Source organism: Lachnoclostridium sp. An14, from assembly GCF_002160755.1.
GTDB lineage: Bacteria > Bacillota > Clostridia > Lachnospirales > Lachnospiraceae > Lachnoclostridium_A.
Genome location: NZ_NFLE01000025.1, coordinates 1 through 56,265 on the forward strand (window position 1 = coordinate 1; position 56,265 = coordinate 56,265).

General features: G+C 57.9%; 60 protein-coding genes (1 of these 60 only partly in view). 6 read left to right on the forward strand and 54 right to left on the reverse strand.

Going from position 1 to position 56,265, the window contains the following annotated elements; all coding sequences use genetic code 11:
* Both B5E84_RS20860 and B5E84_RS13535 read left to right on the forward strand, forming a co-directional pair.
* Positions 1–186 (forward strand): hypothetical protein (locus B5E84_RS20860; protein ID WP_204248589.1); only part of this gene is annotated, 186 nt, incomplete at its 5' end.
* Positions 155–856, forward strand: coding sequence for a Crp/Fnr family transcriptional regulator (locus tag B5E84_RS13535; RefSeq protein WP_087223636.1), 702 nt, complete (start codon positions 155–157; stop codon positions 854–856). The genes B5E84_RS20860 and B5E84_RS13535, both read left to right, overlap by 32 nt.
* A 32-nt stretch (positions 857–888) precedes the next feature.
* Here B5E84_RS13535 and B5E84_RS13540 read toward each other — a convergent pair whose 3' ends face one another.
* The 14 genes from B5E84_RS13540 to B5E84_RS13605 all read right to left on the reverse strand — a co-directional run bounded on the left by B5E84_RS13540 (position 889) and on the right by B5E84_RS13605 (position 16,519).
* The gene (locus B5E84_RS13540) at positions 889–1,731 is read right to left on the reverse strand and encodes a YjjW family glycine radical enzyme activase (RefSeq protein ID WP_242963376.1); all 843 of its coding nucleotides are present in this window, start codon (positions 1,729–1,731) and stop codon (positions 889–891) included.
* Positions 1,728–3,227: a YjjI family glycine radical enzyme gene (locus B5E84_RS13545; RefSeq protein ID WP_087223638.1), complete on the reverse strand. Its 1,500-nt coding sequence runs from the start codon at positions 3,225–3,227 to the stop codon at positions 1,728–1,730. The genes B5E84_RS13540 and B5E84_RS13545 overlap by 4 nt, the downstream gene beginning before the upstream one ends.
* A 129-nt stretch (positions 3,228–3,356) precedes the next feature.
* Positions 3,357–4,274, reverse strand: coding sequence for an ABC transporter permease (locus B5E84_RS13550; RefSeq protein WP_087223640.1), 918 nt, complete (start codon positions 4,272–4,274; stop codon positions 3,357–3,359).
* Entirely contained in the window at positions 4,271–5,314 is a 1,044-nt protein-coding gene (locus B5E84_RS13555; RefSeq protein WP_087223642.1) for an ABC transporter permease, read from the reverse strand. The genes B5E84_RS13550 and B5E84_RS13555 overlap by 4 nt, the downstream gene beginning before the upstream one ends.
* Positions 5,311–6,861, reverse strand: coding sequence for an ABC transporter ATP-binding protein (locus B5E84_RS13560; protein ID WP_087223643.1), 1,551 nt, complete (start codon positions 6,859–6,861; stop codon positions 5,311–5,313). Before B5E84_RS13560 ends, B5E84_RS13555 begins: the two co-directional genes overlap by 4 nt.
* Before the next feature lie 21 nt (positions 6,862–6,882).
* Complete coding sequence (locus B5E84_RS13565) at positions 6,883–8,037, reverse strand: BMP family ABC transporter substrate-binding protein (protein ID WP_087223645.1); 1,155 nt, start codon at positions 8,035–8,037, stop codon at positions 6,883–6,885.
* 95 nt (positions 8,038–8,132) lie between these two features.
* Positions 8,133–9,029, reverse strand: a complete 897-nt coding sequence (locus B5E84_RS13570; RefSeq protein WP_087223647.1) for a nucleoside hydrolase — start codon at positions 9,027–9,029, stop codon at positions 8,133–8,135.
* A gap of 339 nt (positions 9,030–9,368) precedes the next feature.
* Positions 9,369–11,633, reverse strand: coding sequence for an ADP-ribosylglycohydrolase family protein (locus B5E84_RS13575; protein ID WP_087223649.1), 2,265 nt, complete (start codon positions 11,631–11,633; stop codon positions 9,369–9,371).
* Between the two features lie 102 nt (positions 11,634–11,735).
* A complete protein-coding gene (gene add, locus B5E84_RS13580) occupies positions 11,736–12,689 on the reverse strand; it encodes an adenosine deaminase (RefSeq protein WP_087223651.1) in 954 nt (317 codons plus the stop codon).
* A gap of 215 nt (positions 12,690–12,904) precedes the next feature.
* A complete protein-coding gene (locus tag B5E84_RS13585) occupies positions 12,905–13,165 on the reverse strand; it encodes a hypothetical protein (protein WP_087223744.1) in 261 nt (86 codons plus the stop codon).
* Between the two features lie 167 nt (positions 13,166–13,332).
* On the reverse strand, positions 13,333–13,881 hold the full coding sequence (locus B5E84_RS13590; RefSeq protein ID WP_087223653.1) for a CD3072 family TudS-related putative desulfidase: 549 nt from the start codon (positions 13,879–13,881) through the stop codon (positions 13,333–13,335).
* A gap of 128 nt (positions 13,882–14,009) precedes the next feature.
* A complete protein-coding gene (locus B5E84_RS13595; RefSeq protein WP_087223654.1) occupies positions 14,010–14,432 on the reverse strand; it encodes a hypothetical protein in 423 nt (140 codons plus the stop codon).
* 74 nt (positions 14,433–14,506) lie between these two features.
* Positions 14,507–15,433, reverse strand: a complete 927-nt coding sequence (locus tag B5E84_RS13600) for a virulence RhuM family protein/type II toxin-antitoxin system death-on-curing family toxin (RefSeq protein WP_330374263.1) — start codon at positions 15,431–15,433, stop codon at positions 14,507–14,509.
* Positions 15,434–15,631: 198 nt separating this feature from the next.
* On the reverse strand, positions 15,632–16,519 hold the full coding sequence (locus B5E84_RS13605; RefSeq protein WP_087223656.1) for a LysR family transcriptional regulator: 888 nt from the start codon (positions 16,517–16,519) through the stop codon (positions 15,632–15,634).
* A gap of 138 nt (positions 16,520–16,657) precedes the next feature.
* Between B5E84_RS13605 and B5E84_RS13610 the strand changes: the two genes are divergently transcribed.
* Positions 16,658–18,088 carry an alanine/glycine:cation symporter family protein gene (locus tag B5E84_RS13610; protein WP_087223658.1) on the forward strand — a complete coding sequence of 477 codons (1,431 nt, stop codon included), beginning with the start codon at positions 16,658–16,660 and terminating at the stop codon, positions 18,086–18,088.
* 87 nt (positions 18,089–18,175) lie between these two features.
* Here B5E84_RS13610 and B5E84_RS13615 read toward each other — a convergent pair whose 3' ends face one another.
* The 27 genes from B5E84_RS13615 to cbiD all read right to left on the reverse strand — a co-directional run bounded on the left by B5E84_RS13615 (position 18,176) and on the right by cbiD (position 41,328).
* Entirely contained in the window at positions 18,176–18,505 is a 330-nt protein-coding gene (locus B5E84_RS13615) for a hypothetical protein (RefSeq protein ID WP_242963377.1), read from the reverse strand.
* The gene (locus B5E84_RS21415) at positions 18,462–18,686 is read right to left on the reverse strand and encodes a DUF3791 domain-containing protein (RefSeq protein WP_334293417.1); all 225 of its coding nucleotides are present in this window, start codon (positions 18,684–18,686) and stop codon (positions 18,462–18,464) included. Before B5E84_RS21415 ends, B5E84_RS13615 begins: the two co-directional genes overlap by 44 nt.
* A 116-nt stretch (positions 18,687–18,802) precedes the next feature.
* Positions 18,803–19,063, reverse strand: a complete 261-nt coding sequence (locus B5E84_RS13625) for a hypothetical protein (RefSeq protein WP_143469233.1) — start codon at positions 19,061–19,063, stop codon at positions 18,803–18,805.
* Between the two features lie 36 nt (positions 19,064–19,099).
* The gene (locus B5E84_RS13630; protein WP_087223664.1) at positions 19,100–19,558 is read right to left on the reverse strand and encodes a GNAT family N-acetyltransferase; all 459 of its coding nucleotides are present in this window, start codon (positions 19,556–19,558) and stop codon (positions 19,100–19,102) included.
* 32 nt (positions 19,559–19,590) lie between these two features.
* Positions 19,591–19,953, reverse strand: a complete 363-nt coding sequence (locus B5E84_RS13635) for a VOC family protein (protein WP_087223666.1) — start codon at positions 19,951–19,953, stop codon at positions 19,591–19,593.
* Positions 19,954–19,979: 26 nt separating this feature from the next.
* On the reverse strand, positions 19,980–20,912 hold the full coding sequence (locus tag B5E84_RS13640) for a carbon-nitrogen hydrolase family protein (RefSeq protein ID WP_087223668.1): 933 nt from the start codon (positions 20,910–20,912) through the stop codon (positions 19,980–19,982).
* Positions 20,913–20,980: 68 nt separating this feature from the next.
* On the reverse strand, positions 20,981–21,628 hold the full coding sequence (locus B5E84_RS13645; RefSeq protein ID WP_087223670.1) for a flavin reductase family protein: 648 nt from the start codon (positions 21,626–21,628) through the stop codon (positions 20,981–20,983).
* 508 nt (positions 21,629–22,136) lie between these two features.
* Positions 22,137–23,180, reverse strand: a complete 1,044-nt coding sequence (locus B5E84_RS13655) for a sulfate/molybdate ABC transporter ATP-binding protein (protein ID WP_087223674.1) — start codon at positions 23,178–23,180, stop codon at positions 22,137–22,139.
* A complete protein-coding gene (modB, locus tag B5E84_RS13660; RefSeq protein ID WP_087223676.1) occupies positions 23,177–23,851 on the reverse strand; it encodes a molybdate ABC transporter permease subunit in 675 nt (224 codons plus the stop codon). Before modB ends, B5E84_RS13655 begins: the two co-directional genes overlap by 4 nt.
* Before the next feature lie 9 nt (positions 23,852–23,860).
* Positions 23,861–24,829 (reverse strand): molybdate ABC transporter substrate-binding protein, encoded by a 969-nt coding sequence (modA, locus tag B5E84_RS13665; RefSeq protein ID WP_330374264.1) that lies wholly within the window; start codon positions 24,827–24,829, stop codon positions 23,861–23,863.
* A gap of 35 nt (positions 24,830–24,864) precedes the next feature.
* Positions 24,865–25,797 carry an MOSC domain-containing protein gene (locus tag B5E84_RS13670; protein WP_087223678.1) on the reverse strand — a complete coding sequence of 311 codons (933 nt, stop codon included), beginning with the start codon at positions 25,795–25,797 and terminating at the stop codon, positions 24,865–24,867.
* Positions 25,798–25,801: 4 nt separating this feature from the next.
* On the reverse strand, positions 25,802–26,767 hold the full coding sequence (gene moaA, locus B5E84_RS13675) for a GTP 3',8-cyclase MoaA (RefSeq protein WP_087223680.1): 966 nt from the start codon (positions 26,765–26,767) through the stop codon (positions 25,802–25,804).
* The gene (moaC, locus tag B5E84_RS13680; RefSeq protein ID WP_087223682.1) at positions 26,760–27,314 is read right to left on the reverse strand and encodes a cyclic pyranopterin monophosphate synthase MoaC; all 555 of its coding nucleotides are present in this window, start codon (positions 27,312–27,314) and stop codon (positions 26,760–26,762) included. The genes moaA and moaC overlap by 8 nt, the downstream gene beginning before the upstream one ends.
* Before the next feature lies 1 nt (position 27,315).
* Positions 27,316–28,380: a molybdopterin-binding protein gene (locus B5E84_RS13685; protein WP_087223684.1), complete on the reverse strand. Its 1,065-nt coding sequence runs from the start codon at positions 28,378–28,380 to the stop codon at positions 27,316–27,318.
* 12 nt (positions 28,381–28,392) lie between these two features.
* Positions 28,393–28,911 (reverse strand): winged helix-turn-helix domain-containing protein, encoded by a 519-nt coding sequence (locus tag B5E84_RS13690; protein WP_087223686.1) that lies wholly within the window; start codon positions 28,909–28,911, stop codon positions 28,393–28,395.
* Positions 28,912–28,916: 5 nt separating this feature from the next.
* Positions 28,917–29,999 carry an XdhC family protein gene (locus tag B5E84_RS13695; RefSeq protein WP_087223688.1) on the reverse strand — a complete coding sequence of 361 codons (1,083 nt, stop codon included), beginning with the start codon at positions 29,997–29,999 and terminating at the stop codon, positions 28,917–28,919.
* A gap of 154 nt (positions 30,000–30,153) precedes the next feature.
* Positions 30,154–31,209 (reverse strand): pyridoxal phosphate-dependent aminotransferase, encoded by a 1,056-nt coding sequence (locus B5E84_RS13700; RefSeq protein ID WP_087223690.1) that lies wholly within the window; start codon positions 31,207–31,209, stop codon positions 30,154–30,156.
* Between the two features lie 49 nt (positions 31,210–31,258).
* Positions 31,259–32,221: an adenosylcobinamide-phosphate synthase CbiB gene (cbiB, locus tag B5E84_RS13705; RefSeq protein WP_087223692.1), complete on the reverse strand. Its 963-nt coding sequence runs from the start codon at positions 32,219–32,221 to the stop codon at positions 31,259–31,261.
* A gap of 149 nt (positions 32,222–32,370) precedes the next feature.
* Positions 32,371–32,808 carry a bifunctional adenosylcobinamide kinase/adenosylcobinamide-phosphate guanylyltransferase gene (locus B5E84_RS13710; protein WP_087223694.1) on the reverse strand — a complete coding sequence of 146 codons (438 nt, stop codon included), beginning with the start codon at positions 32,806–32,808 and terminating at the stop codon, positions 32,371–32,373.
* On the reverse strand, positions 32,805–33,587 hold the full coding sequence (locus B5E84_RS13715) for an adenosylcobinamide-GDP ribazoletransferase (RefSeq protein ID WP_087223696.1): 783 nt from the start codon (positions 33,585–33,587) through the stop codon (positions 32,805–32,807). Before B5E84_RS13715 ends, B5E84_RS13710 begins: the two co-directional genes overlap by 4 nt.
* Positions 33,584–34,207 carry a bifunctional adenosylcobinamide kinase/adenosylcobinamide-phosphate guanylyltransferase gene (locus B5E84_RS13720; RefSeq protein ID WP_087223698.1) on the reverse strand — a complete coding sequence of 208 codons (624 nt, stop codon included), beginning with the start codon at positions 34,205–34,207 and terminating at the stop codon, positions 33,584–33,586. The genes B5E84_RS13715 and B5E84_RS13720 overlap by 4 nt, the downstream gene beginning before the upstream one ends.
* On the reverse strand, positions 34,200–35,258 hold the full coding sequence (gene cobT, locus B5E84_RS13725; protein ID WP_087223700.1) for a nicotinate-nucleotide--dimethylbenzimidazole phosphoribosyltransferase: 1,059 nt from the start codon (positions 35,256–35,258) through the stop codon (positions 34,200–34,202). The genes B5E84_RS13720 and cobT overlap by 8 nt, the downstream gene beginning before the upstream one ends.
* Entirely contained in the window at positions 35,255–36,853 is a 1,599-nt protein-coding gene (locus tag B5E84_RS13730; protein WP_087223702.1) for a cobyrinic acid a,c-diamide synthase CobB, read from the reverse strand. Before B5E84_RS13730 ends, cobT begins: the two co-directional genes overlap by 4 nt.
* Complete coding sequence (gene cbiT / locus B5E84_RS13735; protein WP_242963378.1) at positions 36,835–37,413, reverse strand: precorrin-6Y C5,15-methyltransferase (decarboxylating) subunit CbiT; 579 nt, start codon at positions 37,411–37,413, stop codon at positions 36,835–36,837. The genes B5E84_RS13730 and cbiT overlap by 19 nt, the downstream gene beginning before the upstream one ends.
* Entirely contained in the window at positions 37,410–39,032 is a 1,623-nt protein-coding gene (gene cobK / locus B5E84_RS13740; protein WP_162612866.1) for a precorrin-6A reductase, read from the reverse strand. The genes cbiT and cobK overlap by 4 nt, the downstream gene beginning before the upstream one ends.
* On the reverse strand, positions 39,029–40,138 hold the full coding sequence (locus B5E84_RS13745; RefSeq protein ID WP_087223706.1) for a cobalt-precorrin 5A hydrolase: 1,110 nt from the start codon (positions 40,136–40,138) through the stop codon (positions 39,029–39,031). The genes cobK and B5E84_RS13745 overlap by 4 nt, the downstream gene beginning before the upstream one ends.
* Positions 40,135–41,328: a cobalt-precorrin-5B (C(1))-methyltransferase CbiD gene (gene cbiD / locus B5E84_RS13750; RefSeq protein ID WP_242963379.1), complete on the reverse strand. Its 1,194-nt coding sequence runs from the start codon at positions 41,326–41,328 to the stop codon at positions 40,135–40,137. Before cbiD ends, B5E84_RS13745 begins: the two co-directional genes overlap by 4 nt.
* A 292-nt stretch (positions 41,329–41,620) precedes the next feature.
* Between cbiD and B5E84_RS13755 the strand changes: the two genes are divergently transcribed.
* The 3 genes from B5E84_RS13755 (at position 41,621) to B5E84_RS13765 (ending at position 43,370) form a co-directional block, all read left to right on the forward strand.
* Positions 41,621–42,223 carry a hypothetical protein gene (locus B5E84_RS13755; protein WP_143469238.1) on the forward strand — a complete coding sequence of 201 codons (603 nt, stop codon included), beginning with the start codon at positions 41,621–41,623 and terminating at the stop codon, positions 42,221–42,223.
* 522 nt (positions 42,224–42,745) lie between these two features.
* Positions 42,746–42,973: a type II toxin-antitoxin system Phd/YefM family antitoxin gene (locus B5E84_RS13760; protein WP_087223711.1), complete on the forward strand. Its 228-nt coding sequence runs from the start codon at positions 42,746–42,748 to the stop codon at positions 42,971–42,973.
* Complete coding sequence (locus B5E84_RS13765) at positions 42,957–43,370, forward strand: PIN domain-containing protein (protein ID WP_087223713.1); 414 nt, start codon at positions 42,957–42,959, stop codon at positions 43,368–43,370. The genes B5E84_RS13760 and B5E84_RS13765 overlap by 17 nt, the downstream gene beginning before the upstream one ends.
* 116 nt (positions 43,371–43,486) lie before the next feature.
* On the opposite strand, the gene B5E84_RS13770 is transcribed toward B5E84_RS13765, so the two are convergent.
* The 13 genes from B5E84_RS13770 to B5E84_RS13830 all read right to left on the reverse strand — a co-directional run.
* A complete protein-coding gene (locus B5E84_RS13770) occupies positions 43,487–43,705 on the reverse strand; it encodes an alpha/beta-type small acid-soluble spore protein (RefSeq protein WP_087223715.1) in 219 nt (72 codons plus the stop codon).
* Between the two features lie 161 nt (positions 43,706–43,866).
* Positions 43,867–44,052, reverse strand: coding sequence for a PspC domain-containing protein (locus B5E84_RS13775; RefSeq protein WP_087223717.1), 186 nt, complete (start codon positions 44,050–44,052; stop codon positions 43,867–43,869).
* Positions 44,053–44,065: 13 nt separating this feature from the next.
* Entirely contained in the window at positions 44,066–44,941 is an 876-nt protein-coding gene (locus B5E84_RS13780; RefSeq protein ID WP_087223719.1) for a DUF4097 family beta strand repeat-containing protein, read from the reverse strand.
* On the reverse strand, positions 44,938–45,687 hold the full coding sequence (locus B5E84_RS13785) for a DUF1700 domain-containing protein (protein WP_087223721.1): 750 nt from the start codon (positions 45,685–45,687) through the stop codon (positions 44,938–44,940). The genes B5E84_RS13780 and B5E84_RS13785 overlap by 4 nt, the downstream gene beginning before the upstream one ends.
* Entirely contained in the window at positions 45,687–46,004 is a 318-nt protein-coding gene (locus B5E84_RS13790; protein WP_087223723.1) for a PadR family transcriptional regulator, read from the reverse strand. The genes B5E84_RS13785 and B5E84_RS13790 overlap by 1 nt, the downstream gene beginning before the upstream one ends.
* A 278-nt stretch (positions 46,005–46,282) precedes the next feature.
* Positions 46,283–50,047 carry a phosphoribosylformylglycinamidine synthase gene (locus B5E84_RS13795; RefSeq protein ID WP_087223725.1) on the reverse strand — a complete coding sequence of 1,255 codons (3,765 nt, stop codon included), beginning with the start codon at positions 50,045–50,047 and terminating at the stop codon, positions 46,283–46,285.
* A 183-nt stretch (positions 50,048–50,230) separates the two neighbouring features.
* The gene (locus tag B5E84_RS13800; RefSeq protein WP_087223727.1) at positions 50,231–50,875 is read right to left on the reverse strand and encodes a histidine phosphatase family protein; all 645 of its coding nucleotides are present in this window, start codon (positions 50,873–50,875) and stop codon (positions 50,231–50,233) included.
* Position 50,876: 1 nt separating this feature from the next.
* Complete coding sequence (locus B5E84_RS13805) at positions 50,877–51,455, reverse strand: sigma-70 domain-containing protein (RefSeq protein ID WP_087223729.1); 579 nt, start codon at positions 51,453–51,455, stop codon at positions 50,877–50,879.
* 51 nt (positions 51,456–51,506) lie between these two features.
* Positions 51,507–52,343, reverse strand: coding sequence for an HAD family hydrolase (locus B5E84_RS13810; protein WP_087223731.1), 837 nt, complete (start codon positions 52,341–52,343; stop codon positions 51,507–51,509).
* Positions 52,344–52,518: 175 nt separating this feature from the next.
* A complete protein-coding gene (ilvD, locus tag B5E84_RS13815) occupies positions 52,519–54,153 on the reverse strand; it encodes a dihydroxy-acid dehydratase (RefSeq protein ID WP_087223733.1) in 1,635 nt (544 codons plus the stop codon).
* 43 nt (positions 54,154–54,196) lie between these two features.
* Positions 54,197–55,552 (reverse strand): PTS galactitol transporter subunit IIC, encoded by a 1,356-nt coding sequence (locus B5E84_RS13820; RefSeq protein WP_087223734.1) that lies wholly within the window; start codon positions 55,550–55,552, stop codon positions 54,197–54,199.
* Between the two features lie 31 nt (positions 55,553–55,583).
* Complete coding sequence (locus B5E84_RS13825) at positions 55,584–55,862, reverse strand: PTS sugar transporter subunit IIB (protein WP_087223736.1); 279 nt, start codon at positions 55,860–55,862, stop codon at positions 55,584–55,586.
* Positions 55,863–55,884: 22 nt separating this feature from the next.
* A protein-coding gene (locus tag B5E84_RS13830) for a PTS sugar transporter subunit IIA (RefSeq protein WP_087223738.1) crosses the window boundary here: on the reverse strand, positions 55,885–56,265 show its 3' portion. It continues 81 nt past the right edge of the window; only the last 381 of its 462 coding nucleotides appear in the window; its start codon lies off the right edge, out of view; its stop codon occupies positions 55,885–55,887.

Here is a 56,265-nt window from a genome sequence, read left to right on the forward strand (position 1 = left end):
AGCACATTATCTAGTTTCAGACAATGTTTTTTTGACGGTTACAAAAAATCCGCCGAATCGGTTTCCGCAAAATCCAACGGCGAAATTCCGTTGTCTTTGCCGGACCGCTGTGATATGATGACCTTATCATTACGAAAGAAAGGAAACCGATGCCATGCAGCTGCAGGAACTATGGAAAAAATATGAATCCTTCCGCCATTTCAATGTTTCCGTACTGCCAGACTCCATCCAAGCCCAGGGCGTGCGGATCACCTACCCGCCGCGCTCCGTGATCGTGAGCCGGGGAGATTTTCCCGACTACATCTACTTTATCGAGGAAGGAACCGCCCTGGGCACCAGGGATTACAACGACGGGAACAACTACCACTATTTCCTCATCACCCGGGAAAACGGAGCCCTGGGCCTCCTGGAGGTGCTCTCCCACAATCCCCGCACAGTGGCCACCATTGTGGCCAGCACGGAGGTGACGGTGTTGCGGGTAAGTTCCGCCGTGATCTACCAGCATATCATGACCTGCCCGGAAACCCTATACAGCTGCCTTCACATGGTGGCCTGCGACCTGTACCAGCGGTCGGGAAACGACGGGATCCTCTACTACCAGCGGGGCATTGACCGGGTGCGGTACTACCTGGTGCAGTACTACGACCTCCACCAGGCAGACGGCGGTTCCGTCCTCATCCAGCCGGACTACCAGACCATCGCCAGCAACATCGGCGTCAGCGTGCGCACCGTGGTCCGCGGCATCCGCAAATTAAAGGAGCAGGGGGAAATCACCTCTGTCCGGAAGAAACTCTCCGTCTCCCCCGGCCAGTACCAGACCATGCTGGAGGCCATTCTCCCTCTGCTCCGCGAATAGGGTTCTCCGAAACGATCCCCCATCCATCCAATTTACGTCACCAGCACCTCTTTCACCCCTCCCGCCAAGGCCAGGGCCTTCAGCTCCTCCATCAGCTCCCCGGAGGGCTCTTTCGTGGAGGAAAAGCTCTCCCGCACGCCGTAGCGGCGGAACCGGATCAGCTTGTAGCGGACCTCCGGGTAGGGGGCGATCAGGCTGGCTCCCAGCCGCACCGTCTCCCGGTTGTCCACCAATTCCGGCACCACCACAGTGCGGATCTCGTAGAGCTTTCCAAGCCTTGCCGTCAGGCGGATATTCTCCACCGCCGCGGACAGGCCTCGGCCGGTGAGGGCTATGTGGTCTTCTTCCGTCCCGGCCTTTAAATCAATCATCGCCTTGTCCGTCACCGCCAGAAATTCCTCCCGCCCCGCAAGGGGCACCTGGCCGTTGGTATCCATGTAGGTGGTCTTTCCCGCCGCTTTCACCAGACGGTAAAATTCTGTGAGAAAATCCAGGTAGAGGCCGCACTCCCCTCCGGAGGTGGTGATGCCGTCGGTAAAGGGGAAAAAGGGACGTACCTGTTCAAACAGCTCCTGGGGCTCCAGATTCCGGATCTTCGGGGAAGAAAACTGCCTGCAGGTGCGGATGCAGGTATCGCAGTTTACACATTTCTCAAAATCGTAGCTCACCGGCCCGCCGGGGCGCTCCTGGGAGAGAGCCCCCACGGGACAGGCCGCCACGCAGGCCCCGCAGCCGCCGCAGAGATGGATGGTCTCCGGGTTGTGGCAGTAGAGGCAGTCCTGGTTGCAGCCCTGGAGAAAAATGGCCGTCCGGTTGCCAAAGCCGTCCACAGCGGAAAAGGGAATGATTTTATTCACCGGCGCCGTCAGCCTCATTCCTCCCCACGCACCTTTCGGTCCAGAAGATGGAGGTTTTTGTTTACGCCGGAGCCGTTTACGGTGGCCTCGTTCAGGGTCATTTCCTCCCGCTCAAACTTCTCGATGTCGGACCGTTTCACCAGATAGCCCGTCACCCGCACCAGGTCCGAATTTCCAGAGTAAAAGGACAGATACCGGGCGCCGGAGGCAAAGGCCCCCTTCAGGATGTCCATCAGATACCTCGGATTGTTCTTCACCGTGCTGTCAAAGGGGAACAGCTCCCCGCAGCCCGCGGCGCAGTGGCGGTGCATCCGAATGAAGTTTAACAGCTGGTAGGGCAGATCCGGCTCCTCGCCGATGGGGATCCGCCCTCCGGGGGTGGAATCCGTATCCTCCATAACCCCAACCTGGGCGTGAAGGCCGTAGGTTCCGTAGGCCGCCGGGCGCTTGTCCAGCTCCTCTTTGATGCGGTTCATAATAGCCTCGCCGAAGGCGTCCGCCTTCTCCCCGTGGCCGAACCGCTCCTTCTCCTCTGTCAGGCCCAGCATCCCGTTGACGCACTCCGCCAGTCCCACGTAGCCGAACATTCCCACCATGTGGTCCCGGTCCTTTTTGATCAGGCCTTCCCGGTATAAGAAAGTGTTCTCATAGTAGCTGCAGTCCTCCACGATGAACCGGCAGCGGCTGTCAATGGCGTCGCATACCGCCGTCACCGCGTCCGGGATCACCCGGTCCAGAAGGTCCTCCGGGCTCTTGGCTAACTCCGGCAGGCGGTTCATGTTTAAGCGCACCAGAGTCAGGCCGCAGCCGCCGATGGGCAGAGTGTTGTAGCAGCTGACCACCGCGTAGTTTCCCATGTCCCGGCGGTACAGGGCGTCATTGGCAAAGCTGGGTTTAGCCGCCGTCATGGCCGTGTCCAGGGCCGCTAACAGATAGTCCTCCGGGGTGTCCTCCCGCCACAACAGGGTCATGTTGGGACAGGGGCGCTGCATTTCCTTTGTCAGCTTTAAAATGATCCGTCCCGCCTTCGTATCTCTCGGCCCCAGATTGGCGTGGCAGAAGGCGTTGGAGATGGTGCGGTCCACGTGCACCAGCAGGAAACGGATGGCCTTTTCCGCCTCCGCCTCGTCCGTCACAAAGGGCTCCAGCAGCTCGTCCAGGCAGCCGATGTACACCGGAAGACCGCCGTCCGCCGGGATGTTGTGGTACAGGCACAGAAGGTTCCCCACCGCGTCCCAGATGTCCTTCGGCGGCTCCAGCATAAGGAATTCGCTCCCCTGCTTGAAAAACAGCTCATAGTCCGGCACGCAGTAGCGGGTGCGGTAGGGGGTCTTGCCCTCAAACATATCCATCATGGCCCCGTTTTCAAAGTACTCCCTGGACTTTTCCGTGTACTCCACCAGCTCTATGGAATTTTCCGCGATCTTGGCCATGTCCTTCAGCCTTTGATTGAAGGTGACCTTCGGGTTTTTGATGGTGTAAAGAATGTCTTTTGTCATATCCTTGGTCGGCATATTCGATGTCCTCACTTTTTCTATCAGATGTGCAGATTATTTGTAACCATTTTTGTTCCAGCAGGAACGAAAACGTCTCTTAAAATGGAGAAAAGGCCGCGCAGAACCTCCGCGCAGGCCTTTTCCGGTCTATGAATGTTTCGCCCGCCTGTAGGCCCGGATGGAGAAAATGGCGAGGCCCGCCAGGGTCGCGCAGTAGGGGATGGTCTTTACCAGGTCGGAGGGCCATCCCAGGGTGGCCACGGCGTTTGACAGGGCGTCCGCCACGCCAAAGAGCAGGGAGGTAGCCGCCGTCCCCAGGGGATGCTGCTGGCCCATGGCCTCCGCCGCCAGGGCGATCCAGCCGCGGCCGCTGACCATATCCCTGGAGAACCAGGAGACGTAGCCCATGGACATGAAGGCGCCGCCAAAGCCGCACATCACGCCGCTGATGATCAGGGCGATGGCCTGGGTCTTTACCACGCTGATGCCCACAGAGTCCGCCGCCTCCTTCTTCTCTCCCACCGCCCGGATGTGCCAGCCGAGAGAGGTGCGCTTTAGCAGGAAGAAGGTGAACACCACTGACAGGATCGCCAGGTAGGTGAGCACGTTGTGGCCGGAGATGGCCGGCCCGATCACCGGGATGCTCTCGATCACCGGAATCGTTACGCTGGGCAGTACCTTGCTGGCCAGGGAAACGCTGGTGCCCTTGTCGTGGGCCACCAGATACAGGAAAAAGATGGTCCCGCCGCTGGCCAGGCTGTTGATGGCGATGCCGCCTAAGATGATATTGGTCTTGTAGTACAGGGTGAAAAACGCCAGCACGGAGGCTGCCAGCACCGCGAACAGCACGGCAAACAGAAGGCCCGCCACAGCGCTGTCAAACAGGTAGCTGAAAAACATTCCCGCGAAGGCGGCAATGAGCATCATCCCCTCCAGGGCGATGTTTGGCACTCCCGCCACGTCGGAGACCACCGCGCCCATGGACGCAAAGAGAAGGGGCGTGGTCACCCGGAGGATGGAGTAGAAAAAGTCCGCAGTAAATATGAGATCCGTAAACGCCTTCATCCCTTCACCTCCTTCTCGATCCAGTTCTGTTTATATTTGTGCAGGAAACGCTCCGCGGAGATCAGCAGAATGATAATACTCTGCAAAATGGCGATCATTTCCGTGGGAATATCGGAGGTCCGGTTCACCAGGTCGGCGCCGATGCGCAGATAGCTGACAAAAAACGCCGCTCCGATGACGCCGATGGGGTTGTTGCCCGCCAGCATGGCGATCATGGCCCCGTCAAAGCCGTAGCCGGGCAGGGCCGTCCACTCAAACCGCTTGTGCATTCCCAGGCACTCGATGATGCCGCCCATGCCGGCGATGGCTCCCGCCGCCAGATGGACGATGATAATCACCTTCGTCACGTTGATGCCGGAGTAGCTGGCGAATTTGCCGTTATTTCCCACCATGCGGATCTCGTAGCCCCATTTGCTTTTAAATAGGAAGATATACGCCAGAACGGCGCAGCCCAGGGCAATGAGGAATCCCACGTGGATCCTGGTGCCGGGCAGAATGTTGGCCAACAGGGCGTTGGTCCTGTATTTATAGGAAACTAAGGACGCCACCTTCGGGTCCCGCATCATATTGTTTAATAAGTAAAGGCCCACTCCCAGCAGGATGTTGTTCATCATCAGGGAGGTCACCATTTCACTGGCCCCGTACTTCGCCTTTAAGACGCCGGGCACCAGCATCACCGCCATACCGGTCACCGCTCCCACCATGATGCAGACGATGGGAAATGCCACCGGCGGCAGTTTCGGCCAGATGGCCATGATGGAGCCGGTGATCCCGGAGATGAAGAAAATGCCCTCCGCCCCCAGGTTGAACAGGCTGGCCTTAAACAGGATGGCCATGGACAGGCCGGAGAAAATCAGGGGCACTGCCGTCTCCACAATGTTTCCCAGATACCGCTTGGAGGAAAACGGGCGGAGAAGGAAGATCTTTATGGATTCCACCGGCTGGTCGCTCACCAGTAGGATGATCACAAAGGCCACCAGGATGGCCACCAGCATGGAAACTGCCGTTCTTATTATGGTAAATGACCGCTCTCTGCTCATCCTCTCGCCCTCCTGATCTGTTCTTCGCTGTGGCGCTTAAGGCCCAGCATATAAAGGCCCAGCGTTTCCTCGTTTAATCCCTCGGTGCTGTCAAAATAGGCCACGATCTCGCCCTCGTACATCACCGCCACCACGTCGGACAGCTTTAACGCCTCGTTTAAGTCCGCGGAAACTAACAGCACGGCGCAGCCTCTGTCCCGCAGCTCCATGATTTTCTTGTGAATGATGTGGGCCGCGCCGATGTCCACGCCTCTGGTGGGCTGCTCGGCAATGAGCACCTCCGGCTCGTGGCTGCACTCTCTGGCCACCACCACCTTCTGCATATTTCCGCCGGAGAGCATTCCCACGTTCTGCCGGTTTCCGGAGCAGCGGATCTCGTATTCCCCGATGTTTTTGTCCGCGAACTCCTGAATCTTTTTATAGTTTAACAGCCCCCGGCGGCAGAATTCCCCGGTGGCGTACCGGTTGGAAACCATGTTCTCGGCGATGGATTCCTGACCGGCGATGCCCTGGTCCATGCGGTCCTCCGGCACGTAGCCAAACTGCATATTCCGGATCTCCTGGATGGACAGCTTTTTTACGGATTTCCCGTTCAGAAGGATGTCGCCCTCCCGGATGGCCCGTTTCTTCGTCATCAGGTCGATGAGCTCCACCTGGCCGTTTCCCTGGACGCCGGCGATGCCGAAAATCATGCCGCCGCGGACGCCAAAGCTCAGATCCTTTAACACTCTGACCTGGTTGCGGTCGGTGTAGGAGAGTCCCTCCACCTGGATCCGGATGTCCCCCGGTTTCGGGGCCGTTTTCACAATGGTGGTGTCCATCTCACAGCCCATGATCAGGCTGGAAATCTGCTGCTCCGTCACATCCTTCGTCTCATAGCAGCCCACGGAGCGGCTGGCCCGCATCACCGTGATCCGGTCGGAGATCCGCTTGATCTCCGGGATCTTGTGGGAAATGAATACGATGGTGTGGCCCTGCTCCTTTAAATGGATCAGCTCGTCAAAGAGCTGGTCCGTCTCCTGGGGCGCCAGCACGGCGGTGGGCTCGTCCAGAATCAGGATTTCCGCTCCTCTGGCTAAAGCCTTTAAGATCTCAATCTTTTGTTTCACTCCCACCGGCAGGGTGCGGGTGACGGCCTCCGCGTCCACCTCCAGATTGTACTTTTTGCTGATCTCTCTGGTGAAACGCACCGCCTCCGCCTCATTGACAAACATCCCCTTTTTCGGCTCCATGCCCAGGATGATGTTCTGGGCCGCCGTGAAGGACTCCACCAGCATAAAATGCTGATGCACCATGCCGATGCCGTGGGCGATGGCCTCCTTGGAGGAGGAGAACCGCACTGGTTCTCCCCGCAGCAGGATCTCTCCTGAGGACGGCGGCTCCATGCCGAACAGGATCTTCATAAGGGTGGATTTTCCCGCCCCGTTCTCTCCCACCAGGGCATGGATCTCCCCTTTCTTCAGGTTGAAGTCCACATCCCGGTTGGCAGCGATTCCGTTGCCGTAGATCTTCGAGATGTGTTTCATTTCCAAAATAAAATCTTCCATCAGGATACCTCCGTACTGAGATTACGGGCGGACAGCCTCGCGGATCTCATTTACCTTTTCAGTGGTAATGCCGGCGGTGGGGGTCATCTCTACCTCCCCGGCGATTACCTGCTGCTTTAACTCCTCTACCTTCGCCCGGTCCTCCTCGCTTAACAGGTTCTCATAGAACTCGTTCTCCGCGATGCCAACGGCGCCTTCCGCGATTCCGAACACCTCTCTGGTGCCGTAGGGGATCTCTCCCTTCATGGCTCTGTCCACGGCGCTCACCGCGTTGTCGGAAATGTTCTTGATGGCGGAGGTGATCACCACGTTTGCCATATCCGGCTGGGAATCCTTTAAAGCCTCGGCCTGGTCAGAGTCCACGCCGATGGCGAATTTCCCCTGCTCCACAGCCGCGTCGATCACGCCCAGGCCGGACTGTCCGGCGGCGGCAAAGATCACGGAAAGGCCGGAATTGTAAAGCAGAAGGGCGTTTTCCTTGCCCTTGGCCGTATCCGTAAAGCTGCCTACGTAGGAGGTGGCTACTTTGATGTCCGGGTTGATGGCCTGGGCGCCCTCGATGTAGCCCACCAGGAACTCATTGATGCCGGGGATGTCCATACCGCCCACGAAACCGATCTTGTCCTCTCCAAGCTCCTGGGCCTTTAAGGCGCCGGCAGCTCCCGCCAGGAAACTCATCTCGTTGTTCTTCGTGCCCATGATGTAAACATTTGCCGGCGGGTCCGTAAGCTCGTCGTCCAGGTTGATGAATTTCTGATCGGGATACTCCTCCGCTACCTGCACCAGGGCGTCGTCGTTGTTGCTGGAGATGGTGAGAATCAGGTCGTAGTCCTGCTCGCACATATCCACCAGGGCCGGATAATATTTGGAGGTGTCGGTGCCGCACTCCACGTATTCCACTGTCACGCCTAACTGCTCCTTGATGGGCTCGATGGAGTTGAAGGCCCCGTCAAAGAAGGATTTGTCTCCCAGGTTTCCGGGGATCATCAGTCCCACCCGGTACTCAGACGGATCGGCGGCCTCCGCTGCCTCTCCACTCTCCTCTCCCGCCTCCGCGGCCGTCTCCTCTGCCTGGGTTGCTGCCGTGGTCTCGTCCTCCGGCTCCGGCGCTCCGCAGCCTGCCATCAGGCTGGCTGCCATACTCATAGCCAGTAATGCTGCTGTCATTTTTTTCATAGGCTCTCTCCTCCATAAAAATGTGATGATTTAGATGCTTTATCGAAAGCCGCGGCCGCGGCCTTGGATACTGTAGATTCCGTAAGGCTCCGGCCTTAAAACCGGCTGTCCAGGATGGCGAAAAACCGCTCCAGATCCACCTGATCCGCGAACCGGAAGTTTCCCTCGATCTTCGGGGAAATCTCGTAGTAGTTGGAACGGTCCGCCATGGTGCCTCTGGTGTAGGTGCCGCAGAGCTCCACCGCGAATTGCCCGCGCCGCAGGGAAACCACCTGCCCGTCCAGCAGACAGGCGATCAGCAGCACATCGTGGAAGGTGACGGGATAGCCGGTAGCCTCCTGAAACCGCTCCACTCCCTCCAGAAAATAGTCCATGCAGGCATCGCCCCGCTTTTTCCAGGCGTCCAGCCGGTCTCTGCCGATTTTTAAATACTTCGTCACATCCAGGCCAAGCATCACCAGATCGTCCACCGTCTCCAGAAGGATAGCGGCGGCCTCCGGATCGCAGATAATGTTCCACTCCGGCCGGGAGCTTAAAAACGCTCCGCCCATGGCGATGACCTTCGCCTTTTTCATCCGCTCCGGGTCCTTCATGCAGGCCATGGCCAGGTTCGTCATAGCCCCCATTCCCAGTATCACCAGGTTTTCGTCTTTCTTTAACTCCTCCAGGATGAAATCTTCCGCCCGGATGCCCGTTTCTCTCTCTGACGGCCCGCGACGCTCTCTTAAGATCCCGTACTGGATGGGCTCCTCCTTCTCGTCAAACCTCCGCTCCACGATAGCCCGGCCGCAGCCGGCCACCACCGGGATGTCCTCCCTGCCGTACAGGCTTAAAAGCTCCCGCACCATCTCCGCCCGCTTTTCCGTGTCCTTGTACACCGTGGTCACTCCCACCAGCTCCAGCTCCGGACACCGCAGCGCCAGCATAAACGCCGCCGCGTCGTCCACATCGTCTCCCAGATCGGTGTCGATCAGGATTCTGGTCTTTTCCATACGTTTCGTTCCTTCCTGCAAAATTCACAACTTTTTTTCTTTGTGACAGGGTTTTATAAACATTTTGCTTATGGTTTTATAAGTTATTCTAATCAGTATTCCGTTCTCTTTAATGTGGATTATAATATGGAGGAAATGAATTCGTAAAGGACAGGTGTCCTTTTCTCTGGGGGAAAATGGGAAAATTTAGAATTTTTTTGTAAAAGAATGGGAGATACCGCTTTCGAATGGGAGATACTGCCTTCGCGGCAAAAAAATATCAGGACGGCGTCCGCTTCATCGGTTCGCGAAGGCTGTCCTGATATTTTTGGGGTTTTTAGTGATTTTTTGTGATTTTGTTTATATTTCTGTGGTTTTATGGATATTTTCTGGATTTGGGGCGGCATTTTGGAAGGATTGGTGGTGTTTTGGGGGTTTGATGCCGTCTCCCGCCGGCCAGATGCGGATGCCGTCCAGAGCCAGATGGCTGCCCTGTCTCACGGAGACGCCCACGCAGCCGTTGGAATAGGGCCCTGCTCCATGGGGAGAAACCAGCTCTGCCGTCTCCTCCCCTTCTCCCGTTTCTCCCGTCCGCGCCCAGGCCCGCAGGGCATTTCCCGCCGCCTCCACGGTGACAGTCACCGGCCGGCCCCATTTCCAGGGAAAGGCCGTTTCCGCCAGCAGATCATAGCCGCTGCCGTCCGGGCGGCTCCTCACCAGTCCAAACCGGCCCCCTTCCAGCAGGGCCGCCCCGCAGGATCTAGTTCCGCCCTGAACCCGCAGGTTTACCCCGTGGAAGTTCCCGCAGATGGGGGTAAAGACGTATTCCGCCCGGTAATCCCGCCAGTCACAGCCGCCGGTGTACAGCTCCCCGAAATCGGCGCAGGAGAGGTGAAGGCGGCCCTGCTCCAGCCAGGCGTCTCCCTTCAGCCTGGTAAACTGGCTGATCTCTGTGTGCCCTCCGGGCCACACCTCGGTCTGCTCCCGCCCGCAGTCTAACCTGTAGTCTGCCTGGCCGGAAAAGGAAAGGTCATCCACCATTCCCACAAACTCAAACCGCTCCAGCGCCCGGCCCTCCATTCGGAAACAGAACCCGGCCTCCCCCAAAAGGGCGTCCGTGCCGCCGGGGATCTGGAACCGGAGCCGTTTCCACTCTCCCAGCCCCAGAGAAATCCGCTCTCCCTCATAGATCTTCCCGTTTCGAATATCCTTCCCATACAGGGACACCTGGGCGGGTCGGCCGTACTCCGGCAGATATACCCACCCTTCCACCACCTGTCCCGGATAGAGAATGGGGGAAAAGGCCGGGTCGTAGCGGCTGTCCGTAAAATCTTCCGGCCGGTAGTAGGTCTGATGGTACAGATAAAGAACCTCCCCCGGCTCCATGGGAGCCGCCACGAATTTCAGGGAACGGCTGCCGGACGCTGCCGTCTCCTCCGTGTTTTCCAGGTAAAAATGACGGCCGTTTCCTGCGTCTCCCGGACCGTTTCCCGACTCCGCCCGCAGACGCATGGCGTGGGTGGAACCGGGAAATTCAAAGTGGAACCGCCGCTCCCCGGAGAGGGCCTCCCGCCAGCCCTCCGGGATCTCCTCCCCGTCCAGGGCATAGGCCAGCCTGGCGATGTAGGCGGCGGAGCCGGGAATATCCTGGATGTTATAGTAGCCCAGCACGCTGGAGGAGATAAGCAAATCTCCCACCGGCTGCCGCCATTTCCTTCCGATGGCGGAAAGGCCCAGGGCCACCCCCAGAATACAGGCCACGTTTCCCACGTTGCAGTCCGTGTCCCAGCCGCAGAGGTTGCAGATTTCCAGGGTGCGGTCAAAGTCCCCGCCGCCGTAGAGCATGGCCAGGGCCATCACGGCAGCGTTGGGGATGATGTGGCAGACGCCGGGGTATTTGTCATAGCCGTAATGGGCCTTCACGTACTGAAAACATTCCCGCCAGGCCTCTCCTTCCTTCTCATGGCTGTCGTAAAAGGCCATCACCGCCCTCAAGGCCTCCTCATAGCGGCTGTCTGGCTCCACAAAGGAAAGCCCCGTCTCCATCACCTTCCGGATGTCCCTTTCCTCAAAGGCGGCGCTGATGGAGGCGGCCACAAAGGCGGCTCCGTTTAAGCCGTCCCCGTCGTGGGTGACGGAGGCCGCCGCCCGGGCCATCCTGGCTGCCCGCTCCGGGTGTCCGGGATTGACCAGGCCCCAGGTGTCGGAAAAGATCTGGCCGCCGATCTGCTCCGCCATGGTGGAACCGTTCTGAGCCATGCTGCCGCTCTGGGGGGCTGGGATGCCGTTTCGCAGGTTTAAATAGGCGGTGTGCTCCGTGGAAACGCCGTAGCCGCCCCACCAGAAAAACCCGTGCTCGTAGGGGGCGTAGTTTAGCAGGGCCTGGGCCACCGCCTGGGGCGTCGCCTCCCCGCTGTCCTCCAAAGCCCGCAGGAAAAACCAGGGGCCGTTGCTGTCGTCATCGGCGGCAAAATTTTTGTAGGCGGCGGGGTAATCCGGCAGGCGGTCCCCAAACAGGTTCCGGATCTTTTCATAGCTCCACCCTTCTATGGGCGCCCCGTAGCGGATGCCGATGATTTTCGCCAGCCAGCCGCTGTAGATTTTTTCGATATATTCCTGTTTCAATGGGTTGTCCTCCTTCTGGCCGCCCGCCGGGAGGCTTTTATGTCGCTGGAAACGCAATTTCTCTAAACAAAGAAGTCTGCGCAACCAGCCGGAGGCTTTGTGTCACAGACACAAAAACGCTCCCCCGCGGGCGTATTCTTCCATCCGTTCCACGTCCTGGTCCGTAAAGCCGAAGGCCGCTTTGGCCAGGGCGATCTCCCGGGGCAGGGTGGTGGCAGATACGGTGCGGTTGTCCGTGTTTAAGGTGACGTGCACCCCGGCGTCGTAGAGGCGGCGGATGGGGTGGTCTTTTAAGGACGGCGCGGCCTTGGTCTGGACGTTGCTGGTGATGCAGACCTCTAAGGGGATCCCGTACCTTGCCAGCTCATCCATCAACCGCTCATCCCTGGCAGCGGCAATCCCGTGGCCGATCCGCCTCGCTCCCATATCCAAAGCCTTTTTCACGCTGTCCGGCCCGTCCGCCTCGCCGGCGTGGATGGTGTAGGGCAGGCCATAGCGGGCGGCCCTGGAAAACAGGTCCCGGAACATCCCCGTATCGTAAACCTCCTCCGCTCCCGCCAGATCCACGCCGCAGACCACGCCTCCCGCCAGCAGGCCGGCCGCCAGCTCCAGAGTCTCCAGATTGGCCCTCTCACACTCCGGCCCCTCTCCTCTCATGCAGCAGAGCAGAAGACCTACCCGGATGGCAGGAAATTCTTTCATCCCCCGCTTTACGCCGCGGATCACTGCCTCCGCCGCCTGGGCCTGGGTCATGCCCTTTTTTGTGGAAAGCTGGGGGGCAAACCGAAGTTCGCAGTAGGTCATCCCCTCCTTCGCCAGTTCCTCTGTGAGTTCCCAGGCTACCCGCTCCAGGGCGTCCGCCTGCTGCAGACAGGTCATGGGAAGGGCAAACCGGGAAAGGTATTCTGATAAGCTGCCGCAGGGCACCGGCGCCTCCATGAGTGTCCGCAGTGCAGAGACATCCGCCGCAGGCATGGGAAGTCCCTGCTCCGCCGCCAGCTCCCAGATGGTCTCCGGCCGCAGGGATCCGTCCAGATGGATATGTAATTCTGTCATGATCGTCCTCCTGTGTATACTGTGGTTGGCCGCGGAAAACGGGCGTTTCCAAGGTCAAAAATCTTCTTGCAAGCAGGCTTGCATCGGATTTTCGACCTTTTGCCCCTGGTATCCCAAAGAAAGAAAACACCGGGAATGCCGCCCGGTTCCGCCGCAGGAAAATAGAGATAGCGTGTAGTATATCACGTTCTCCCGCCTTTGAAAAGCCCTTTCCCTCATTCTTCCAGCCGTCTGTGACAGTTCGGACACTCCTTTGGAATGGGCCGGTATCCCGCCAGGAAATGGCCGCAGAACGGACATCTGACCCTGGCAAAATAGTATCCCATACCGGCTATGACCGTCAGGAATCCCATCCACAGCCACCCATTCAGCTGATACTCCCCCGCCGTCCCCGCCCCGATCACGGCAAACAGCGCCCCGTTTCCCATTATAATCCAAGAAATGACCGCATTTCGTTTCGGATTCTGTTTTCTCATGTCTCCCACCTCCGTCAAAGCTGCCAGGAAATAGACCGAAAACCCGGTCACCGTTTCAAAGCCCCTGCCATCCAATGATAGCCATCGCCGTCCCCGCCGGAATCAGCGTCAGATAACTGATCCCGTTAAACATCGTGAAATTGTACGTATTCGACGCCTTTCATTTTCTATCTTTCTGTAACCATAAACCGTTGAAGTTTTTCTTGTATATTGTCGGTTCCCTTTATCCCTATCATTGGAATCTGAATGCTTTCTTGTAACAGCCGGTGAGATATTTTTTCTATCAATAGCCCCATTCCATTGACTTCCGCATTATTGTCCGATGTGGTTTCCACACCGCAGTTAGGAGAACGGTTTGCTCCGACCATGCCGGCAATTTCAAATCCATATTTTTTATATTCTATGATTTGCTGTACTATGTAATCAGCCATTCTCTCCAGTTTTTCATTCGGGCTGCCGCTTTTCATTGCCGAACGTATTCGTGTATTCTCTACCACTACAGGACTGTCAATACCGTGAATATTTCCCCGATCAAGTCCTAAGCAGCAAAATTCTGGACAAGGCATCTGTACAATACCAATATCAGCATTTAAGAAATAATCAATAACATCTCTAAATGCCGCCGGATAAACCGCCGTTCCATCAGAAATGGAATTTTGATTCAAAAGACAATGGGCGATAAAAACAACTTTTTTACTTCTCCCGTCATGAAACATATTACACCTCACAAATTCTTTTTTTCTGTTTTTCCTTCTTGAACCATGTCCCCGCGGCCTTCCTTTTAAGCTCCGCCCCCGGCAAAACGCCGCATCGCTCCATTCCGCAAGCGGAACAAACACCAGGACTAATCATATTTGGAAACAATATCCTCCGGACGGACGGCGGTTTCATCCCGCACCCACGTTTCGTCCTCGTACCGATAGCAGAATACGCCCACATCACCGGACTGCGTCCAGATATTGTAGCTGTCGCTCTCCCAGCATATACCCCAGAAGTCCCGCGCCCGCGCCGGAATAAAGGAAAAGATCTCTTTTTCACGACTGGCATCCAGAATGGTGACTCTCACATACCTCACCTTCGTGGTGCGGGAATATTCTTCTGTCTCTACGGTCTGTACCGCCACATATTTTTTATCGTAGCTGTATGTATCTTCCGCAGTGAAGGAGCCCCAGTTGGATTTTGGAGGTTCCTCTGTGCGTTGGGCGCATCCGGACAGCAGGCAAATTTGCAGCATCCAGACTGCCATTATTTTGAAAAATGCTCTCATCACCGGCGCGGCCTCCTGTTTTGATTCATTCCTCTGGTTTCCTTAGTGGTGAACGTGGAATTATCAATCTGATTCTATCCGGCAATGCAGTTCATAACCACACTGATCATCATCTCTTTTTCTTCCGGATGGGATTCGGCAATCATAATTGTCAATGCAACCAGAGTATGGTCATCAATCAGCTTTTTCCCTTCGCAAAACAGTACGCCGTTTTTATCCAGGAAATATAAAAATATCGTTGCGGCAATTCTTTTGTTTCCATCACTAAAGCTATGATTCTTGGTAATGAAGTACAGAAGATTCGCTGCTTTTTCCTCCAGAGTCGGATAAATATCCTGCCCGCCAAAACTTTGATAAATGTTTCCGATGCTGCCTTTAAAAGATTCATCTTTTTCGTTTCCAAACAAAGCAGAATCCTCCGAAAATTTCATACTGTCGATTACATTTCGGCATTCCTCATAGGTAAGGACATAAACAGCCTGGTTTCCTTTAGGGCGCCGCATAGACTGATGATCGTAATCATCCAGTAAATCGAGCGCAAGGCTGTACCGTTCAACGACGGATAATACTTGCGCTACATCAAGGTTATTTTCTGCACGTTTCATAATCTGTATCACCTCTCCCAACTGGTTGATTCGATTATGATTGACTGCATAGCCTTTCATTATGTAATTTCTCAAAACAGAGTTTGCCCATTTGCGGAAGGCGATGCCGCGCTTTGATTTAACTCGATAGCCCACAGATATAATCATATCAAGATTATAATGCTCAACTTGATATGTTTTCCCATCATCAGCAGTTGTCGCAAATTTTGCGACAACTGAAGAATCCAGTTCTTCCTTTAGAACATTGTTGATATGTTTGCCGATCGTTTTAATATCTCTATCAAATAATTCTGCCATTTGACTTCTTGACAGCCATACCGTATCCTGTTCAGGAGAAACATTGACTTTTAATTCCAAATTATCATCCTGAAATAATACAATTTCATTTTTCATCATACTAAGAGCTCCTTGATAAGTCCTCTATCTTTTTGAACTTATGCTCAAAAAGGATCCCCCGTTTCGCTGGGTCAACTTCCAATTTGATTCGTAACCTTATTATACTCCTCACAACCGCCCAAGAACAGTCCCCATTGCAATACCATACGCCTAATCGCCCTACGATTCTGCCACATCGGCCCCCATCCCGCCGTCCTCTTACGGAAATACCCGCTCCACACAATGCTGGATCACAGACTCCATCTGGGGCGATACCCACTTGTTGCGGTGGTACAGGAGCTGTTTCCACACCTCGATCTCAAATTCCTCCACATCCAGAAGGACCAGTTTCCCCTCCGCCGCCCTGCCGGCTGTGACGTAATCCGGCAGAAGGGAAACGCCAAGATTCTGCTCCAGCAGCGAACAGATCAAATCTGTGTTCCCAATCTCCAGAACCGGCTGAATCTCCACAGACATCTCGGCCATCCGTTCATCCAGGAGACGGCGGTAGCTCATCCCCTTCTCCGTCAAAATAAAGGGGTGAGACAACAGATCCCGAATGGACCGTTTCGGATTCCGGGAAAGGGGATACCCGGCCCCCGCCACGAAATGTACGCCTACTTTTTCTTCTTTTACGATCACATACTCCCGATTGTAAATATGGCTGTCCAAAGTGAGGACAAGGTCCACCTCGTTGTGATCCACGAGACGAAGCATCTCACCGGTTCCGGCCGTGATGATCTTTAACGCGATCTGAGGATACAAGGTTTCAAAGGAAACGTAACTTTTCCCGAAAAACGAACTGCACAGGGAATCGGCCATAGCCATTCTTACGTGGCCGCGGACGGCGTCTGTCTCCTGCATCGTTTCCTTCAGCTCCAGGGTCAGCTTGTTGACCTTGTGGGCGTAATCCAGCACCTCCCTGCCTTTCTCCGTCAGGGCAATGGTGTGGTTGACCCTCTCAAAAAGAGGAAAACTCAGCTCACGCTCCAGCTGCCTGATCTGGAACGAAACGGTAGACTGGGAAAATCCCAAGGTTTCCGCCGCCTTCGTAAAGCTGTTCAGCTCGGCTACATAAATAAAGGTGGTTAAATTCTTAATGTCCATTTTGTCACCATCTAATTTTTCGATTTATATGATTATAATTATCAATTTTACAAATACTTTGTTCTATTATATACTATGGGACAGAGAAACTCAAACAGAAAACAAACGGAACACAGAGCATAGAGAGGGACAAATACGATGGAATTTTTCAATGCGGCCGTACAGGCAGTGGTACAGTTTTTTGAACAGATTTACGCCATATTGTGGGGAGATCTTGTCACGCTTCCCCTGCCGGGCGGAAGCCAGCTTGGATTATCGTTGCTGGTCATCATCCTGGTGCCTGCCGGCATCTACTTTACCCTGCGGACAAAATTTCTGCCGTTCCGCCTTTTCCCGGAAATGATCCGGGCTGCGGTGGAGGACAAGGGCGTTTCGGAGACAAACGGTATTTCCGGCGTGCAGGCCCTCATCGTATCCACAGCCACCCGTGTGGGTATGGGCAATCTGGTGGGCGTTGTATCCGCCATCTCCGCAGGGGGAGCCGGTGCCGTTTTCTGGATGTGGATCATTGCCCTTCTCGGTTCGTCCACTGCGTTTGCGGAGGCTACCCTCGCCCAGATCTACAAGGAAAAAGATCCCCTTTACGGCGGATTCCGGGGCGGCCCGGCCTACTACATCCACGGGCTCTTTATCACAAAACGTGGGAGCAGACGGAAAAAATCCATCCTCGCGGTGCTCTTTGCCCTCTCCGGCCTGCTCTGTTGGTGCGGCATCAGCCAGGTGATCGGAAACTCGGTTTCATCGGCGCTGGAGAATGCCTTTCACATTCCGCCGCTCTATTCCACGATGGTACTGGTGGCTCTGGCAGCGGTGATCGTGCTGCGGAAAAACGCCACCGTGAAAGTGCTGGATATTATGGTTCCCGTTATGGCAGCCCTTTACCTGATCATAACCATTTTTATCATTGTGACCAACATGACACAGATTCCGGCTGTCTTTGGCAGAATCTTTGAGGAGGCCTTTGGTTTTCGCCAGGTGGCCGCAGGCGGCTTTGGGGCTGTGCTGATGAACGGCGTCAAACGGGGACTTTTTTCCAATGAAGCCGGCTCCGGTTCCGCACCCTGCGCGGCAGCGGCAGCGGATATTAGCCATCCGGCCAAGGAGGGACTTCTCCAGGCCCTGGGCGTCTTTATTGATACGCTGATCATTTGCAGCTGTACGGCCATGATCATGCTGCTGGCTCCGGTGGAGCTGACTGGTGGGCTGGAAGGCATGAACCTTTTGCAGACAGCCATGGAGTATCATCTCGGAGAGTTTGGAACGGTGTTTATCGCGGTGATCCTGTGGCTTTTCAGTTTTTCCACCTTCATCGGCGTTTTATTCTACGCCCGCTCCAATGTGGCCTACCTTTTCGGCGATCAATGGAAATACCAGACCATGTACAAGGTTCTGGCTCTTGTAATGCTGTTTATCGGCGGGCTTGCCGCTTATTCCTTTGTTTGGGATCTGGGAGATGTGGGGATTGGACTTATGACCATCTTCAATATGATCGCCCTGGTGCCCATGGCGACAGAGGCGGTGGAATCGCTGAAGGATTATGAAAAAAATGGAAAAGGGAAGAATCTTTGACCATAAATTCCCAGCAAAAGCAGCCGATCGTCTCCGACCGGCTGCTTTTGCTGCCCATAATCCCCGAAAATCAAGTCTGATGCCTGTTTAGGAAAACAGCTCCGGTTCATTTTCAATTAAATCCTCTGCAAGATATTTATAGTCCATATTTTCGATGCCATACATTCCTTGCTCGATCTGCTCTGCCAGCCTACTCTGATAGTATATGTGCATCGCCTGACGCAATTCTATATGTTTCCTTTCCGCAAGATACTCGATAATAGAGGTTTCTAAATTTTGTTTGTAAATATAATCAATATTTCTTTTATCACTCATTTTTTCACCTGATACGACTTTTGATGTCTTATTATTTCCGTTGTTCCATGATACAAAATCATACGGCGACTCCTTTTTCTCTGACAAAATCTGTAATATCATCAATTAGATACTCCATTCCCAACGTATGAAGTGTGTCATAACACATAAATATATAGTCATCTAAAATGTGCGTCTTATAAAGGATACGGTAAACATCTGCCGGAGACTTGTTCCAACGGTCAGCCAGATTATGAATAAGAGAAATACTAAATTGCAATTCCTTTTTTGTACACAATATCAATCGCCCCTTTTATAGCATTTGCCAAAAATTCTTCCTTGATAACTTCTTTTTATTATACTCCACGCTTTGTTCTATGTATAGAAAAGTACATTCATGATTTGTAACATCCGGAGCTGTCATATCAAGCATTTTAAGCACTCTCTCCCTATTTCAACCGCTCGTTCAAGGCTATCTGCATAGTGCATATAATCCGATATATCATGGTAATCAAACCAATCTGAGCCCATATACTCATCTGTTATCTTTTTTTGTACCCATATTTCATAAGAGTTGGGGTTACGATATACTTCAAATCGAAACTCTCTATCATCAGAATATTCTTGATAAACCATATCCTTTCTCATACTGACACCCTTATCCATTCCAATTTCTTTCACTGCCCCCTTCTTGCCCCGCTGCGCAAAAAGGATCCCTCACTTCCCCCGGCCCATTCCGCTTTCTCTTTCCCCCTTCCGATCCGCCCCGAAATACTTCACAAAATAATATTTGTTCCACTTCTCATTCTTCCTGTCTCTCCTGACAAACTCCAGCTCAAACCCCAGCTTTTGATAAAAAGAAGGGGCCTGATATTCATAGGTAGTGAGACTGATATGGCTCAGGCCGGCGTCCTGGAAATCGTCCTCCACCGCCCGGATCAGGCGGCCGCCAATCCCTTTTCCTCTCCAGCCCTCCTTCACCACCAGTTCACTGATATGAACCTCCGAAACGCTGCAAAACCCTGTAACTGCCCCAACCACTTCCCCCTGCTCCTTCGCCGCGAACGCAAAAGGCGTGCGGCAAAACGCGACTCCATACTTCCGTTCATACCCCTCAAATTCTGTCTGGATAAAATCCTCCAGCTGCTGATCCCTGACTGTCATACAGATATTCATTGGTTTCCTGCCTTCCTCCCTCAAAACAGCTCCTACATCGGCGTCCCCACCTCAATCAGATTGCCGTCCAGGTCATAAAACCGGATCACCTTCTGCCCCCAGCTGTGGGTCATAAGGCGGTTGACGTAGGAAATGCCGGGGTACAGGGTTTCCAGCTTTTTTACAAACCCTTCGATGTCCCGTTCTTCAAAATACAGCTCACAGGAATGGTTTCGCGGGATCACGTCCTTTCCCAAAAATGATCTCCAAATCTTCTCATCCTGGAGCACAAGGCCTTCCGTTAAAATCATATTTCCGTCGTTGTCCAGCACCAGCTCCAGACCGAACAGGTCGTGATAAAACCGCCTCGATTTCTCAATATCCTTCACAACAATCAACACATTCTTTAATCTCATTTTCCATTCCTCCTGTCTGACCAGTCTCATAAACGGGCCCCTGTAAATAAAGGAGAATTGCAGGCAAAGTCCGAATCGTCCCCGCTAAATTCGGTCAAAGATTCCGCAACCTCCGGCTGCGGTTCCGCCAGAATCCCATATAATTCCGGACGCCTGTTTTTCAGGTTCTGATATTCCCGTTTTCGGAATTCCCTGAGCATATGGATGTCCAATTCCCCAAAGAACAATCCCTCCGACTCATCCGTCTCCAACACGCAAGTATCCCTTGGCTCCGACCGTTCCGGCTGGTAAATCACGCCGTCAAACAGGGTGGAATGTCCGTTGCAGCCCAAGTGGGGGGCCGGATAATTGCAGGTGGCGATGGCCAGCATATTTTCATAGGCCCGGCCCCGGAGCTGAGATAAGCGGTTCACCTCCATGGGACAGGCGTTGGGCACAAGCACCAGCTCCGCCCCTTTCAGCATCAGGATTCTGGCGCTTTCCGGAAACTCTCGGTCATAGCAGATCATGGAACCGACCTTGAGGTTTCCCTTGGCCGTTTCCAATTCCGCGGCCACAAACTCATCCCCCGCGCACAGGACGCTCTCGTCATCCGTCTCTCCAAAATCGCAGATATGCACTTTGGAATACTTGTAAACCGCTTTTCCGTGACGGTCATAAAGACAAATCGTATTTTTCGGCCTGAACTGCCCGCTTTCCAGGAAAGTAATGCCAACCGCCAGCTTTAACTCCTTCGCCAGCTCCCCATAGCGGGCCGCAAACTCCCCATCCGCGGAAACGGCAAGGGCGTTCAGCTGTTCCATATCGTGAGGGATCCGATACCCACAGTTCCACAGCTCCGGAAACAAGGCAATATCCGCCCCCTGTTCCTTCGCCTCTCTGCAATACCGAACCCCTTTTTCCATGGTTTTCTTCATGCTCTCACAGGGGAGCAGCTGGAGAAACGCAATCTTTATCATAGGATGAACACTCCTTTTAGATCCAACTTATTTTTTCATTTGTCCCGTCCATGATAAATGGGAATCCATCAGTCATACTTTTCAATATGAACCGTGGCAATGGCCGATGGATTCGGCTCCCCGGTGATCAAATCCTGAGGGGCAGGAACCAGCATCATAAACCCGTCCTTTCCATACCGTTTTTCATAGCCCTGGGCGTATGTTTCCTCCACGGAAATATGCTGTACCTGTCCGATGACCATGGACGTAATCCCTGCTCCGCTCAAATCCCGCGTTTCCTTCAGGGTGCACTCCATATTGATAAACGCCTCCTGTATCATAGGGGCATGGATGGTCTTGGCATGGACAAGGGAAAAATGGCCTGCGGAAAACTCATCCGTTTCCTCATCGTTATGGTGAATGGTGGCTACCAGCTGATCGTAAGCGCTTATGGGGAGAAAGTTGATGCAAAAGCACTGTTCTCTCTGGATATTTGCATACGTATGGGTGTGCTGATAAAGATTTCCCATCACCGCAAAAAACGCTGTCTTATCGCCATGAAAACAGCTCCAGGAGTGAAAACAGACATTGGGCTTTCCATTTTCCTTCCATGTGGTAATGGCAAACAACACCGTGGGAATGCCAGCCGTTATTTCAAAGTGTGAAAACAATTCAAATTCCTCTGGGTACGCGGGTTGGAAATACTGCGGAAACTCTTTTCCTATACTGATTTTCATTTCATGCGCCTCCTGACCGTTTTTCATTTATCGTTCAAGCCCTAAAACCTCATAATACTCATCCCTGTACTGAATTTGATTTTTCTTTTTCAGCCTTACAGATACTTCATCCATCCAATCCATTTAGACACCACCATTTCCAGTTTTTCCTCTCCCTCTTTATCTCCCATTCTACCACAATTCCCCAGCCATTGAAATGGCCGTTTCTCTCTCATCCCTGTCTCGTTTCTGTCTCTCGTTCTGGAAGAAATGTACGAGAACGTCATGTCCCGTTCCCATGCTGGAAAATTTTCCAGGTATCTTGTAAAACAGCTCTGCATAATATGTTATAATGCCGATAGGCAAGAAAAGATAGTAGCATCCAAATGATGCAACAAAATCGAACACCCCAGAGGTCGCGACTCTGGGGTGTTCTTCTCTCTTTATGCAGTTGAGCATCTACAGGCTGGTTACCGACTATTTATCGCCGTCCAACCATTTGTTGATGAGGTGGCAAGCCGCCCCGCCGTCACCGGTACAGCGGCATCACCTGCTCCGGGGCGATTCCCAGGCGTTTTGGGAAATGCTGGGGCCGCCGCTCCTTGGGGATCCGCCACCACACCGGCCGGGAATCCGGGGCGGCAGTTTCGTAGCGAAACTTTAAAATCCACTCGAAGGGTTCCTCCATCTCCCCCTCCAGCACCACCGCCCCGCTGTTCCTCTCCTCCTCTGGGGAAAAATAGTGGGCGCGGATGCCGATGGCGCAAAGATCGTCCCTTAAGGGTTCCTCCGTCTCCAGACACAGCCCCCAGGCCGGCACCTCCGCCAGGTGTTCCCCCGCCTTTCTCGCCTCCACAATGTTCTTGCAGCCGGTGAGCACCGCTCCCTGGCGGCTGCCGGGGCTGCGAAACATCTGTTTCACCGGCCCTTTTCCCAGGATCCTGCCGCGATCCATCACCGCCAGGCTGCCGCACAGGCGGTAGATCTCGTCCCGGTTGTGGCTCACCAGCAGCACATCCTTTCCAAACTCCCGCAGCCACTCCTGCATATCCGTCTGAATCTGCACCCGCAGATAGGCGTCCAGAGCACTGAAGGGCTCGTCCAGCATGAGGATTTCCGGGCTCCCGGCCAGGATCCTGGCCAGGGCCACCCGCTGCTGCTGGCCGCCGGAGAGCTGGGCGGGACGGCGTGTTTCCAGCCCCTCCAGTTTCATCCTCCCGATCATCTCCGCAGCCGCCTTCTTTCTGCGGCGTTTGTCCTTTTCCCGGTGCAGGCCGCAGAGGATGTTCTGCTCCACAGTCATATTGGGAAACAGGCCGTAATTTTGAAACAGGTAGCCCACCCGCCGCTCCTGGGGCGGAAGGTTGATACCGGCGGCACTGTCAAAGAGGGGGACGCCGTTTAACACGATCCGCCCCTCGTCCGGCCGGACAATCCCGGCGATGCAGCGCAGGGTCATGCTCTTTCCGCAGCCCGACGCCCCCAAAATCCCCAGGATGTCCCCGTCCGTCTCAAAGGCGGTCTCCAGGCGGAACCCGCCAAACTCTTTTTTTATGTCCACTGACAGGCTCATAGCCGCCTCCTTCCCGCCGCCCGCTCCTTCGACTCCAGCATATTGACGGTCAAAAGCACCACCGCGGAAATGGCCAGGTTGATCATCACCCAGATGAAGGCCCCGCCCTCGTCGTTGGTGCGCCAGAGCTGGTAGACGGTGGTGGAAATGGTGGCCGTCCGCCCCGGCGTGTAGCCGATGAGCATACTGGTGGCCCCGTACTCTCCCAGGGCCCTGGCAAAGGCCAGCACCGTTCCCGCCAGAATCCCCTGGCGGCAGGCCGGCATCCGGATGCGCCAGAAAATATAGGTGTTGGAAAGGCCCAGGGTCTGGCCGGAGTAAGCCAGGGTCTCGTCAAAGCTCTCAAAGGCCCCTCTGGCCGTCCGGTACATCAGGGGAAAGGAAACCACGGCCGCCGCCAGGATCCCACCGTACCAGGTCATGGTAAACCGGATCCCGTACTGGGCCAGAACCATCCCCAAAGGCCGCCTGGCCCCAAAGATCAGCAGCAGAACATACCCGCACACCGTGGGCGGCAGCACCATGGGCAGCGTCAGCACCACATCCAGCAGCCCCTTCACCGCCCGCGGCAGCCTGGCGGCATAGTAGGCGGCAAAAATTCCCGTAAAAAACACCGCCACACTGCTCACCGCCGCGATCCGCAGGGAGTTCCAAAGAGGGTAAAGATCCATGATTCCTCCTTATTCCACCGGAGAAAAGCCCACGTTTTCAAAGACAGCCATGGCCTCCTCCTGGCTCAGATAGTCTAAAAATGCCTTCGCCTCCTCCGGGTGGCTGCTGACCTTGAGCACCGCCGCCGGATAGATGACCTGGCCGCACATTTCCGCCGTGGCGTAGTCCACCGGGGACAGGCCCGCGCTGAAGGCGTCTGTGCAGTACACCACGCCGCAGTCCACGCTGGCCTCGGTGATCTGGGTGGTCACCTCTTTTACGTTGGTGCCGTAGGTGATCTTCCCGGCCTTTGCCAGCTCCTCCTCGCCCAGGCCGTAGTAGGCCAGGATGTTCTGGGTGTACTGACCTACGGGAACGTCGCTGTTTCCCATAGCCATGAGAATGTCCTCACCGGTGAGAGCCTGGGCCAGTCCGTCAAAGCTCTCGATGCCCGCCGGATTCCCCTCCGGCACGCAGAGGGTGACCCGGTTTTCCAGAAGGTCCAGCCTGGTGGTCCCGTCCACGAAATCCAAGCCGTCAGTGTTCACGCCGGCATCCGCCTGGATGTCCAGCTGATCCATCTGTTTCTGACCGGCGGAGATAAACAGGTCGCAGTCCGCCCCCTCCTCGATCTGGGTTTTTAAGGTGCCGGAGGAATCAAAGTTGAAGGTGAGAGTCACGTTGGGGGCCACCTCCTTGTAGAGGCCGGCGATCTCGTTTAAGGTCTCCGTCATGGAGGCCGCCGCGAACACGATCAGCTCCGTCTCCTCTCCTTCCGCCGCCTGGTTTGTCTCCTCCTGGGCGTCAGCCGCCTCTCCGGCGGAAGGGTCTGTCTTCTGGCTTTCCGCCGCAGCGGAAGATTTCCCAGCCTCCCGGCTCTCCGCCGCAGCGGTCTTCTCCGCCTCCGGCCCGCCGTTTCCTCCTCCGCAGGCCGCCAGACTCAGGCTGCCCGCCGCCAATGCCATCGCCAACACTGCCGCTGCTCTCTTTTTCATCATTCATTTCCTCCTTTGAATGCTCCTCTTTCCCCCCGTCAGCGGGCGCAGTCCTGCACCCTGCCCCGCAAAAGCCCCATGGCGTGGGGGATGGTATCCAGAAACACATCCATGGACTCCTGACAGGCCTTGGGACTGCCGGGCAAGTTGATGATCAGGGTCTTTCCCCGGATCACCGATACCCCCCGCCCCAGCATGGCCCTGGGGGTGATGTTCATGCTGGCCGCCCGGATGGCCTCGGCGATTCCCGGCGCCTGGCGGTGTGCCACCGCCAGGGTGGCCTCCGGCGTGATGTCCCTGAGGGAAAAACCCGTCCCACCGGTGGTGAGAATCAGATCCAGCTGCCGCTGGTCCGCCAGACGGATCAGGGTTTTTTCCAGCCGTTCCCGGTCGTCCGCCAGCAGGATGGTTTCCACCACCTCATAGCCGTTTTCCCGCAGCCTGGCGGCGATGGCGGGGCCGCTCTCGTCCTTTCGCTCTCCCGCCGCCCCCTTGTCTGACAAGGTGATCACCGCCGCCTGCCAGGGAAAGGGCGTCTCCCGCTCCAGCACCTCCACCCGGTCGCCGACGCGGATGATCCCGCCCTTTAATACCCTGGCAAACACGCCCTCCCTGGGCATGATGCAGTCCCCCACGGAGTGGTAGATGGCGCAGTGGGTGTGGCACTCCTTTCCGATCTGGGTCAGCTCCAGCACCGCCTCCCCTATCCCGATCCAGCTTCCCACCGGCAGACGCCTAAAATCTATCCCCTCCGCCACAATATTTTCCCCGAAGGCGCCAAACTCCACCTCGGCCCCCCGTTTTCGGAAATCCTCAATTTTCTCCAATCCCAGAAGGCTCACCTGACGGTGCCAGTTTCCGCCGTGGGCGTCCCCCTCGATCCCGTACCCCTCTAACAGCCTGGCCGTCTCCACAGGATGCTTGGCCGTCCCTCTCCGTTCCGATATGCAGATCGCTTTGATTTCTCCCATTTGCTCAACCTCCGATTTCCGCCATGGTATGGCTCTCTGTGACTGGCCCGCCGCCGTCAAAGCAGTGGGCGCGGGGTTTCCCGTAAATGGCCTGGGCCAGGGCCGTTTTCAGTTCTTCGTCGCCGCATCCGCCCCGCAGCAGGCTTTTCACATCCGTCCCGTCCCCGTAGCAGAGACAGGGCTTTAAAAGGCCCGTGCTGGTCAGCCTCACCCGGTTGCAGCCCTGGCAAAAGCTGTGGCTCACGGCGTCGATCCAGCCGATGCGCCCCTTTAACCTGGCGCTGGCCTCGTAGCGGGCCGGGCCAAAGCCCCGTTTTTCTTCCGCCGGGGCCAGATCGGGGTATTCCTTTCCCAGGATTTCCCTGGCGGCCGCAGCGGATAACCCGCCGCCGCCCGCCCCGGCGCCGATGGGCATGAGCTCGATGAAACGCACGTCCACCGGCAGCCGTCTGGCGTACTCCACCACGGGAAGAATCCGGTTTTCCCCGCCGGAGAGCAGCACGCAGTTGCATTTCGTGGGGATGCCCAGGCGGACCACCTCCCGGATGGCCCGATCCACCGTTTCAAAGGCGTCCCGGCCAGTGATGGCCGCGTAGTCCTCCCGGCCCGCCGTGTCCAGGCTGATATTGACGCCGTCGATGTTCATGGCAGCCAGCTCCCCGGCCGCCTCCGAGAGGAGCAGGCCGTTGGTGGTGAGGGTCACCGTCTCCGCACCGTCCATGGCTTTCAGCTCCCGCAGAAAATCCAGGATCCCCCGGCGCACCAGAGGCTCGCCCCCTGTGACCTTAAAGTGGCAAATCCCCAGCTTTACCGCCTGGCGGCAGATCCGAAGGATTTCCTCATACCGCAGGATCTCCCCGTGGGGCAGCTGTTTGATCCCCTCCGGCATACAGTAGGCGCACCGCAGGTTGCAGCGGTCGGTGACGGAGATGCGCAGGTAGTGGATGTCCCGGCCGTACTGGTCACGCATGGGGCCCTCCTGACGGGCCGGAACCGTCAGAGGAAATGTCCGGGACGACGGATGTCCCCCCTCCTTTTTCAGCCTTCTCATGGCGGAAATGGCCGCTCTTTCCACCGGATTTCTCCTCTAGGTAAATGGAACCTAACTCCATGGACTTATCCACCGCCTTGCACATATCGTACACCGTGAGAAGGGCGGTGGTGACGCCGGTGAGGGCCTCCATTTCCACCCCCGTCTTTCCCCTGGTCTTCGCGGTGCAGGACGCCCGGATTTCCAGGTTTTCCTCTATGATCTGAAAGTCCACGGAAAGGCCGGTGAGGCCAATGAGGTGGCAAAGGGGAATCAGCTCGGAGCACCGTTTTGCCCCCATGATCCCGGCCACCCGCGCCACCCCCAGCACGTCGCCCTTTTTCATCGTCCCGGCCTTCACCATTTCCAGGCATTCCCGGCTCATGAAAATGCTGCCCGCGGCCGTCGCCTTCCGCTCTGTGTCCGCCTTCTCTCCCACGTCCACCATGCGGGCGTTTCCCTGTTCGTCAAAATGTGTCAGCTCCATGTCACATCCCCTTTCCAAAGCCGCAGTTGGGGAAGGTGCAGGTCTCGCAGTCCAGACAGAGGCCGCCCTGCCCCAGCGCCGCCAGCTCCTCTCCCGTCACCTCGTCATCCGCCATGATCCGCGGGAGGATCAGGTCGAAAATGGTGCGTTTCGCGTACATCACGCAGCCGGGAAGGCCCATGATGGGGACGGTCCGGGACGTCGTTTCCCCATTTCCTTCCGTCTCATAGTACGCCAGCAGAAACATGGCCCCCGGCAGCACCGGCGCGCCGTAGGAAACGATCTGCGCCCCCGTGTTTTTGATGGCCAGAGGCGTCTTGTCGTCGGGATCCACGCTCATTCCGCCGGTGCAGAGGACGATCTCCGCCCCCTGTTCGATAAGCTCCAGGATGGCGGCCGTCACTTTTTTGTCGTCGTCGTTCCAGGTGACGTGCCCCATGACCTCCGCCCCGAACTCCGCCAGCTTGTCCACGATCACCGGGGTAAAGGTGTCCTGGATCCGGCCGTAGTACACTTCGTTTCCCGTGGTGACGATCCCCACTTTTTTGTGTTGGAAGGGTTTCAGCTCCAGAATGGGCCGTCCGCCGGTGAGTTCCATGGCCTTCGCCCTGGCCTGTTCCATCTGCTCCTCCTCAATCACCAGGGGGATGATCCTGGTTCCCGCCAGCTTGTCCCCCGCCTTCACCGGGAAATTGCCGTGGCGGGAGGCGATCATCATGCGGCCAAAGCCGTTTACCGCCTTTAACGCCTGGTTGTTTACCTTCAACAGGCCGTCGCAGGCCGCCCGCAACTCAATTTTTCCTTCCTTTACGCCGGAGCGCTCCATATGCTCGCCCTGGCACATGGCGCAGAGGATCTCTGCCGCCTCGTTTTCGTGGAGCATTCCCTCCTCCTTCTCCCACACGTAGAGCTGGTCCTTGCCTACGCTAAGGAGCACCGGGATGTCCTCCTTCGTCACAATGTGGCCTTTGCGGAACACGGCGTCCTTCGTCACGCCCCGGATAATCTGTGTAATGTCATGGCAGAGGACGGTGCCCTCCGCGTCTACGGTATTGATCAGTTTCATGGTCTGCCCCTCTCATTCTCCAAAGTATTTTCGGTAAAGCTCCTCCACAGCCCGGTCCGCCTCCGCCTGAAGACGGCGGTAGCGGTTCACCAGCCGTTTTCCCCCGTCGGTGAGAACGGTTCCGCCGCCTCCCGTCCCTCCGGTGTGGCGCACCGTCACCGGCCAGCCTAACTCCCGCTCCATATCCCGGATCAGGCGGCTGCCCTTACTGTAGGACAGGCCCATGCGGGCGCAGGCCTCCTGGATGGAGCCGGTTTTTTCCACCCACTCCAGCAGCTCACAGGGCCCCGGCCCGAAAAAGGTGCGGCTTGCTTCCAGACGCAGCTGGATCCAGGGGCGGGTTTGGGAGGGAAGGAAATGGGGAGCGGGTTCTTCCCCTTTTTCCTTCTGTTTTCTCTGTTTTTGCGGGTGACCGGTTTTCTGCGGATATTCCTTCTTTCGCGGACATTCTTTCTCTTGCGGGCGTTCGTTTTTTAAAAACGGAACGGGTGCCTGGAAAAATGCGGTTCCCGTCTCCTTTTCTCTCTCCATGCCGGTCACACCTCCAAACTCTCCAGCAGCACGGTCATCTGCCCGCCGCACACCATGCCTTCCTCCGCCGCGGCGTCGTTGGTCATGTCCACGGTGAGCAGTTTCTTTCCCGGCGTCCCTGCCATCTTCCGGGCCGCGCCGATGATCTCGTGCTCGCCGCAGCCGCCGCCGATGGTTCCCTGGATCTGGCCCAGGGCGTTTACCGCCATCATGGCTCCGGCCTTCACCGGGGTAGATCCCTTCGTCTCCACCACCAGAGCCAGGACCCTCGTCCCCCCTCCCGTGGCCAAGGCGTCTAAAAGCTCTCTGTTAATGTCCGTCTGGGAAAGACATTCTCTCTCCTCCAGCCGGTCTCCCTTTTTCCGGCGATACTCCACCAGCTGGGCCACGATGGAAACGGCGATCTCCGCCACCGTCTGAGCGCCGATGGAAAGGCCGATGGGAGCGCAGATCCGCTCCAGGAGGGAGCGCTCCACGCCTTCCTCCTCCAAAAGCTCCATCACTCCGGCCACTCGCCTGCGGGAACCGATCATCCCTAAGTAGCGGGGCATCTCCCCTTTCAGGATCCGCCTTAAGCACTCTTTGTCGTAGCGGTGGCCCCTGGTGATCACGCAGACGTAGTCCCTGGAGGTAATGGAAAGGCGGTCAATGGCCTGCTCAAAGCCGTCGCACACCGTCTCTTTGGCCTCCGGAAATCTGGATTTGTCCGCAAAGGACGGACGGTCATCCACCACCGTCACCGCGAAATCCACCATGGCCCCCATCCGGCACAGGGGCTGGGCAATGTGGCCGCCCCCCAGCAGGATGAGCCGCTCACCAGGGGTCCAGCGGCGGGTCCAGGCGGGAATTGGGGCATTTTGATCCGGCCGTTCGCCGGCGTCAGGATGCAGGCGGGGACAGCTGGATACTGGCTTTTCCTGGCTCTCCATCCCGGCCGGGATGGAACACTGGCCATTTTCCCGGCCCGTTCCGGCGGCGCTGGGCGCCAGTCCCTCCCAGCCTTCCGCTCCGGCGGCGTCAAATACCAGTTCCGCCTCCCGGCCGGCAGCCACCGTTTCCCGGATCCGCTCAAATACGTCCTGTTTCACTCCGTCATCCCTCCTGACTCCCTGCTGTTCCAATCTGGTTGTTTCAATCTTCGAGATACTATACTACATTTTTCGCCGGTTCACAAGCCCTAAACGTCTCCCGTTTCCTATTATTAGGCAGAACCGGCGGTCATCTATCATACGGAACCGCCGGTCAGCCCTTCCCCTCCAGTGCGGCCTCCAGCTCTCTGAGGAACCGTCGGTTGTTCTCCTCCGTCCCCACGCAGATCCGGTAGTAGCGGCCGTCCAGGCCGGGGTAATTGGCGCAGGAGCGGATCAGCACCTTTCTGGCGGCCAGCCTCTCCTTCAGGCCCTCCGGCCCCCGGAAAAACAGGTAGTTGGCCTGGGAATCCCAGACTGCAAGCCCCAGGCGGGCCAGCCCGTCTTTTAACACCTGCCGCTGGGCCCGCACCAGTTCCCGCGTCCGCTCCACATAGTCCGTCTCCTTCAGGGCCGCCAGCCCCGCCTCCTGGGCCAGGGCGGAGACTGTCCACGGCTGGCGGACATTTTCCAGGCGATCCACCAGGCCCGGATCTCCGCAGATCCCGTATCCCAGGCGCAGCCCGGCCATGGCATAGATCTTTGTAAATGCCTTCAGCACAAACACGTTGGGAAACCGCCCCAGCTCTCCCAGGATGGAATGGCCCTCCGGATCGTCCAAAAACTCACAGAAACACTCGTCCACCGCCAGAAAGATCCCCTGCTCCAGACAGAATGCGGCCATTTCCTCCAAAACCTCTTTTTTCACCGCCAGCCCCGTGGGGTTGTTGGGGTTGCAGAAAAAGGCCAGCTCCGGGCGCACCTCCTCTGCCCTCTCCTTCCACAGCTCCAGGTCAAAGCGGAAATTGTCCGTCTCACGCAGACAGCAGAGGTGAATTTCCGTCCCGGCGGCAGCCAGGGCCTGGCCGTACTCCGAAAAAGTGGGGGCCGGCAGAAGGGCACGTTTCGGTTTCAGGGCGTATGCCAGCTGAAAAATCAGGTCGGCGGCCCCGTTTCCGCAGATGATCCGCTCCGGCTCCACCTGGTGAAATTCTCCCAGGGCCGCCCGCAGGCGACGGCAGCAGCTGTCCGGATAGACGGCGGCGTGATCCACCGCCTGCCGGACGGCCTCCTTCACCGATTCCGGCATTCCTAAGGGGTTGATGTTGGCGGAGTAATCCAGGAGGATCTCCTGGCTGTAAATGTCTCCGCCGTGCTGATATTCTGTCATGTGCGTTCCTCCTTATCCGTGAAAGGCTGGACGGGGTTCGTTTCCTCCGTCATATTCCTCCCGTCACTCCCTTTACCGCCAGCCGCGCCGCCACCGCTAGAGCCAGGGCCAGCCACTCCGTCCCGTACATCAGCTTGTTGGCCCGCCGGATGTCTTCTGTCTCCACAGGGCGGACAGGGTCGCCGATATATGGCTTTTTCACCAGCTTTCCGAAGTACCAGGCGTCTCCCGCCAGCTGCACCCCTAAGATCCCGGCGCAGGCCGCCTCCGTCTGGGCGGAATTAGGACTTTTGTGGTTTCTCCGGTCCCGCCGGAAGATAGCTAACCCCCGGCGCCAGTCCATCCCGGAAACCGCCGCCGCCCCCAGCATGAGAAGGGCAGACAGGCGGGAGGGAAGGAAATTGACCGCGTCGTCCAGCCTGGCCGCCGCTTTTCCGAAATACTCGTAGCGGTCATTCCGGTAGCCCACCATGGAATCCATGGTGTTGATCCCTTTGTACAGGAAACCGGCCACCGGGCCGCCAATGGCCATGTAGAGCAGAGGGGCGATCACTCCGTCGGAGGCGTTCTCCGCCACGGTTTCCACCGCCGCCTTTATGATTCCCTCCTTTGTCAGAGGTTTCGTATCCCTTCCCACGATCATGGAAACGGCGTACCGCGCTCCCTCCACGTCTCCCCGCTCCAGGGCGTCATGCACCTTCATGCTCTCGTCCCGCAGGGATCTGGCGGCCAGGAGCTGATAGCACATCACGCTCCCCAGCGCCCACTCCAGGGCGGGATGGACGGTCCCCGCCAGGCGCAGCAGCAGAAACGGCACGCCCCCGGAAAACGCCAGCACCGCCCCGCAGAGCAGCACGCCCCCGGAAAACTCCCCTCCCTTCGTCCTGGGAAGGCACCGGCGGAGAACCTTCTCGCAGCCGGATATGAAGAATCCGATGGTCCGGATGGGATGATACCAGCCGTGGGGATCCCCCAACAGCCGGTCTAACAACACTCCTGTGATCAGTCTCAATGCTTGTCTCTCCTAATGTTTGTATTTACCGTTTTGTATTCTGGTTGATGGAACGTCCCGGCGGTTAGCTGGGGGATTCCATAACCTTTTTCGCTTGTCCGCCGGGTTTCCAGGGCATCTCCCCTTCTACCCACCGAAATTCTCCAACCTCACTTGATCCGCACCGCAATCCCGGCGATCACCCGCCACACCTGTTCCGCCCGCCCGGCCAGCTCCTGACCGGCCTGTCCGGCGGCGTCCCGGTACTGCCGTTCTTCCCGGCTCATGGGAACCACTCCGCAGCCCACTTCGTCCATGGTGATCACCGCCTGGGGGTTTTGCTCCGCCGCCAGGGCCGCCTGCCGGCAGATCTCCTCCTCCGCGGCCCCTGGGTGGGTTTTCAGATACCCGCAGACGAATTCATGAAAGTTTAAAAGGACACCGCAGGAAACCGGCGAACCGGCAGGAGGTTCTTCCATCCTAGAAAAACCTATCCTTTCCTGCCCGCAGTCCACCACCCCAAAGGGCGTTTCCCCGAACCGTTCCCCCGCCAGTTTCCTGGCAAAGGTTTCCTTCCCCTGATAAGCTCCGCCTACCACAAAAATCATCCCAGCCACCTCCCCGCTGTCATCACAGCCGCGGCGACGGCCAGCTGCCACAGCTCCGCCCGCTGCAAAAAATACCCGGCCAGATCGCCGGTGATGCCGCCAAATTCCCGAAAAGCCACGGCGCGGTATCTCCAAAACGCCGCCCCCGCGGCCAGCCCGCAGGCCAGGCACACTTCTGCCCCCGCCGCCCGGAAAATGATCCACAGGGCCAAAAGCCCCCAGACCACGGAGCAGACCTGAACTTCCCTCTTGGCGGCGTTTTCTGAAAAGGTGGCCACCAGGCCGTCCCGTTTCGCCTTGGGGAAGGACACCACCGCAAACCCGGACAGGGCGCGGCTCAAGGTAAAGATCCCCGCCGCCATTCCCAGCCGCTCCGGCGGCAGCAGGCTGAACACCGCCGCGAATCCCAGCAGATACATCCCGCAGCGGATGACCGCAAAGGCGCCGGTGTGGGGATCCTTTAAAATTTCCAGCCGTTTCTCCCTGGAGCCGTAGGAACAGAGGGCGTCGCAGGTGTCCAGGTAGCCGTCCATATGGATTCCCCCGGTGACCGCCAGAGGAATCAGCGTCCCGGCGCCCGCGTAAAACACCGTCTCTCCCAGCCCCAACGCCCCGCAGGCCGTCCCAAACAGCCAGTATGCCGCCCCCATCACCAGCCCGATCATGGGAAAAAAGCACATGGCGTACTCCATCCGTTCCTTCGTCCACTCCACCCGGGGCATGGGGATTTTGGAGTACATGGAAAAGGCCACGGCCAGGCTGCAAAGCCAGTTTTTCATAGGGCTCGTTCCTCCTTTTTCATGGGATTTCCAGCGGTTTTTCCACCGCCAGACAGCAGGGGCGCCCCCGTTTCCGGGAGCCGGTGATGGATGGGAATGCCGTACACCACCTCTGTCACCTGGCCCGCCCGGGCCGCCAGCCTGGCGTTTGTCCGTCCCAGGACTTCCATATAATTCATGGTCTCCCCGTCGTAGGCCGCGCCATCAGAGAAAATCTCATTGGTGACCACCACCAGCTCCGCGGCCTGGGTTTCCAGGCGGAAGATCCCCTTCGCCAGGCGGGTTTCCACCTGGGATTTCCAGGACAAACCGGCATCAGAGGAGGAATCCGGCCGGGTTTCCCGGAAATACTCGTTGGCCGCCAGGTTGGACAGGCATTCCAACAGCACCGCCGCCCCCGGCTCCAGGGAAAGGGTTTCCAGATCCAGATACTGTTCCACCGTCTCAAAGCCTTTTTCCGCCCGCATCCGGCGGTGGCGCTCAATGCGGCGGCGGCATTCCCCGTCCCAGGGCATCATGGTGGCGATGTAGTACCGTTTCCGGGGGCCGAAGGAGAGGATCAGATCCTCCGCGTACCGGGATTTTCCGCTGCCGCTGCCGCCGGTCACCAGCCTAAGCATGGGAAAACTCCTGGTATTCCTCAATCTCATTTTCCTCAAAGGTGCTCATCCGCCCGTACACGTCCGCGGCCATCTGAAACAGGGGCAGGGCGGCCACAGCTCCCGTCCCCTCCCCCAGGCACATCCCGGCGCGGATCACCGGCTTTAGCCCTAAGGCCTCCAAAAGCATCTCTCCCGCCGGCTCCGCCGAAACGTGGGAGGCCAGCATAAAGGCCGTGCAGCCGGGCCGCATCCGCTCCGCTGCCAGGGCGGCCACGGCGGAAATAAACCCGTCCACCACCACCGGAATCCCGAAGGCGGCTCCGCCTAAAAACACGCCCGCCAGCCCGGCGATGTCCAAACCGCCCACCTTTTTTAACACGTCCACCGGGTCCTGCCAGTCCGGCCGGTGCCTGGCAATGGCTTTCTCGATCACCTGCACCTTCCGTTTCAGCCCTTCATCGCTCAGACCGGCTCCCCGCCCGGTGACGGCGGACGGCTCCTTTCCCAGCAGCACAGAGGCCACAGCGCTGCTGGTGGTGGTGTTTCCAATGCCCATCTCCCCGGTGGCAATGATGCGCACATCCCGCTCCTTTAAGCGGCGCACCTGGTCGATGCCCACCTGGATGGCGGCTCTGGCCTCCGCCTCCGTCATGGCCTCCTCCCTGGCGAAATTCCTGGTTCCGTCCATGATCCGGCAGGAGCGCAGGGGATACACATGGCCGCAGCCCTCCAGGCGCTCTGCCACTCCCACGTCCACGGGAATCACCTCCGCCCCCGCCCGCTCTGCCATGATGCAGACACAGGAATTTCCGGTGGTGAAATTTCTGGTCACCGCCGCGGTCACTTCCTGGCCCGTCTGGCTGATGCCTTCCTCCACCACGCCGTTGTCGGCGCACATGATCACCACCGCCTTTTTTCCCAGGTCGATGTCCGGGCTGCCGGTCATTCCGGCGATCCGTATCATGTCCTCCTCCAGGACGCCCAGGCTGTGGAGGGGCTTCGCGATCCGGTTCCAGCGGGCGGCCGCCGCCTCCATGGCCGCCCTGTCCGGCTGTCTGATTTCTATCATTTCTGACCTTCCTTTCTGGCCTCACGCTCCGCCCTGTATTTCCGGCAGGTTTCCACAAAGGTTTCCGGAATCCGCGGATTGGACGGATAGTATAAATGGGGGAACCCGGCGAGGACATTGTTCTTTTTCTCCATGCAGGGCCACTGTCTTCCCCCGGCGGGCTTGACCGCCAGGCAGAGGCTGCCGTTTTCCGTGCAGTCCCAGTAGTGGAACTCATGGCCCCGCACCGGCCCCTCCGGCAGGCCCCTTAACTCCAGATAGCCAAACCGGGTGAGACGGCCTGCGTTTTTGCTGTTTCCTTTTAAAAATCCGGCCATGGCGTGGAAACGGCCGTCCGTTCCCTCCAGTCCCTCCTTCAGATACAGGAACCCGCCGCACTCCGCCAACACGGGGAGTCCGTCCATGGCGGACATTCGGATATTCTCCCGCATGGAGCGGTTCCCCTCCAGCTCCGCCCCGTAAAGCTCCGGATAGCCGCCCCCCAAAAGCAGGCCGCAGACGCCCTCCGGCAGGGCCTCGTCCTTTAATGGGCTGAATTCCACCAGTCTGGCCCCGTACTGTTCTAACAGGCGAAGGTTTTCTTCGTAGTAGAAACAGAAGGCGCGGTCGCGGGCGACGGCGATGGGGACGGGAGTGGGTGAAGGGCTGGGATGCAGCTCGATGGAGGATGTGCAGGGCTGGGAGGTGAAATGTACGCTTGCAGCGGACATTTTTTTACCAGCGGCAAGCGTTCCGCCTGTGGCAGCCGTTTCTCCCATGGCTGTCATTTCACCAGCAGCCGCCGTTTCTCCCGCAACGGCCGTTCCGTCCACGGCAATCGTTTCACCGGCGGCAACCATTCCGCCCGCGGCAAGCGTCTCACCGGCGGCGGCCGTTCCGCCCATCCCAGGACTTCTCCGCCCCCCGATCTCCCCGCAGCCTTCCGCCAATTCCAGCAGCCGCTCCACGTCCAGATGGCGCTCCATCTCCTCCGCCAGCCGATAGAGGCCTCCCTCCAGCCGTTCCACCTCCTCCGGCATCACCAGGCCCAGGTGGCGGCTTTCCAGCTGAAGATCCTTTAACTCCGGCAGGCAGCCTAAAAAGGCCACCCCCAGCTCCTCCAGGGGCCCCCGCAGCCGTTCCGCCATCATAGGGCTGGTGCGGTTGGCCACTACCGCCGCGATGCGGCTGTCCTTCCGAAACTGGGCAAACCCTTGCACCAGGGCCGCCAGGGAAAGGCCGGCTCCTTTTCCGTTTACCACCAGGATGGCGGGGGTTTCCGTGATGGCGGCGATGTGGTAGGCGCTGGCCTGGGTCTTATCTCCCCCCAGGCCGTCGTAATACCCCATCACCCCCTCGATCACCGTCATCTCCACCCCGGCCGTCTCCTCCGCCACCCGGGCCCGGATCTGCTCCGGCGTGGAAAAATAGGAGTCCAGGTTTCCGCTTTGTACGCCCAGCACGGACTTATGGAACATGGGGTCAATGTAGTCCGGGCCGCATTTATAGGAACGGCAGGAGATCCCCCGTTTCCGCAGCAGGGCCAACAGCCCGCAGGTAAACAGGGTTTTTCCGCTGCCGCTTCCCGGCGCGCCGATCAGGATTCTTCCGCCCATGGGCTCTCCTCCCCTCCAAATGACAGAATGTATACCGGGTTCTGGCCCTCCATCAGGTGGTATCCCGCCGCCAGCCGCCCTCTGGCGGTCTGCACCGACGAGATTTCCGCCTGGATGGAACGACGGTTCAGCCATGCGGTGATCTCCGCCAGGCTTTCTAAGGCGATCACGTTGATCACCACCCGCAGGGCGGGATTTTTCTCAAGCAGCCGGTCCAGGATCTCTCCCATCCGCCCGGCCGTCCCCCCTAAAAAGGCGTGGGTGGGGATGGGCAGGCTAGCGAAGGCCTCAGGCGCCGTTCCCTCCACCACGGTGACGTTTCCAGCGTGAAATTTCTCCCGGTTCCGGGAAATCAGCTCCGCCGCCTCCGGTTTTCTCTCCACGGCGAACACCTGGCAGCCGGGAATGGAGAGGGCCGCCTCGATGGAGACGGAACCCGTCCCCGCGCCCACGTCGTACAGCACTGCCCCCGGTTTTAGCTCCAGCCGGGACAGGGAAATGGCCCGCACCTCGCTCTTTGTCATGGGGACTCTGCCCCGGATAAACCACTCGTCTCTCAACGTCTCTCCTCCTTCCGGCTGTCATCGGCCTCAATCCACATCACCGCCAGGGACGCGAACCGCTCCCCGGCCAATTCCTCCGGCCGGCCGGTGACAATCCGTTCTTCCGGACTTCCCAGGTTCTCTCCCACGGACACGGACACCGGCAGTCCCGCTAACTCCCCGCACACCGTTTCCGCCCGGCAGGCGCCGCCGGTGAGCACAAACACTTTGGTGTGGCGCTCCGCCAGGGCCCGCACGTCCTGTTCCCGGCCGTGGCGGCTGGCGATGACAGCGTCCTCCCAGCTTTTCCCCAGGGCCGCGGCCATGGCGGAGAGGGAGGAAATCCCCGGCAGAATCCGAAGGCTCCAGCCTTCCGTTTCCAAGCGTCCCGCAAACCCGGCGGCGCCGCTGTAAAATCCCGTGTCCCCGGACATCAGCACCACGGCGCTCTCACAGTCCGGGTGGGCTCTCAGCCAGGAAAACACCGGATCCGGCAGGTATTCCGCCACGCTGGGATAGCGGGGGGAGTTTGCCGCCCTGAGCTCCTCCGCCAGTTTCACCATGCGGGGGGCTCCAAACACCACCTGGCACTCCCTGACGGCCTTTATGGCCTCCTGGGTCATGGTTTCCGCCGTCCCCATCCCGGCTCCCGCCAGGATCAGGACGCGGCGGGGAAGGTTTGCAGGTTTCTCCCCGGACATTCTGGCCTGACAGCGTTCCGGGCCATCCTGGGAGGAAAGCCCTTTTGAGGCATTTTCCCCTTTTCCCTGATCCCCAGACAGCTCCAAATCCCTTTCCCATCCTTTTAAATCCGCAGACGGCTCCGGCAGCCTTTCCGCTCCTTCCGAATCCATTTCCCACCCTTTCAACTCCGCGAACGGCTCCAGAGCTGCCTCTGCCTCCTCCAGGCTGACGCCCTCCTCCTGTTTTGGCCGTCCCACAACGATCACTCCGGCGCCCGCTGCCGCGGCCGCCTCCAGCTTTTCCTCAAAGCCTCCGGCGTTTCCCGCCTCCTTCGTCACCAGCCAGGCGGCCCCGGCCCGGCGGATCATGGCGGCGTTCATCTCCACGGAAAAGGGGCCCTGCATGGCGAAAATATGGCTCCCCGGAAATCCCAAGGCCTCGCAGGCCGCCAGCACAGAGGAGGACGGCAGCACCCGGGCAAACACCCGCTCCTTAAAATCCGCCAGAGCCGTAAACTCCCCCAGCTCCTTGCTGCCGGTGACTGCCAGGATGTTGCCGGGAAGATGGGCCAGCAGGGAAACCGCCTCTCTCACCGTTCCCACGGTTTTTACCGTCCCCGGCAGATGTTCGTTTCCACCGGTACTGTCCCGCAGCACGCGGATCCGGGGCAGGCCCAGGGTTTCGCAGGCCTGCCGGATATGCTCCGTCACCACGGCGGCGTAAGGGTGGGTGGCGTCCAGCACCAGGGCCGGATTCCGTTCCCCGATCCAGGTTTCCATTTCCTCCCGGCCCATAGCCCCGGTGTGAATCTCCAGCCAGGGACTGTCCGGCAGCAGGCTCGCCCCGTACTCCGTGGCCACGCTCACCGCCGCCCGGATCCGGCAGCGGGCGCAGAATTCCGCCAGTTTCCTTCCCTCGCTGGTTCCTCCGAATATGATGACCAATTTCTTCACCTGTCTCCTCCCATCTCGATCCGAACCTCCTCCACGGCTATGGCGGCAGTCACCCCGTTTCCCGCCCGCTTGCGGAGCAGAAAACCTCCAAAGGCGCCCCGTTTCAGCGTTTCCGCCATGGCCGCCCGCTCGCAGACGCAGTCCACATCCGTGATTTTTTTCACAAACTCCGAGGCGGAAAAGGGGCCGGGCAGCCCGTTTAGCTGTTCCGGGGAAAAGGTGACAAAGGGAAGTTTCCATTCCTCTGCCAGCCGGATCAGCCCCTCCTCGTCCCCTTTCCGGTCCACGCTGGCGATGGCGCGAAGGGCGCGCCGGTCCAGACTGACAGCCTCCAAAGCCGCCAGAGCCGCCTCTCTCAGGGCCTCCAGGGAAATTCCTCTGCGGCACCCCATTCCCAGCACCGCCGCCTTGGGGATCAGCCGCAGCACTCCCGGCTCCTCCCGGTTGGAAAATGTGATGTGCGCCTGAGGGGCAGAGAAGGCGGCCTGGTTTTCCTCTCCTCCGCGGCCATCTTCCCTTTCCCGCCGGCTCTCCTCCAGCCGCACCTCCGCCGGCACCGCTCCGTCCACGGGAAAATCGCTGAAAACCGTCACCGGTTTCCCTGCCAGCACCGCGGCGGAAATTTCTTTTGCCAGCTCCCGGCTGCTGATGGCGCAGCGGTTGCGGGCCGCCAGCTCGTCCACGGCGAATTTGCCGTTTACGTCTGTGGCGGTGGTGATCACCGCCGTAGCCCCCAGCTCCTTTGCCAGCGTCCTGGCCAGCCGGTTGGCGCCGCCCACGTGGCCGGACAGGAGAGGGATCACAAAGGTTCCGCCCTCGTCCAGCACCAGCACCGCCGGATCCTGGAACTTGTCTGCCGCCCAGGGGGCCACCGCCCGCACGGCGATGCCGCAGGCCCCCACAAACAGGATGGCGTCACAGTCCCGGAACCGTTTCCCGCACCACTCCATCACCGGCTCCGCAAGCAGGCGGTTTCCCGGCATTTCCCGGCAAAATTTTTCCTGCGCGTAGCTCTCGCAGCAATGCCCCTGCTCCCGCAGCACCGACGCCGCCCGCAGGCCCAGGCGGTTTCCCCGCTCTGTAAAGCTGACCACAGCGATGTTCACGGCCTACACCTCCCATCCTCCTGTTTCTCCAGCCGCTCCCGCAAAAATGTTTCCCGGTCCGCGGCCTTCTCCTTCCAGACCTGGCCGAACACTCCCAGGCCGTTAGAAAACATCACAATGTCCATATCCAGCCGCCCGTCCGTCCAATCCAGGATCTGCTGCCGCAGCCGCCTGGCGGCATAGGAGCCCGCCTGGCGGCGCAGTCCCCGTTTTTCCAGCTCCTCCATGGCCTCCTCCGTGGTGTTGGCACCCAGGATGGTTTCCCGAAGGCCCTTGTCCCCGGCTGCCTGGGGCGCCGCGGCCGCCGTGCACTGCCACAGGATCTCCATCCGCCGGTCGCCGTAGCGGGAATGGGTGTTTTCCACGCCCCCGGCCGCCTTGATGAGCTTTCCCACGTGGCCCACGAACAGGCCCCGCCGGAATCCCTCTTTTGCCAGGCAGTCCATGGTTTCCCGGATGAAATTGCTGCATTTGACCCCGTGCTCCAGGGAAATGCCCAGGTGCTCCCGCAGATACGTTTCCCCGTAGTTGCCGGGGGTGATCACCAGGTAGGAACGTCCCTCCACCGCCTTCATGTGGATTTCCAGGCGGATGGTGGCCACCAGGGCCGCCTCGCTCATAGGCTCCACGATGCCGGTGGTGCCGAGGACCGACAGGCCCCCCACAATGCCGAGCTTGGGATTAAAGGTTTTTTCCGCCAGCTCCCGGCCCTCCGGGATTTCCACCGTCACCAGAAGATCCTCGGAAATGTTCCACATGGAGCGGGCTTCCTCCACCGCCTCCCAGATCATTTCCCTGGGGACCGGGTTGATGGCCGCCTTTCCCACGGAACAGGAAAGGCCGGGTTTTGTCACCCGTCCCACTCCCAGGCCGCCGTCTATGTAAATGCCGGGATGTTCCCCGGAAACGTACCACTGGGGAGCTGCCGGCCCGTTCACCGGCTTTACCGCGGCGCAGATCATGGTTCCGTGGGTCACGTCCGGGTCGTCCCCGGCGTCCTTTTTCACCCCAAAGCGGATCCCCTCCTCCGTCTCCCCCAGATACTCCACCGCCAGGCAGGCCACCGTCCCCTTCCTGGTGCGCACCTGGGAGGTCTTTAACACCTCTCCCCCGCCGAGCATCCAGGCCGCCGCCCTGGCCGCGGCAGCTGCGCAGGTTCCCGTGGTGTAGCCGCTCCGCAGCTCTTTCATGGACATTTCCTCCTTCCGGCATTTTTTCACTGCCTCCCATTATAGGTGATTTTGGGCGTTCTTGCAATCGGTTGTTTCCGGGGCGGAACTATGCCTCTGCATGGCCAACCGTTTTCCAACCCATGGATTTTTAGGGACTGATATGATAAAATACAGCCATACAGAAACAAGCAGATTGGAATTTCGGGAGGTCGTTATGAACCGCAGGATTTTTTCTATTGGAACCATTTTCAGCATGGCCCTCTGCCTTTCCGGGTGTCAAACACAGGAATCCGTCCCTACAGCAGCGCAAATGAGCGAAACAGAACCGGCGAAGGCGCCATCGGAGCCATATGACTACTATGAAAAATTGATCGCCGCCGCGGGAGAATGCGCCGTGAAAAATAATGGGGAAAAACCGGAGGGCTATGATTTCAGCAGTGTGATCTACATGAAAAAAGACTGGGATTATGGCACATTGGGGTATCTGATCAGAGATATGGACGGAAATGGAACGGACGAGCTGATTTTCGGCGGGAACGCGGATGAATCTGGTTCCTGGTATGACAGCATCATCTACGACGTATACACGATTTCTGACGGGGAACTGGTTCATGTATTGGACGGTTGGGAACGAAACCGGTATTTCCTCTGTGAAAACGGAATGATCGCCAATGAGGGGGCAAGCAGCGCCTTTGACGGCAGCTATTCTTATTTTACATTCCAGGGAGACCGCCTTTCTCTCATGGAATCTGTCACGTGGAAATATGAAGGGGACGATGGCAGCTGTGTTTATTACTATACGACAGAGTCCGAACCGGACACGGAAAACGCGGAAATCATCAGCGCGGAACAGGCCGATGCCGTGATAGAAAAATACGTTTATGAGCGGATTCCATTTATTCCCTTTGCGTAAAATGCGCACGGCGGCGGGACGGGCGGACGCCGCTGCCGCCGTATGTGCGGAAACAGCTCCTGCCCCTCTGCGGGCTGCCGCGGCGTCCGCCGCCCTTTTTTCTCTGTATAGCCAAAAACTTCCATTTATTCCATAGTTTTTACTGTTTATCCGTAAAAACTTTTTTATTTAACAAGAAACTGCGTTTCCTGTTAAGATGTTGGGGTCAAAAGGTATTTTGACCCCTTTGATACCGGATTGCTCCGCAAGGAGGCACACTCCGCGCAAAGGAATGTGGCTGCTGACGCAGCCGCGCTTCGACGCGAGTGTGCGCCAAGCGCACACTTTTTATATTTCATAGTTTTTATGGATTGTCTTATAAAAGTATAAAATATCAGAATCTCTTTTAACGACCCAGGCATTATTTTCCTCTAAATCGTTCGATTTCATCTTTATTAATATTATATTTCGCACGATTTCATTGATTTCATCTTTGAAATCACATATAATAAAGGTAACAGCAAATGAAAGGAGGCATCCGCCATGATTATTACTGCTACCGAATTTAAAACAAATTTCGGCAAATACCTCGACATGGTTGCCAAAGAGGATATTTTTATTACGCGCAACGGCAAAACCATCGCAAAGATTGTCAATCCACAGATTTCTGCCGTGGATTCCCTCCGCGGGATGCTGAAAGACATTCCCTCCGACGTTGATCTTGATTCTTTACGAGAGGAGCGAATTTCCAAATATGAAAATCATGTGTGATACCAATGTGATCCTGGATGTCCTGCTGGAACGGGAACCGTTTGTGGAAGATTCCTGCAAACTCTTGCGTTTATGCGAAGAACACAGGGTTGACGGATTTGTTTCAGCCTCCTCCGTAACCGACATTTTCTATCTAGTCAGGAAACATACTCACAGCATCGACCTTGCCTATAAAGCAGTCGGAAAACTGCTGGAAATTGTGAAAGTGTGCAGCGTTACCAATGACGATGTGCTCACTGCCTTCCAACGAAGGGCAAAGGACTTTGAGGACTGTCTTGTAGCCACCTGCGCCAAATCCATCCACTGTGAATCCATCATTACCCGCAACAAAAAAGATTTTGAAGAATTTGGCATTCTTTTACTCACTCCCACTGAGTTTCTGCAACAGTTTTCATGACCGGCACACTCCCGTCAGAGGCGTTTCCGCCCTAGGGAACGCTGTTTCCCACGACAGAAAAAGAGCCGCCGTACCCATCCCGGCAGCTCCCCTATCCTATGTTCTCTCCGCGGAGGTCAGGATTCCATGGCCTCCCGTTTCATTTCCTTTTTCCTCTTGGTGATCAGGCCGCCGATGCGGCCGCTCTCTTTCGCTGTCAGGCTTCTCCAGCCGCCGGCGATCACCTTATCTCCCAGGCCCAGCTCCGTGGCGATCTCAAATTTTAACATCTCCTCCGGCTTTAAATTCCTGGGGTCAAAGGGCTCCTTTTCCTTCTTTTTCTTTTTATCCGACATAATAGGGGTTCCTCCTTTCTGTTTTTCCATTAAGAGTATACCCCCGTTTTACCCCCCTATTCACTTCCGGGGAAATGCCGGAAAAATGCGGGAATGCCAGCCGGAAAAGTCCGCCGGCCGGCCCCGCCGCGGGCCGGAAATCCCGAACCGGCCCCTGCCCTTTAGTATCTGCGCCGCGGCATAATGATGGCCGCCACAATGTAGGCGAAGATCCCCGGGCCGCTGAATACCAGAATGGCCCACAAAAGCCTTACAATCGTAGGATCAATGTTAAAATATTCTCCCAAACCGCCGCACACTCCGCACAGCACCTTATTTTCATCTGAACGATATAACCGTTTTTCCATGACCGTTCCTCCTTTACTCCACAAAATCAATCTTAATCATCCCGATGCCGCAGTCCAGTTTCAATTCCTTGCTGCCGCCCTGGGGAAATCCAAAACCGCCGTTCTCACTGGAAAACGCGCCCTCGTGTTTGTCTCCATCCAGTACAATGGTGCCCATAGCGCATTCCACCACACTGTCAAAATCTTCCTTCCGGCCTTCCAGGGTGATTTCCGTGCTGCCCACGCCGCAGTCCGCGGACAGGGACCGGGCGGCCGCAGCCCGGTCTATCTTCAGATAGCCCACGCCCACGTCCGTCTCCAGCGTTCCGGCATCCACGGTTTTGATTTCCGCGGCCCCGGCTCCTACCGTCAGCTCCACGTCCTCCGCCCGCAGCACATCCGCCGTCAGGTATCCCGCTCCCAGATCCATATCCACCGACTGAAACCGGTAGCCGGCGGGCACCAAAAGCTCCACCTGAGCCGTATCCTTGCCGTCCTTTAAAAACCGTCTGGCCCCGTCCTTTAAAGACACCCTGGCCATATCCGGATCGGACCAGATGGTCAGCTTTGTGCCGGCATCGTCCGTCTCACAGAACACGGTGTTGTTCGGATCCAGCAGGCGCACCAGGATGGAGCCGTCGTCCCCATCCCGCTCCCGGACTGCCAGGGCCATATTGCCCACGTCCAGCTCCAGCTCCGTGATGCCCTCATAGGAATACTCGCTGATGTCCTCGATGTTTCCAGCGCTGTCCTCTAATTCTACCCAGCTGGAATTGTACGCGTACGAGGGGCCGTTTTCCACTACATTCCACACGCTGGCCCCGGATACGGAGGCCACCGTCACCACGATTACCCCCGCCACAATGCACACAATTCCCACGATGCTGGTCACAATGGCGAACTTCTTCATAGTCTCCTCCTTCCGCTGTGCAGCAGCCGGTTGCATCCGTCAAGCAGTTTCCGGAATACCAGAGGTACCAGCTTTCCGTAAAACCACACAGACAGCACCAAAAGCAGCAGACCGCCGCCAAAAAGAATCAGGCCGAACCCGATGGCCAAAGCCCCGTTCAGCGCGTCGGCAAACAGGTAGATCCCGCCGCCCACCACGGCGGCGATTCCGCCCAGCAAACAGGCCACCGCGCCCAGGGCGATGCAGAAAAAGATCACAAAAATGACGATCACCACGCCCATGACGGCGCTCAGCACGCTGCCGCCCACCCCGAATATCACCGGGAGGGCCACAATGAGAAGGATGGCCCAGAGTACCAGTTTCAGCGTCCGGCTGGTGCCGCTCTCCGGTTTCCGCGGTGTTTCGCCTTTCCGGCCCGCCGTTTCCCCGCCTGCCTTCTCCGGCTCCGGGGAAATATCCGGCACGTCGTAGCGTTTCTGCACCTGGTAGCCGGGATCCTTAAACCGCTCGTCGCCGTACCCCGTCTCCGTAAATTCTCCGCCTTCCTCCATATTTCCGTCAATGCTGGCCCGGATCATGGCGGCCACCCGCTCCGGGCTGCCAAACTCCGCCAGGGCCTGCTCCTCCCGTTCCGGGCCGGCCTCGTCCAGGTAATCCCGGTAATAAGCCAGGGCGTCCGCTCGCTCCTCCTCCCCGATGTCCTGGAGAAGGTATTCCAGCTCTTTCATAAACGTCTCTCTGCTCATCAGACCGCCACCTCCAATATCCCCGTAATTTTCTTTGAGTAGACCATCCATTCTCCCTGGTACAGGTTTAGCTGCACCCGTCCCTTTTCCGTGATTTTGTAATACCGGCGGTTCCTTCCGTCTATGGCCATATCGTAGACCTCCAGGCATTCCTCCTTCTGAAGCCTGCGAAGGACCGGGTACAGGGTGGACTCGGAAATGTCAATGGCCTCCCGCACATCCTGTGTGATCTTATACCCATAAGTCCCCTCCCGCTCTCTGGACACCACCGCCAGCACGATGGCGTCCAGCAGGGCAGCTCCTGTGTTGAATACCATACGCTGCACCTCCTGTTTTTTTATCTTGATACAATATTAGATTAAAACTCATATTGTTTGCTGTTGTATATTATATATCATATAATATTGTATCTGTCAACTATATTATATCATGTTTATGATCCCGGTTCCCTGTCCTGCTAAAACAGAAAAGCTGCGAGCGAAAAAACAAAAGAGGCGGCACAGCCGCGCGCTTAAACCACTCACAGCCATACCGCCTTTTCTTACTGTTTATTTCCCGTCTCCCACGGGCAAAATCCTCTGATGGATTGGATCCATTACAGGAAATACTTCACGCCGCTCTCGAAGATCTTCAAATCCTGCTCTCCGTAAATGTTCATGGCCACAGCCTCGCCACGGCGCTCGGAGTGGGCCATCTTGCCGAGAATCCGGCCGTCCGGGCTGGTGATGCCCTCGATGGCCATGTAGGAGCCGTTGGGGTTCCAGTACTCGTCCATGGTGGCATTGCCCTTGTCGTCCACGTACTGGGTGGCGACCTGGCCGTTCTCAAAGAGTTTCTTTAACCACTCCTCATTGGCCACAAACCGACCCTCGCCGTGGGACGCCGGGTTGCAGTACACGCCGCCAAGCTCCGCTCCCGCCAGCCACGGGGACTTGTCGGACACCACCTTGGTGTACACCATCTTGGAAATATGGCGTCCGATGGAGTTCATGGTCAGGGTGGGGCTGTCCGGGCGCTGCTCGGTGATGGCGCCCTCCGGCACCAGGCCCAGCTTGATCAGCGCCTGGAATCCGTTGCAGATGCCAAGCATCAGGCCGTCCCTCTCGTTTAAGAGTTTCTCGATCTCCTCCTTGATCACCTGGTTGCGGAACACGGTGGCGAAGAACTTCGCGGAGCCCTCCGGCTCGTCTCCCGCGGAGAAACCGCCGGGGAACATGACGATCTGGGCTTTCGCGATCTCCTTTTTATAGCTTTCTACAGACTCCCGAATGTGGTCTGCCGTCAGGTTCTTAAACACCTTCGTCACCACCCTGGCGCCGGCCCGCTCAAAGGCCTTCGTGCTGTCATACTCGCAGTTGGTGCCGGGGAACACCGGGATGAACACCGTGGGCTGGCCCAGCTTGTGGCCGCACACAGCGATGGAATCCGCGTGGTAGAGAGGACGCTCCACCGCCTCCTCCTTCACGCCGGAGCGGGTGGGGAACACCTTCTCTAAGGTGGCGTTCCAGGACTGTAAGGCCTCGTCCAGGGAAATGGACACGTTTCCGTACTCCAGGCAGCCTCTGTCTGTCACTTCACCGATCACGGTGTAGGTGATGGCAAGCTCGCCCACCTTGCCGTCCGGCACCTCGCAGACGATATTTCCCCAGCCGGGGGCAAAGAAGTCTCTGGGATCCACGTTGTGCTCGATCTTTACGCCCAGCTTGTTTCCGAAGGCCATCTTGCTCACAGCCTCTGCCATGCCGTGGCGCTCCACCGCGTAGGCGGAAATGATCCGGCCCGCCTGGATGTCCTGGCGCAGCTTTCCGTAGCCCTCCATGATCCTGTCGTATTTCGGCAGGTCGTACTCGTCCTTTTCAATGGCAAACACCACGATCTTGCTGCCGGGGCGCTTAAACTCCGGGGTGATGATGTCCTTGTGGCTGGCCACGTCCACGGCGAAGGATACCAGGGTCGGGGGCACGTTGATCTCCCCGTGCTGCTCGTCGTTGAAGGTGCCGGACATACTGTCCTTTCCTCCGATGGAGGGCAGGCCAAAGCCCATCTGAGCCGCGTAGGCGCCTAAGAGGGCCGCGAAGGGCTGGCTCCACCGTTTCGGATCCTCGCTCATCCTACGGAAATACTCCTGGAAGGTAAAACGGATCTTGGAGTAGTCTCCGCCGGCGGCCACGATCTTGGCGATGGAGGAAACCACCGCGTACACCGCTCCGTGGTAGGGGCTCCAGCTGGAGAGATAGGGGTCAAAGCCGTAGCTCATCATGGTCACCGTATCCGTGTGGCCCTCCAGCACCGGGAGCTTGGCCACCATGGTCTGGGTCTCCGTCAGCTGATATTTTCCGCCGTAGGGCATGAACACGCTGCCGGCGCCGATGGAGCCGTCAAACATTTCCACCAGGCCCTTCTGGGAGCAGACGTTTAAGGAGCCTAACAGCTTTAACCAGGTCTCCCGAACGTCTCCCACGTCCTTCCGGTCAAAGAGGGTTCCCTCTCTGCCGGGCACCTCTAAGGTGACGTCCGCCTCCTGATGGGCGCCGTTGGTATCTAAGAAGGCGCGGCTGATGTTTACGATGGTCTTTCCTCTCCAGTCCATCACCAGTCTCGGCTCCTCCGTCACCGTGGCGACGGTCACCGCCTCTAAGTTCTCCTCCTCGGCATAGCCTAAGAATTCCTTCACATCCTTCGGGTCCACCACCACGGCCATGCGCTCCTGGGACTCGGAAATGGCGATCTCCGTGCCATCCAGGCCGGCATATTTCTTCGGCACCTGATCTAAGTCGATCACCAGGCCGGCAGCCAGCTCGCCGATGGCCACGGACACGCCGCCTGCGCCGAAATCGTTGCACTTTTTGATAATGCGGCTCACCTCCGGGCGGCGGAACATTCTCTGGATCTTCCGCTCCGTGGGGGCATTTCCCTTCTGCACCTCCGCGCCGCAGACCTCAATGGACTCCTCCGTGTGCACCTTGGAGGAGCCGGTGGCTCCGCCGATGCCGTCGCGGCCGGTCCGTCCGCCAAGCAGGATGATCACATCTCCCGGATCGGAGGTTTCCCGGATCACGTTCTTTCTGGGAGCCGCGCCCATGACGGCGCCGATCTCCATTCTCTTGGCCGCGTAGCCGGGATGATAGATCTCTTTCACGTAGCCGGTGGCAAGGCCGATCTGGTTGCCGTAGGAGCTGTAGCCGTGGGCCGCTCCCGTCACCAGCTTTTTCTGGGGCAGCTTGCCCTTTAAGGTCTCGGAAAGAGGCCTGGTGGGATCTGCCGCTCCCGTCACTCTCATGGCCTGGTACACGTAGGTACGGCCGGATAAGGGATCGCGGATAGCGCCGCCCAGGCAGGTGGCCGCGCCGCCGAAGGGCTCGATCTCCGTGGGGTGGTTGTGGGTCTCGTTTTTAAAGTTCACCAGCCACTCCTCTGTCACTCCGTCGATCTCCACCGGCACCACGATGCTGCAGGCGTTGATCTCCTCGGACACCTCCATGTCCTCCAGCTTGCCCTCTGCCCGCAGTTTCTTCATGGCCATGAGGGCCAGGTCCATAAGGCAGACGTATTTGTCGTCTCTGCCCTTGTAGATCACCTCACGGTCCGCCAGGTACTGGTTGTAGGTGTCCTCGATGGGTTTCCGGTACTCGCCGTCGGTGAAGGACACGTTCTTTAACTCCGTGGAGAAGGTGGTGTGGCGGCAGTGATCGGACCAATAGGTGTCCAGCACCCGGATCTCCGTCACCGACGGATCCCGTTTCTCCTCGCCTGCGAAATAGTTCTGAATATGCTTAAAGTCCTTAAAGGTCATGGCCAGGTTAAAGGACTGGTACAAAGCCTTTAAATCTTCCTCTCCCAGGCCGCAGAAACCGTCCAGGGTTTTCACATCCTCCGGCACGTCAAATTCCGTCACCAGAGTGTCCGGAATCTCCTCGGAGGCCTCGCCGGAATCCACCGGGTTGATGCAGAAGGCTTTTACGGCGTTTACCTGCTCCGGGGTCAGGCCGCCGGAGATGACGTAGGTGGTGGCGGTGCGGATCACCGGCTCCTCGTCCTCCTTTAAGAGCTTGACGCACTGCACGGCGGAGTCGGCCCGCTGGTCAAACTGGCCCGGCAGGTACTCCACGGAGAACACCGCATCCCCCTCGTTTTTCGGAAATTCCGTCTCGTAGCACTCGTCCACCGGCGGCTCGGAAAAAATCGTCCCCAGGGACTCCCGGTATACGGCCTCGGACAGATTTTCCAGGTCATAGCGAATCAGCACCCGCACACCGGTGACGGCGCTGATCCCCAGATAGTTCTCAATCTCCTCCCGAAGCTCCTTCGCCTTTACGGCAAACTCCGGCTTTTTTTCCACATATATCCGCTTTACGCTCATAGGTTTCCTCCTGTTCTTTGTGGGGACCCGCCCCCGATCCCGCGCCTGGACGGCCGGAAAACGAAATGGGCAGGTGACGTCATTCTCATCATCTGCCCTTATCATAGCATAGTGTAAGTAAATTAGTAAAATTAATATATCTTATTACATAAATTAGGTGTATTAATCAATAGAGTGTTCCGGTTAAAAGGTAACCACTCCCGGCCTGGCCTCTTTTTGGGAGGCGGGCAGATGGCTCACGTCGTTGGCCTCCAGCAGGCGGAAATGGCCGCTGGCCCTGTCGTATTCCATGGTGGTGATGCTCACGTTTTTTACAATGGTCTCCTCGTGGTGCTCCACCTCGTTTCGCAGCATATAGGCGATGGCGTAGACCAGGGCCGCCCCGTGGGACACCACGGCCACGTCCCCCTTCGCTGCCGCCAGGATCTCCTCCACCGCAGCTCCCACCCGCTCCATGATCTGGGCGCGGGATTCCCCGCCGGGGGGCGTCACCTTGGCCGGCGTCTCCACCCATTTGGCATACCGCTCCGGGTCTTTAGCCTCGATCTCCTTCCAGGTCAGGCCCTCCCAGCCGCCAAATTCCACCTCCCGCAGCCCGGAGAGGGCGGTGACGCCCACGCCCTGACGTCCGGCGATGGCCTGGGCCGTCTCCAGGGCCCGTTTCTGGGGGCTGGAAAAAATGTGGGTCACCGGGCGGCGGCTCATCCCTTCCGCCAGATACTCCGCCTGCCGTTTTCCAGTGGCGTTTAAGGGGATGTCGTGGCATCCCTGGATCTTTCCTGCCACGTTCCAGTCCGTCTGGCCGTGGCGTATCAGGTACAGTTTCATCTTATGGCTCCTCCAGGCCGAAGGGATCGCTCTCCGGCTCGTTTCCGTCCCCGTCCAGATTCATCCTCATGGCGGTTCCCACATTCACCGCGTCCAGGGTCACCTTCATGATGTCCCGGATCTCATCCTCGGTCATCTTCATCTTCGCCGCCAGTTCCTCCACGGTGGCCTCCCGGCCCAGCTCCTTTGCCATCACCCGGGACACCTCCTGGAGGACGTTTACCCGCGCGGCCACGTTCTCCTCGATCTCCGCCTCCATCCGCTGCTCCTCCAGGGCTGCCTCGATGCAGGCGCGCACCCGCTCCCGCAAAAGCTCCTGGAAGGCGCCGCTCTCATACTCCATGGCCAGGGCGGTGAGGGCCATATTCCCCTCCTGCACCAGGTCTCCCATGGGCAGGCCGCGGCCGTCGTACTCCTTCGCGTACTCCAGCACCCGCTTTAAATTTCCCTCTATGAGCCGCTCTCTGGCAGAGACATCCCCTGCCGCCAGCCGCTCCAAAAGGGACAGCTCCTCCTCCGGGCCGGCCTCCGCCACTGCCTCCAGCTCCTCCAGATACATCTGGTAAAAATCATCGTACATTTCTGATTCACTCCTTTGCTGTAACCAGTATAGCGGGTGGGCCGGCAATTTTCAAGTAAAAGGAGAGCCGCAGAGGATTTTTTCCAGGGCGGCGGCAGCCCCGTCCTCCCGGTTCGTGCCGGTGACCCAGTCAGCGGCCAGCCGCACCTCCCGGCTGCCGTCCCCCATGGCGATTCCCAGGCCGGCGGCCTGGATCATGGTCAGATCGTTCTCATTGTCCCCCACGGCGGCGGTCTGCTCCATGGGGATTTCCAGAAGGCCCGCCAGGGTTTTTAAGGCCTCCGCCTTTCCCACCCCGGCCCCGGTGACCTCCACATTTCCTCCCAGGGAGGTGGTGACCGTCAGCCCCGCCTGGCTCTCCAGGTAGCGGCAGACCGGCTCCCGCTCCAGGCAGTAGAGGTTTAACCGCTCCGGTATCTTGTCCGTCCCCAGGTTTCTTAAGAACTGTTCCATATCGTCCACGGGATACCGGGTCCGCAGCACCAGCCGTTTCACGGAATCCGGCAGGCCGAAATCGTCCAGCCGCTCCAGGTTCCGCTTTTCCGTGAACACGCAGCCGTCCACGAACACGTCGAAAATGGGATCCCAGGGCTCTACCCCCTTTAAAAGCCGGAGCACGGTGCTCACCGGGATGCCCCCCGACCACACGGGACGTTTCTCCAGAAGGTCCATGATCACCGCCCCGTTGGATAATATGCCGTATCTCATGCCGCCGTTTCGGATGGCAGGCGGCAGCTGGGTGTAGGTCCGTCCGGTGGCCGGAACCACCAGAATGCCCCGGTCCATGGCCGCCGCCAGGGCTTTCCGCCCCCGCTCCGTCACCTCCTCGCTGTCCCGAAGGAGGGTTCCGTCCAGATCCATCGCCACTAATTTTACCCTGCGCTCCATATGTCTCTCCTCCTAACTCTGTCTTTTTTGTCTCCCGCATGGGCCGCTGTTTCGCGTTTCATTCCCCCGCCCGGGCGCGTTTTCCTTTCTGCGGAAACGGGCCTGGCTTTGCCGGATATACAGAAAGGGAATGCCCGCGTGACCAGGCTGTCACGCAGGCATTCCCCATGTTTCATCAGATCACCGTAGCTCCCGTCTTGGCGGAGTTTACCGTCTGAGCGTACCGTTTCAGCAGTCCCTTTTCTGCCCGGGCCTGCCGCGGAACGAAGGCCTTCCGTCTCGCCTCCAGCTCCTCATCCGTCACTTCCAGGTGCAGGATCTCCTTCTTTAAGTCCACAAAGATCTTGTCTCCGTCCTTCACCAGGGCAATGGGGCCGCCCTCTGCCGCCTCCGGGCACAGGTAGCCGATGCTTAAGCCGCCGCTGGCGCCGGAGAACCGTCCGTCGGTGATGACGGCGGTGCCGGGGATCCCCTTGATGATCTCCGTGATCCGGTGCAGCTCCTTCATGCCGGGGCCGCCCTTGGGGCCCTCGTAGCGGACGATGAGCACGTCTCCCTCGTGGATCTGTTTCTCCCGGAATGCCACGTAGCAGTCTTCCTCGCTGTCAAACACCTTGGCCGTCCCGGTAAATACCCGGTAGTCCTCCGGCACAGCGGAGGTCTTCACCAGAGCGCCGTCGGGAGCCAGGTTTCCGTAGAGCACCTGGATGCCGTCGGCTTTGGAAATGGGATCGGCCATGGTGTGGATGGTGGTTCTGTCTCCATCCTCCGTCTCAGCCAATACCTCTCTCCAGGTGCGGCCGTCCGCCGCCTTCTCCTCTAAGTGGAGTACCGGGGCCAGCTCCTTCATCACCGCGGGAACGCCTCCCGCAAAGTGCAGGTCCACCACCGTCTCGTCGCCGTTTGGCACGATGGCGGTGAGCACCGGTGTCTTGGAGGTGATCTTGGCGATCTCCTCCCAGGTGAGGGAAAGGCCCAGCTCCGCTGCCAGAGCCGGCAGGTGGATCATGGCGTTTAAGGATCCGCCCAGGGCGCTGAGCAGGGTGACGGTGTTCTCCAAAGCGTTTTTCGTCATGATCTGGGACGGTTTCACCTGGTTTTCCACCATCTTCATGAGCACTTCCCCGGATTTTCTGGCGGAGAACCGTCTCATGCTGGTGGACGACGGGATCAGGCTGCCTCCCGGCAGCATCATGCCCAGGGACTCACAGAGGGCTCCCATGGTGTTGGCAGTGCCTAAGAACGGGCAGATGCCGGGGCCGGTGTAGTATTTTAAGGTTCCCTCAATCAGCTGGCGCTCCGTGATCTCGCCCCGCAGGAAACGCTGGCGCAGCTCCTTTGACTGGCTGGGCTTGATCTTGGGAACGCAGGGTCCTGCGGTCACCAGGATGGACGGCAGGTCCAGGCGGGCGGCGGCGTTTAACATGGCCGGGACAATCTTGTCGCAGGCCCCAAGGAATACGATTCCGTCAAATACGCCCTCTCCCGCCACCATGGCCTCGATGGAGTCGGTGATGATCTCCCTGTGGGGCAGGCAGTACCGCATTCCCGGGCTGCCCTGGGCGATGCCGTCGCACATGGCCACAGTGTTAAACTCGATGGGCTCTCCGCCGGCCTCCAGAATCCCCTTCTTTACCTCCTCTGCCAGCTGCTTTAACGGCTCGTGGCCGGGGCAGATCTCATTCCAGCTGTTGGCGACAGCGATCAGGGGCTTGTGGTCCAAAGCGTCGATGGAGATGCCGGCTGAGGCCAGATGGGCCTTCGCGATGGCCCTCTGAAACGGTTCGATCCGGTCAATGGCTCTTTCCATATGGATTTCCTTCTTTCTCTCTCATGATTGTGACCCGAGGGGATCACTCTGCTGCCGCGGCAGCTTTCTTTTTGTTTCTCTTTTCCACCAGAACCCAGATCGCCGCGAATACTACGATGAGCAGAGGCACGAAGATGATGGGGTTGGTGATAAAGGCCTCGTATACCAGGAAGCTGAGCTGTAAGCTGGTAGCCGCGAAGGAGGAGATCATGGTTCCGTCCGTCGCGATGTCCAGACCGATGGACTGGGCCAGGCTGGTGAGCACCGGGGCCGTGATAGTTCCCGCGTACAGGATGGTTCCCGTGCTGACAAGTCCCATGACGATGTTCTTTAACAGGTTACCTCTGGTGATAGCTACTACCATGGCCACGCGGAAGGTTACAACTGCCAGATCCGCGAAGGGCAGCATCCGGTTTCCGGGAAGCACGGCTGCCATAAAGATGGTCAGCGGGATTACAATCAGGGATGTGGTGATAACATCCGGGTTACCTACTACAACGGCCGCATCCAGTCCGATGAGGAACTTTCTGCCTTTAAACCGTTTCTGGGTGAAATTCTTCGCTGCCTCGGAGATGGGCATCAGGCCTTCCATGAACAGGGATGTCATCTTCGGGATCAAAATCATAACTGCCGCCATGGAAACGCCTAAGGACAGGATCTTGGACACGTCGTATCTGGCCAGAGCGCCGATGCCGCAGCCAAGGATCAGGCCCAGGATCGCCGGCTCACCGAAGAATCCCAGGTATTTCTGAGCGTTGCGCACCGTCAGCTTGGAGTTTCTAAACAGCGGAATCTTGTCTAACAGCCAGTTCATGGGAACGGCGATCAGCACGGAAGACAGGGCGGACACGGTGGGCAGGGACACGCCGGGGATGCCGAAGAAGTCCTCTACCAGGGGGGCCGTCCAGTCAGACAGCTTGAAGGTGATCACTGCCATGATCACGGATGCCAGGATTCCAAGAGGAATGCTCTTGGTCACGTAGTATACCATGATGCCAACGATGGCCATGTGGTGGTAGTTCCAGATGTCCACGTCCATGGTGTCGGTGGCCTTTAACGCCAGCATGATAATGTTCGTCGCCAGGATGGCAAAAATCAGGATGGCGATGATGGGAGAAGACCAGGTAACGGCCGCGATGGCGCCCCAGCCCACATCCAGCACGTCCAGCTGAATGCCGAAGTTTTCTACCATGGCCTGTGCCGCCGGGCCCAGGTCCGCTTTCATCATGTTGATCACCAGGTTGATACCGGCAAAGCCGATGCCGATGGTCAGACCGGAACGGAACGCCTTGGAAAGCTTTACTCCAAAGATAAGCCCGATGATGGTGATAATGATGGGAAGCATGACGGTCGCTCCCGCGTCCATAATCGTGTTAAAAATCGCGTAAAAGATACTCATATTGGTTATCCCTCCCTAACCACAAGTTTGTTTATTTTAAATAGCCCAGAATTTCTTCCAGCGTAGCATCCTCGTTGATGCCGGTCAGCAGGTTGATGGCTCCCACAACGGGAACGGACACGCTGCCGCCGGTGAATTTTCCGGTGGTTACTAACAGGTCAAAATCGTCTGCCTTGGACTCTACCTCCAGGAGCTTGCACTGGCTTACCGTTACCGGAACGCCATGGTTCTCGCAGGCCTCTCTGATCTTGGTGGCTACCACTGTGGATGTTGCAATTCCGTTTCCGCACGCTACTAATACTCGTTTCATGATTCATTCCTCCTGAAATTTATTATAATAATTTTTCTTTTAAAAGCTGGCAGACCGTATCCTTTTCCTTCGTCTCCACGATCTGTTTTACCAGTGCCTGGTCCTGGATCAGCTCCACCACTTTCTGGAGCATATCCAGATGGCTGTGAGCCTCCTTGAGGGCCAGCATAATCACCATTTTCACCGGGATTAAGTCATCCGGCTCGTCCATGGCGTGGAACATCACCGGCTCCTCTAAAATTCCCACGCAGATGGACGCCTCATTTACATGGGTTACGTCCGCATGGGGGATGGCAATGTTGCAGCCACCGGTATTTAAGCCGGTGGGAAATTCTTTCTCCCTGTCCAGTATGGCCTGCTTGTAGGTATCCTTTACCAGGCCCATCTCACACATGGCATCTGC

Coding starts and splice junctions, on each gene's coding strand:
- B5E84_RS13535 (WP_087223636.1), top strand. CDS start 155: ATGCAGCTGCAGGAACTATGGAAAAAATATGAATCCTTCCGCCATTTC.
- B5E84_RS13540 (WP_242963376.1), bottom strand. CDS start 1,731: ATGAGGCTGACGGCGCCGGTGAATAAAATCATTCCCTTTTCCGCTGTG.
- B5E84_RS13545 (WP_087223638.1), bottom strand. CDS start 3,227: ATGCCGACCAAGGATATGACAAAAGACATTCTTTACACCATCAAAAAC.
- B5E84_RS13550 (WP_087223640.1), bottom strand. CDS start 4,274: ATGAAGGCGTTTACGGATCTCATATTTACTGCGGACTTTTTCTACTCC.
- B5E84_RS13555 (WP_087223642.1), bottom strand. CDS start 5,314: ATGAGCAGAGAGCGGTCATTTACCATAATAAGAACGGCAGTTTCCATG.
- B5E84_RS13560 (WP_087223643.1), bottom strand. CDS start 6,861: ATGGAAGATTTTATTTTGGAAATGAAACACATCTCGAAGATCTACGGC.
- B5E84_RS13565 (WP_087223645.1), bottom strand. CDS start 8,037: ATGAAAAAAATGACAGCAGCATTACTGGCTATGAGTATGGCAGCCAGC.
- B5E84_RS13570 (WP_087223647.1), bottom strand. CDS start 9,029: ATGGAAAAGACCAGAATCCTGATCGACACCGATCTGGGAGACGATGTG.
- add (WP_087223651.1), bottom strand. CDS start 12,689: ATGACAGAATTACATATCCATCTGGACGGATCCCTGCGGCCGGAGACC.
- B5E84_RS13585 (WP_087223744.1), bottom strand. CDS start 13,165: ATGAGAAAACAGAATCCGAAACGAAATGCGGTCATTTCTTGGATTATA.
- B5E84_RS13590 (WP_087223653.1), bottom strand. CDS start 13,881: ATGTTTCATGACGGGAGAAGTAAAAAAGTTGTTTTTATCGCCCATTGT.
- B5E84_RS13595 (WP_087223654.1), bottom strand. CDS start 14,432: ATGAGAGCATTTTTCAAAATAATGGCAGTCTGGATGCTGCAAATTTGC.
- B5E84_RS13600 (WP_330374263.1), bottom strand. CDS start 15,433: ATGATGAAAAATGAAATTGTATTATTTCAGGATGATAATTTGGAATTA.
- B5E84_RS13605 (WP_087223656.1), bottom strand. CDS start 16,519: ATGGACATTAAGAATTTAACCACCTTTATTTATGTAGCCGAGCTGAAC.
- B5E84_RS13610 (WP_087223658.1), top strand. CDS start 16,658: ATGGAATTTTTCAATGCGGCCGTACAGGCAGTGGTACAGTTTTTTGAA.
- B5E84_RS13615 (WP_242963377.1), bottom strand. CDS start 18,505: ATGATATTACAGATTTTGTCAGAGAAAAAGGAGTCGCCGTATGATTTT.
- B5E84_RS13630 (WP_087223664.1), bottom strand. CDS start 19,558: ATGAATATCTGTATGACAGTCAGGGATCAGCAGCTGGAGGATTTTATC.
- B5E84_RS13635 (WP_087223666.1), bottom strand. CDS start 19,953: ATGAGATTAAAGAATGTGTTGATTGTTGTGAAGGATATTGAGAAATCG.
- B5E84_RS13640 (WP_087223668.1), bottom strand. CDS start 20,912: ATGATAAAGATTGCGTTTCTCCAGCTGCTCCCCTGTGAGAGCATGAAG.
- B5E84_RS13645 (WP_087223670.1), bottom strand. CDS start 21,628: ATGAAAATCAGTATAGGAAAAGAGTTTCCGCAGTATTTCCAACCCGCG.
- B5E84_RS13655 (WP_087223674.1), bottom strand. CDS start 23,180: ATGAGCCTGTCAGTGGACATAAAAAAAGAGTTTGGCGGGTTCCGCCTG.
- modB (WP_087223676.1), bottom strand. CDS start 23,851: ATGGATCTTTACCCTCTTTGGAACTCCCTGCGGATCGCGGCGGTGAGC.
- modA (WP_330374264.1), bottom strand. CDS start 24,829: ATGATGAAAAAGAGAGCAGCGGCAGTGTTGGCGATGGCATTGGCGGCG.
- B5E84_RS13670 (WP_087223678.1), bottom strand. CDS start 25,797: ATGGGAGAAATCAAAGCGATCTGCATATCGGAACGGAGAGGGACGGCC.
- moaA (WP_087223680.1), bottom strand. CDS start 26,767: ATGCGTGACCAGTACGGCCGGGACATCCACTACCTGCGCATCTCCGTC.
- moaC (WP_087223682.1), bottom strand. CDS start 27,314: ATGGAGCTGACACATTTTGACGAACAGGGAAACGCCCGCATGGTGGAC.
- B5E84_RS13685 (WP_087223684.1), bottom strand. CDS start 28,380: ATGAAACTGATCAATACCGTAGACGCGGAGGGCACCGTCCTCTGCCAT.
- B5E84_RS13690 (WP_087223686.1), bottom strand. CDS start 28,911: ATGGAGAGAGAAAAGGAGACGGGAACCGCATTTTTCCAGGCACCCGTT.
- B5E84_RS13700 (WP_087223690.1), bottom strand. CDS start 31,209: ATGACAGAATATCAGCACGGCGGAGACATTTACAGCCAGGAGATCCTC.
- B5E84_RS13710 (WP_087223694.1), bottom strand. CDS start 32,808: ATGATTTTTGTGGTAGGCGGAGCTTATCAGGGGAAGGAAACCTTTGCC.
- B5E84_RS13715 (WP_087223696.1), bottom strand. CDS start 33,587: ATGAAAAACTGGCTTTGCAGCCTGGCCGTGGCCTTTTCCATGTACTCC.
- B5E84_RS13720 (WP_087223698.1), bottom strand. CDS start 34,207: ATGCTTAGGCTGGTGACCGGCGGCAGCGGCAGCGGAAAATCCCGGTAC.
- cobT (WP_087223700.1), bottom strand. CDS start 35,258: ATGATAGAAATCAGACAGCCGGACAGGGCGGCCATGGAGGCGGCGGCC.
- B5E84_RS13730 (WP_087223702.1), bottom strand. CDS start 36,853: ATGGGCGGAAGAATCCTGATCGGCGCGCCGGGAAGCGGCAGCGGAAAA.
- cbiD (WP_242963379.1), bottom strand. CDS start 41,328: ATGAAAGAGCTGCGGAGCGGCTACACCACGGGAACCTGCGCAGCTGCC.
- B5E84_RS13755 (WP_143469238.1), top strand. CDS start 41,621: ATGAGCGAAACAGAACCGGCGAAGGCGCCATCGGAGCCATATGACTAC.
- B5E84_RS13760 (WP_087223711.1), top strand. CDS start 42,746: ATGATTATTACTGCTACCGAATTTAAAACAAATTTCGGCAAATACCTC.
- B5E84_RS13765 (WP_087223713.1), top strand. CDS start 42,957: ATGAAAATCATGTGTGATACCAATGTGATCCTGGATGTCCTGCTGGAA.
- B5E84_RS13770 (WP_087223715.1), bottom strand. CDS start 43,705: ATGTCGGATAAAAAGAAAAAGAAGGAAAAGGAGCCCTTTGACCCCAGG.
- B5E84_RS13775 (WP_087223717.1), bottom strand. CDS start 44,052: ATGGAAAAACGGTTATATCGTTCAGATGAAAATAAGGTGCTGTGCGGA.
- B5E84_RS13780 (WP_087223719.1), bottom strand. CDS start 44,941: ATGAAGAAGTTCGCCATTGTGACCAGCATCGTGGGAATTGTGTGCATT.
- B5E84_RS13785 (WP_087223721.1), bottom strand. CDS start 45,687: ATGAGCAGAGAGACGTTTATGAAAGAGCTGGAATACCTTCTCCAGGAC.
- B5E84_RS13790 (WP_087223723.1), bottom strand. CDS start 46,004: ATGGTATTCAACACAGGAGCTGCCCTGCTGGACGCCATCGTGCTGGCG.
- B5E84_RS13795 (WP_087223725.1), bottom strand. CDS start 50,047: ATGAGCGTAAAGCGGATATATGTGGAAAAAAAGCCGGAGTTTGCCGTA.
- B5E84_RS13800 (WP_087223727.1), bottom strand. CDS start 50,875: ATGAAACTGTACCTGATACGCCACGGCCAGACGGACTGGAACGTGGCA.
- B5E84_RS13805 (WP_087223729.1), bottom strand. CDS start 51,455: ATGTACGATGATTTTTACCAGATGTATCTGGAGGAGCTGGAGGCAGTG.
- B5E84_RS13810 (WP_087223731.1), bottom strand. CDS start 52,343: ATGGAGCGCAGGGTAAAATTAGTGGCGATGGATCTGGACGGAACCCTC.
- ilvD (WP_087223733.1), bottom strand. CDS start 54,153: ATGGAAAGAGCCATTGACCGGATCGAACCGTTTCAGAGGGCCATCGCG.
- B5E84_RS13820 (WP_087223734.1), bottom strand. CDS start 55,552: ATGAGTATCTTTTACGCGATTTTTAACACGATTATGGACGCGGGAGCG.
- B5E84_RS13825 (WP_087223736.1), bottom strand. CDS start 55,862: ATGAAACGAGTATTAGTAGCGTGCGGAAACGGAATTGCAACATCCACA.